This is a genomic window from Paenibacillus sp. FSL R5-192, assembly GCF_000517845.1.
Classification (GTDB): domain Bacteria; phylum Bacillota; class Bacilli; order Paenibacillales; family Paenibacillaceae; genus Paenibacillus; species Paenibacillus amylolyticus.
On the sequence record NZ_ASPR01000013.1, the window covers coordinates 57,672 to 115,342 of the forward strand.

Here is a 57,671-nt window from a genome sequence, read left to right on the forward strand (position 1 = left end):
GAATATCTAATATTAATTCATTACATGCATATCAATTAAACCATGATAAAGGGTTGTACATTAAGTATACTGCAAAAACGGGTAAATCTTGGAGATTCACGTTTACTCCAGAACACCAAGTAGAGGTTACGAAAATATTTAAGCAATTCCCAATGAATACATATCTAATTTTTGTATGTGGAGAAACAGGGGTTTGTATAGTAGATTTTGAAACATTTGAATCTTGCATTGACCTAAACCAAATAGAAAGTGAATGGATTGAAATATATAGACCGGATGGCGGCAGTTTTAGAATAAGGGGGGCTAATTCCGAACATAAAAGATCGATACCCTTAAATAACTTCCCTAAAATCCTATTTGAAAAATCTGTATCAGGTATATCAAAGTAGTTCGGAATTAAATCAGGAATTTATATGGTTATTAAGAAAAATTACAGGAGTGATTACTAATGTCGAAGCAAGAAAATACAAATTCACTAGAAGCAATTGTAGTTAATTCATTAAAAGTTCCGGGAGTAAAAGTAAATCGTCAAGAGTTTTTGACACATATATTAGCGAGTAAAGTGAGCAGTGGTGAACTTCTAGCTGCTCTTGATAAGGGGCCAGTTGATGCAGGGATTTCTGTTAATTTGCTCAATAAACTAGCAAAAAGTCATATTGAAAAAAGAACATTACAGAGTACAGGAATTTCTTTTGCAACAGGACTTCCCGGAGGAATTGCAATGGCGGCAACCATTCCAGCCGATACTTTACAATTTTTCGGAGTAGCATTAAGACTGGCCCAGGAACTGGCATATTTATTTGGTCATGAAGATTTGTGGGGAGAGCAAGGTATAAATTCAGACAGAGTAAAATCAGAACTAATAATTTTCCTTGGGGTAATGTTTGGAGTGGGCGGTGCCAGTTCTGCTCTTAAAATAATATCTGCAAAAGTGGCACAGCAAACATTGAAAAAACTTCCTCAACGAGCTTTGACGAAGACAATATATTATCCTATTGTGAAAAAAGTAGCATCCACAATAGGAGTTAAAATTACTAAAAAAACTTTTGCTCAGGGTCTATCTAAAGCCATCCCTTTAGTAGGTGGGGTGATTTCAGGAGGAATGACATACGCTTCAATGAAGCCTATGGGGAATAGACTACGTAATGAGTTGTTGGAAGTAGCCAGTAACTATTCAGAGAACGATTTTGTGAATGATATGGAAAATTTCAAGAAAGAAGTAATTGATATTGGATCAGGCGAAGAAATGGAATGGGATGAATTAATTTCAGCAAGCAGAGAAGAGCCAGCAAAAAAAGTTGAGAGTGCGGCCGATGAGATTTTAAAATATAAAAATTTGTTGGATTTAGGCATTATTACAGATGAAGAGTTTAAAAAGAAGAAAGAAGAACTACTGAATATATAGATATAATGCTTTTAAGGAAGGGTAACTTTAACATTGCTGTCTTCCAAGAGAGTTTTAGAATTTTATATTCTAAAGTCATTTTCTGAATTTATCAGATTCTTTAATGGTAGGGATATGATTGGAAGATAATAAAACATCAAATGGGGTGTATGTATGAGTGGATCAAGGTGGCTGTATTTAAGTAATGATTTGAAAGTCCATAAAGTACCAAAGCCTAAAAACAGTAAATTTAAGCCTATTAAAGAGTTAGCCGGACAATAAATACTCATAGTTTTCCTATACTACGAGACATTTGAAAAGAAACCATCAAAATTATTACTACTAGAATTTGATAGAGTAACTTTGGATTCAGAAGGTTCTTATGAATTAACTCAAGAGGAAATGGATAAGGCATTATATAATTTTAATGAATTCGGTTTTGTTACTCCAGAAGAACTTGCACAACGAGACGGCCCCTTATCTTTACCAATTGCTCCTGTGTTACCGACAATTCAAGAAAAAAACACATTATATAATTACTTGAAGGAGAATCTAAATCCGCTTTCAAACAATGCACCATACATTATGGAAGAAAGGATTAGTGCTCTAAAGCAAATTCACAAAGAGCACATAGAATTATTAAAACAAGCGGTCAAGTTAAGATAATTAACATTACACTTAAGTTAGTTCTTGTAAAGATATCAATACTATAATTTCCTATTAAATCCTAATATTGGTCTGCAAAGGGGTTTCAGATAGTTATTCTAGAAGAAGACTGGTATGCAGAAGCAGAATTATGGATTGGTGGGAGGATGACCATCACCATCATTTTTGGAAGAGCAACTATCTTTTTCAACACGATTGAGTCATTCGCAATATAGGTACAGTTCCCTATCAAAACGGAGTGTTAAAACTAACGATAGCGAGTATTTCAATCTGTGTATCCATGAAAATGCGCCTTGCATATGATTAATGTTGTTGTAGGATTATCTTCCTATAACTTTTTTAGCGTAGGTGCATTAGTCGAAACTGAGAACCTTTCTTTTATTCTAATATAGTCGAGGAGAGTGTTATGCAAAAGCTAGAGGAGTTTTTATATGACCTCATAGGAGTGTTCATTCCTGGTTTCTTTATGCTGTCATCTTTATGGTTAACCACTGTTACCGTGATGAAAATTGAAGTGTTTAATGTATTATATGAGTGGATGCCGTTTCATTATGTCTTGCTCTCACGTCCCGAGTATCCAGGAATTAAGGCAGTGATAAGCCAAAAAAGTCTAATGATTCTGATGTTAATAATGGTTTGTTATATAACTGGTCTGTTATTAACATCTGTTTCGGCAAAGTTAGTTAAAAAAAAGAAGCTCCGCAGTGATATGGAAATGGTATTTAAAGAAAATAAGAAGCTTCAGTACAAAGTCGAAGCCAAGTTGAGGGCCGAGCAACAAATAAAATTACAACACAAAGATCTTCGAAATCGCTGGATTATTTTCTATCGGTGGGCCAATATCAAGAGCCAGAGCAGGGAAGATAAATCTAGTCTGATGATTTTGTTATCTAAGGTGATCCTAAACCGTTCGCTGTTCTATGTCTTTAAAATATTAGCATTGTATACAGCTTTTCTATTGATTCTTTCAGCTTTAATACATTTTTTTTATTTCCGAAACAGTGAATTGATATACTATCTGATGGTTTTAGTTTACATAATATTTTGTTGCATAATGTCTAAGTTTTTTCTTAAGGGATACGGGGAAGCGCGGCTAAAACTCAGCAATGAAGCAGTACTGATTTTATCCAGAATATAAAGGGGATTATAATAATGACGGAAGAAGAGAAGTCTATATTAGAGAATGGACAAAGTATCAGAATAGGAGAACGCACCCTAAACGATGAAAACTTGCAACTGATTTTACCAAACTGGAAAGAAATTGAGGCCCAAGTTGAGCAAATAAGAGCAACTGCTATTCAAGTAACCACTGAGCGTTTGAAGAGTTCTGGACTTGTGGATAGACTTGATTTCAATAATGTTATAAGTATTCTCGGTGAGCGAGGTAGTGGAAAAAGCTCTGTTCTGTTGACAATGCGTGATAAGCTGATGAAAAAAGATGATAAAGATATTTTTCTGGATATGATCATTCCTGAAATGCTGGAGGATACTTCAGATATCCTAGGAGTTATCTTACTAAATTTGAAGAAATTTATTGATTCTAGAAGACATGAGATCGATGGATATTATCAAAAACAGCGTAGAGTAAGAACCTCCAATAAGGATACCTTTAATAGCTGCATTTATAAGGACAAAACAGAGCTTGATGTCCTATGGGAAAAGGTGTTTTCGTTATACATATATAGAAAGAAAGATTACTCTAAAGTTATTGAAGAGAACTTTTCTGGAGTCACTGATTATACAGAAGAACGCAAAGAAGCACTGGTGTCCGAGTTAGAATTGACAGTTAAACTTAACCTTCTTTTTGATGAGTTAATTCTGGTATTGAATGGTGCGCAAACAGGAAAACATTTGATTTTCATTTGTTTTGATGACGTGGATTTAAACCCTAAACGCTGTAACGAGGTACTGAATGTGGTGTTGAAGTATTTGAATCATTCGAATATCATTACCTTTATTTCAGGTGATATTACTAAGTTCCAGGAAGATATGATCAGTGAAATGCTTATCCAGCATCAAGGGTATCAATTTATGGATCGAACGTTTGTTGGACAAAGGAGTATGCTGGAATCCCAACAAGAGTTGGTGTACGATTTTCTAAAAAAAATCATGCCATACTCCCGTAGATTTATGTTGCAGAAGTTGGACTCCTCTGCGAAGATGAATTTTTCAGTGAACGATGTAGGCAATGAGGGGTATGAGCGTCCTAAAATGAAAGAACTCATTGGACGCTTTTTTAAATATGAGAGCGAACTTCCATATGAATATTATGTTACTGAGAAAATAAAAGGAGAGCAAATTGCTACAAAAAAAATCCAGAACATCCCAACTTATTTCAATATATTTGATGATAAGCCTCGTGGTTTAATTAATTTATATAGCTATTTGCATTTTAGTGAAAATTCTTCAAGAGATAAGCATACAGTGAATATAAATTTTAGGTTATCGGGTGATCAAGCAAATCATTTGACTGAGGACTATGAGCGACTAATTGCCTATTACCAGAAGCTATTTTCAATGATTATTGAAACAAATGCTTCATTGCGCAAGCATCAGGAATTTATGCATAAACTATACACTTTAACAAACAGCCGAACAGCTAAAGGTAACCCTATAGTTATTGAGATACATCATGAAAGATTAAGATTTGAATTAATGAATAACTATTATGGTATTTCTCAAGAAGAGAAGGTTCTCATTATTCACTTCTTATACTTTGTTGAAAGTATAACTAGTACCAATATGAGTTCGATTGATGGTAAAGAATACAGTCGTGATCTAAATCTAGCACTTGAAGTAATTGATAATCAAAGATTAATTCCTCATACGTATAATGTTAGAAATGTGTTTGCCTTGTACTCCGAATTGAATAATATATTTCAGAATGATCAGTTGAACCAGATATATGATAAATATATATACACTAAGAAGTACCTTGAAATTATAGAGGAGAAATTTAACGATTACGAGAGTAGGTTTTCTGATGACACGATCTGGCAAAATAATTATGCTTTGATCTCGAATGACAAGGAAAAAAATAAACTGGATATAAAGAACAAAATACTAGAGGATTTCAAGGAATTTAACTTTGATGTAACAATATTAGACCGAATCTCTTCAACAAAACATAACAGATATCTTGATAATGATTTTTATTCAATTCCGGATAATGCTGATGTTCAGAAGGGACTTTCCTCCAAATTTGTGGATTATTCATTTTATTATTATTTCATCAGGACTGTAGATATGGAAGAACGAAATGAGTTTTTCGAGAGAATAGATAAAACACGTGAGCAACTTTTAAAAGTAGGAAGAATAGTTGATGATGTTATACAAAGCAATCGTTTTAGAATATCTCCGGAAATCATCAAGAAATATGATTCTCTACAAACTAGCGCAGAGAGACTGAATGTGGAGATTGAAATAAAGCGGCTGCAGTTGTTTAAAAAATTTCTAAATGATGAAATCGACTTTTTCATCAAGACACGAAGTAAGAGTAACGAAGCAATACTAAAAAATCGTATTAAGGATGAGAAAATTAAAGTTTTTTACCAAAATATTGACAGTTATACGGATGATCTGAGCGAAAAACATACGGAGTACTTATCAACTGTTGTGAATAAGAGTTCTAATATAAATGACAATATGTTGATAGAAAATCGAGTGAAAGATGTTGAGGAAGTATATACTGATTTTTATGAAATCGCTGAAGGAACAGACCTAATAGGAAAAGGGACTAATTATTGGCTGTATTACGAACCAGAACTTTACAAAGGAACCGTAACCAGGGCAGTAAATGCATTTAACAGATTTATAACAATTCATTTTTATAGTGTCATGATTGTTGTTGTTAATGAATTAATTGGGGATCTAGAATCCTCTCAAATTATGCTGTTACTACAAGAGATACAAGAGCGTGCAATATTAAATAATTGTATAGATGATTTTACGGATGAGCACGCTGTAGCAAGGGCTCTAGAACAACAGCAACAAAATATTAAAGAGTCAATCTCTAATTATCTCAAACATAAGCTGGACAATTCGAATGCTCTTAATGCGATTTATACCTACAAGAATGAGTTACTTACGAATTTTGATAAGCTAGAAGATCAATATTCAGTAGATGAGGTTCAAATCCAAAAAATCAATCAATTGATTGCTAAAATTCCTGCTGAATCCTTAAAAGCAGAGCTAAGGAATGTGCAAAGAAAACTTTTAGCAACAGGTGCGATAAACAAGTCTCAATTTGACGAAATTGTAAAAAGAATGAAGATATATTTAAACAATTTGGAGAAGAGAGCCGATGAGAGGGACTCATATGTTGTTATTGAGTTACAATCGCTTGCTAAAAATTTGAGTAGTAAGGAAGAACTGTCCGACACCAGTAAGGAAATTCGTCGAGTTAGAAATGAAGCTAAAGAAAGACTTTACGATCTGGCTCTGGAACAAACTGTATATGCTCTGGCCTATTTGTATCATCAAAAAATTGAGCATGGTGAGTCTATATGATCAAGCATTTTACAGGCTTGGTCTCTAAAATGGCTACTTTGCCATTTACAGAGTTTCTATTCGCTAAAGAAGCCTTGTTTGAGGAACTGGTGCTAAGCGGAAAGGAGGAACGGAGTCATAATAATAAGTATAAGCAGTATGCTTGGGCGAAGAAAAGGATTCAAGAGGAACTAGTAGGCAAGCAGCACATTAAAAGTCTGGATACACTTAACCTGTTGTTTGAGCAATACTATCCACTCAAGAGTTTTATGGAGGCTAGTTCAGAGGATGATATCTACTTGCAACATCTCGAGAAACTTACCTCCTCCTTTATCACACACCGCAACGGAAGAATTTCATTGAAATATTGGAAAAATGCTAATGATGAGTTTTTGTTTGGGGCTTTTGACGGAGTGAAAAAGATCGAAGTCTGGAATACATTTTCGAGGATGTTCTGTATCGATATATTGGTAGTGCTGCATCTCTTAAACAATGATATGAACCATCCGGCTTATCTTAACGGTTATTACTGGCTTATTAACTTAGGAGATATGCAGTTGGACCAAGTAATGGAACGCGGCTTAGCAGAGACTCATATCCATATTAGTGCTGGTATTAATTTTAATATGATATGGCATGAGCTGATGAACATGAACCGTGAGGAGAGCCGTGTGAAGCTTGGATCTTTCTGGAATCAAGTAGATGATCCATACCTTGAGGATTCCCTCAGGGTATGTGGGTTGATCCGAGTATTGCTCTTTAAATACCTCATGATTGCAAAAAACAAAAAGCTGGAGGAGTATTTGGACGACTGGTTGGATCAAGAATCTGTTTATGCTGGGGCTGATCAATCTGGCAGTGAACTAAGTCATTTATTACAGTGGTTTATCTTTCGAAAGATCAAGCCAGAAAAGTATAACTACAAAAAAATACACAAGTTTTTACTTCATGACTTCTCATTTCTTGGAAGAGATAATGAAACGCAGTCTGCCGAAATCATCAAAGCAATGGCAGGACTTGGAGAGTTACACACAACAGACGAGAATATATTTCTGTTGGAATCTTTGAGTTATATTAAAGACCAAAACAAACAGGGTTCCAGAGACACCTACTTTTCAAGGCTGTTCTGGCAATATTTGCGAATTAAAAACATAGTTTATCAAGGTGTAACACAGTCCAATTACATGGAGGGGCTTGATTATTTCCGTCATTTTTTCTCAAAAGCAACCTCTAATACTAATATGCTGGAGCATGCAATACGTAATCAAGTTTACAATAATAATTTGAAGAAACTTGAAATAAGAGTAACTCCATCGTCCAAGAATAACGTTCATGACATCAAGGATGATCTGAGAAGAAACTTAATTGTTTTTTTTCGAACCTATAAAAATATCCTTAAAGATCCTAAAGTGCATTATTCAGATTTCCCGCAGATCGGAATTGTTTATCATCTAATCAAAGCTCAAGATGAATCTTTTTATGAGAAGTGCTGGTACAAGGACTCAGACCGCAAGCATTTGCAGAACGATAATTATTTCTATGGTCGCCTTCAAAAGCAGTATATGGAGACTGTCGAGGCAATTAATGCCTTACGTGAGAAAATTCCGGGACTTTCCAGATATATCGTGGGTTTGGATGCAGCAAGTGTGGAGAATAATACAGAGCCTTGGGTATTTGCACCCATCTATCGTCATGCCAGAGATAGCCACAATAGCAAGCTGATGTTACTTGGACGTGAAGAGAGAATTAACACTCTTGGGTTTACCTATCATGTAGGTGAGGATTTCAGGCACCTATTATCAGGGCTCCGTCATATAGACGAAGTAATTGAACATTTTAACTTTCATGTCGGAGACCGTATAGGGCATGGTATTGCCGTAGGGCTTGATGTGAAATGTTGGTGTGAAGAGAACCCGGTTGTTGTTTTACCCCGTATAGAATATATGGAAAATCTCCTTTGGCTATGGGGTCAAGCCTTTATGGAAAAAAAGTATAGTTTGGAATTAGATTTATTGGGAATTGAACGGGAAATTATGCTGCAGGCAGAGAAGATATATCACAACATTGAAGGGATTACCCTATTTACCTTATGGAAGGCATACCAGGGCAGATTTCAACCTTTTCAAACAGATGAAAGCTACATTTATGATATGTGCGTCACTGAGACAAACCGTACAGGGAAGTGGCGTAATGATACGGAGATGCCAGAACATCATTTTTGTAAGCAGCCTACAGGTACTCATGCGATGTGGAACGAATCCAAGTTAATTCATGCCAATCACTGCAAATGTTATCTAGAGCGGATGTATGAGGTAATTCAGATTACGGTAGGCGATCATGAGGTTGTCCTATTAGAAAACTTACAAGCATTTGTACGCAATAAACTAAATGTTAAAGGCATTGTTGTGGAGACTAACCCTACGTCTAATCTTGCGATTTCAGGTATTGAGAGGCTGTTCAATCATCCTGTTCAAAACTTAAATGTACAAGGATTGGAGCATGAGAATCAAACAGGCAAAGGACTAGTGATTTCGGTTAACTCTGATGATCCAGCTGTATTCAACACAAGTATCAGCAATGAGCTGTCCTATATATTCTATTTACTGCAGGAAAAAGGGTACCCGAGAGATAATATCTTGGAATGGATTGATAAGATTCGTGAATGGGGACTGATGACCTCGTTCATTAAAGATCGTGATATAGAAAAAGATGTATTAATCAAAGAAATAGATGAGATTATTAAGCATTTAAAGTAAGGAGACATCTCTCTCTTAGGTATTGAATATAGTACTGGCTCGCGTGGAACGTGGGCTCTTTCTTTAAGTGTAATATCTCTATCTATTTAACTCGGTTGAGATAAACTCAAACTGTTCTTGCCTACCATAGTATTTTAGATAAGTATTAGGGAGAAAAGTTATGATCAACTTTCTGAAAAATTTCATTAATCGGAGGTGCCTAATTGAGGATCTATAATATGGTTGAAGTGAAAAAACTTAAATCAGATTTTACTAAGTTACAAAAAAAGTCCTGTCATGAAGCTGTAGAATTCATAAAAGAAAGATATCAAAAAGAAGGGTTTTATTTCCATAGATTATTTTTACATTCAGGCCTTATTTTCGCACTGGAACCATCTGAGATTAAATCGATTATTTCTGTTGTTGTTCTAGAAAATGAAAGGGATACAAAAATCAAGAAAGATTTATATTTTTTAAATTATCTTCTTTCAAGAAAGAAAACTTATGATGAAAATATTACTCAATTGATAAATTCAACTGAAGAAAGCATAAGTATAGAACTGATTTTCAATTACTTAGAATTTTTAAAATATCGTATTTATGTTCATAAGGAGCCGTTGAGTGGGACTTTCCGAAATGAAGATGAGGTTGAAGCTCACTTCGAACATATTCTTAGTTGCTCTAATGAGATAGTTGAACTAATTCGTACAAATAAAGTTTCTTCAGTCTCCTTAGGTAGCAGTATATGCTCAGAAGAAACTCTAAGAGAATTGTTTAGACTGATTTCTCGAAAAAAGGCTACTCAAGAAAAAATTCTTTCAATACTATTGGAAATTACAGAAGTTAATATTGTTGAAAATTTTGACTACTATGATAATAGGATTGAAAAAGCATATCTTACGGAATATTACATACCATTTTGGAGAAAATTTGAGATTTACAGAGATTTGAATTGTTCACTATTTTCTCAAGAACTTTCAGATGAAGAAGAATTATTTTTGTTAAAAGCTAGTGGTTCACTAAGGGTGTTTAACTCTGAATTAATCTACTTTGATAACAATAACCAAATAGATTTTAATGTTGAAGTTGATCTCTACCAAGCATATAAATATCTAGAACCAATGTATGGGACTAAAAACAATGAATTCGACTATAAGGGCAAGGTTTTTAAAATAAAAGATCTTCTTGAAAGCTATAAAAATTTGCTGAAAGTAAATTTTACACTCTTAGAACAAGCTGATGAAGCGCAACAATGCACAATTCTTGTCTTAGAAGAAGAAGCGATGCTTAAATTATCCCATATAAATCATCCAGAGTTACTACATCTATTATCAATAAATTTAGATGATTTGGGCGAACCTTCGACACTGGTTAACTATAAGCCATTAATTCGAAAAGAAGAGAGCTATTACATCGTACCTTCTCATATTGAGAATACAACAATAGAAAGATGTATTGATAAAATACTTTCAAATGCTAATACAGTGAATATTAGAGCTAAGAAAGGAATATTTTTTGAAAACCAGATAGAACAATTTTTCAAAAGTATGAATTTGGAATATGCTCAGGTTTTCAGAGATGAAAAGAATGGAATACCAGAAATTGACGGATTGTTTGTTCTTGATGATTATGTATTTATCTTTGAGGCAAAAGCAATGATTAAACCAGAAAGTATCATTGAAGCAAGCGATTGTTTTGAATCAAAAGTATACAAAGCTTTCACACAAATTGTGGAGCGACTTAACGTTTTAAATGATCCCGAAAAAAGGAGACTTATAGAGGTTAAAACGAAAATTAGCTTCAAGGGAAAAAAAATCGCACCATTTATATTAATGAATCATGTTTATTTCAATGGATATCAAGGTTTATATTTTACGCAAGGAGATGAAACAAGGCACGTACCTATAATTGACTTTCTTACACTGAAAAGTTTGATAATGACGAAGAGTTTTCCAGCATGGAAGTACAATAAGAAGCGAAATGCATACAAACCTCACATCAAAAAATACCATTCAGCAGAACAACTTTATTACTACATGTTAAATCAATTAAATGAACTAGTTTCAAGCGAAGAAACTATATATCAATTGGATGAAAATTTCCTTCTTTCTCCTATTGCTACGTCGGTTACAATACTCTAGAGCTAGACAAAAACATATTTTTATAGGTGGGAAAAATGAATTCATTCTCTTTTGGTGCAGAGTCTTCAGCAGAAAAATGTTTAGAAAATATGGACAGAATATTTATGGGGTTGGAGAAGAAAAATATTAAAGTTCATCCTTCATGTCGTTTTTCTATTTTCAGAAAAAATTTCGAGGAATTCTATAGCAAAGTGATTGTAGGAGATGAAGAATCAGAAAGTTTTAATTTACCCGGGTTACTGGAAGGATACAGGGATTACTGTGAGTTAAAGTTAATATACTCTTCAAACAAATTAATGTCTGGCAATATACTTAACTCAATGGATAAGAATAGAACAGCAAGAGACATACAATTTCAGCTCTCATTTGCTGCGCATCTTGAGTTGGCCGGGTACAGCTTAATAATTCAAGAGCCTGATTTCTTGATCGAAAAAAATGGAATGATTTATTCTGTAGCAGCTAAAAGACTGTCAGGCAAAAGTTCAGTATATAACAATATTGTTAAAGCAGAACAACAAATTTTGAACCATTCATATCCAGGGTTCATAGCATTGTCAGTTGAGAGATTAATGGATGAAAAGGATTTCCTTTTGTACCTGAATGACCCAGACCAAGGATCAGAGATTTGTTACAGGCTTATGTATAAACTCATAGCTTCCAATTTTAATTCCAAGCACTTTGTACGAAATGATCAAGTCAGGGCACTTTTATTTTCTTTTTCAATGGGCTGCATCGCTCCAGATCTTGAACCAGGCTATTCATCTGCGTTCACTTACTTTTCGGTGAAAGAACCAGAAAGTAAGTACGGTAAAGAAGTAGAGGATTTCTTCAGTCATTATTGCATTACTGATGAAGATTTTTTTTCGGTGTAGTATTCTAGATGGATGGTATAGAGGCGGTCACTCATTTTACAAATAGAAACTTTAAAAACTGGCGGAACAAACTTGAAACAAGTTTTGTTCCGCTAGTTTTGTTGTTATGGGTCTATTTTCCATCGCAAGTTGATTAGTTTTATTCTCATGTAGGTGAAGTTGAAACCACTAATTTAGACGTTATATATGCTCATAGTTCTTCTGATGTTTATAGGGGGAGTGTTACTCACTTTCTTCTCCAAGCAAATACCCCACAGAAACCTCCAAAGCCCTCGCAATCATCACTACTTCATAATCTTGAACGAGACGATATTGACCCTCTAAACGTGAAAGACTGGTCTGACTGATATCCAACCCCAGTGTTTGCAATCTGGCGAGGAATTCTCTTTGTTTGATTCCTTTACTTTTACGGATAGCTACGACTCGGGAACCGATAATATTTTTGTTGCCAGGTGGTTCTTGTCTAGGCTTCATTATGTACACCCCTCATTTCAACCAAATTGTATGAGAAATAATGGTTGTTTTAATGCGTATATCGAATTAAAATAAAATAAACCGATAATCGCATTAAAATGACTGCTCACGTCTAGCATTAACAAGACATGGAACAGTTTAGACCCATCAGAGAGGTGGATGTATGAGCCGGTTGCTTGACTTATTGGAAGAGGAACGGCGCAAGCTTAATCAGCTTGGAGAGGCATCCTTGAAGCAAGCGATTCCGTTGTGGGACAATCCTGAGGTTCAGGAACAGAGCCGAAGGGTGGACGAACTGGTGGCACGAGTTAGTGAAATAAAGGCGAGACATAGCCGAGGGGTACGATGATGAGTGAAAGTACATAATCCGTAGGGGAGGAGAAGCAATGGATTTTCCACGGTGGATGCAACGAGCGATTCAGGCAAGGTTGGATGAGGTGTCGTCACGGATCGAGCAAGATCCTGAAATGAGTCGTGTACGTAAAGAAACAGACGAAGCGTTTGAAGTTTTGTTTGCAGGTAAGGATGTCGAGCAGACACCTGAATATATCGAGTGGGAGAATCGTTATATTGTCAGCAGGGGCATAGAAAATGAGCGGTTGTATATGCAGGGACTACGAGATGGTATTCAGCTCACAGTATCCTTGTTAGGTCAATCGATGCCAGAGGAGACAGATACTGAGGCTCCTCAACCCTCTAATGGGAACCCATAAGTCAGGGGAAGCTACCACGATCTTAACTTAAAAACCGGAGCCGAAGCGTGAATCTATCGCTTCGGCTCCGGTTTTAATGCTCTACTTTTCCAAATTCTAAATTAAGGAAAGGAGGGCATTGAGTATGTGTTAAGCTTAAACAAACAAAGGCAGAAGTGAGGTATGGTTATATGAAAAAAATATCTAAATACTTAATTTTGCTTTTTATGTTTATTGCGATTGTGTTTATTCTTTTTTTTTTGAATACGGACAAAAAAGAAGCCAATGAGCCAGTGGTTAATGGCAATATCATTCACGTCAAAAACTTTGATCTGGATGCCAAATCAACGAATTTAAAGACTATGACAGAAGGGTCGATATTCGTTGAAGGTGAGAAGGAGCATATTGATCATATCAAAATAGTAGCCCATGTAGAGATTGACCCCGTTGACTGGGGTGGTGTTGCATTTTATATCCCTGATCAATGGAGTGTCTCAAGTATCACCAGCAGTTATCCTGAACATCAATCGAAGTTAAAGCCTGCTGAGTATGTATCCACCTGGATGAATTCTTCTGATGACTCTTCATGGCGCACGATGATTGAGATTGGGAGAGAACGAAATTACATAGCAAATGGCGGAGGCACTGGAACGATTGTGATCGAGTTAAGTCCAGATCAAAAGGGTATGTCCCCCTCTGAGTCATTAAAAATTGGTATTGAGGTCGGATCAGAAGAGAAAAATGGAAACCGAATTATGGGTACGGATTCTGTTAAAGTTGCTGTATTTTGAAGTGTTTAATCGTGGTTCTTTTATTTGGCAAACGAAAACTAATGGAAGTTGACCTAGTGTTCATAAAAAAGAAAATTTCCGAATTCCATTAGACACAAAATAGACACAAAATTAAGTAAACATTTTCCATATATGTTACGTTTATATAAATAGAGGGTTCAACATTTAGTTATCGCGAGAAAGCTGCTTGTATTCGTTAAATGACAGTGCAGATTCAGATTGTGATTAGAGAGATTTTCATGCTCTCTTTTACAATAAATATGCTTGTTAAATTATCAGGATGAAGGTGGACTTACTAAAAGCTCGAAGGTTCTATTTTATTTTAAAGATAGAACTTTTGAGACTCGTTCTTTAAAAGGGGGGCTTAGTTAATTTCACAAGGAAATTTAGTATGTTTTGTATTTCATCAAATGCTGAACAAATTTATACGGAGAGGTGAATATTTTGAAGAAACGTTGGATGGTAATGTTAACCTGTTTAATGGCTGCATTCCTCATTACAGCATCTGTAAAGGCAGCAAGCTCGGATTATTATAGCGGATCATGGGATACAACTAGTACAACCAGTTTAGGTATAGCAGTAGGGTCGAGTATGTCATCCAATTTAAGTTCGTTTCAAAGTTGGTATACCGGATGGAATGGTGTATCCTCCAAAGTAGGCTTGGCAAAGCCTTATGAACAATCAAGTCTAGATCAAACACCACACTTTGCAAGAATCAATATTATTGGAAAGAATCTTGGTTCTACAGGTAACTGGGCTGAAACCTGCAATTATAAATATAGTGTTATATGGGGTTACTCGTGTGATTGGAACGGATCTTGGAAAGACTCCATAATTGAATTCAATACCAACACGGATTCAAATACAAAAATAGGGTATTCGTTTCAGAGTGCTAATTTAAAGAAAAAAATATTCCTACACGAATTGGGACACTCATTAGGACTTAAACATCCAGATACTACTTCTAACGCCATAATGAAACAAGGGGATAATGGATACTATGTTGTACAGACCTATGATAAGTCAAATATAAAAGAGAAATATGGAAATTAAACTTTGGAGGTGCTGACGTGAAAAAGTGGATAATGGCAGGAGTTATAGCTGTGATGGGGGTTAGCATTTTTTTTGGATATAAGCATTTAAATGCACAAGAACTACGTCCAGATGCAGATTACCACAATTACGCTCTTTCTGAGGTAGAATCATTAGCTACTGTAATTGTGGAGGCTGATTGGGAAGAGGAAACGAATTCAATCGTTGAATTAGATCAAAAGGATAAGTATCCATTGGACACACGTACATTTTCAAATATAAAAGTGAAGAAAGTATACAAGGGTGAAGTGAAGGAGGGGGAGGAACTAAACGTAGTTGAATACTATGCCAAGTGGAGAGATGTGGCAGGTGCATATGTAAAATATCCAAATGAATTGTATCAACCTTTAACGTCGGGCAAAAACTATCTATTGTTTTTATATCAAAGTCCAGAGGAACCTTCAGGTTCATATGAGATCATCGGCAACCATCAGGGGAAATATGTTTACCCGGAAAGTCAAAGTAATATGAGTATTCAATCCACTAGTGATCTGGATATTGCCGAAAAAGATGAACATTATTCTGCCTTATATAACGAGGTAAGTGAAAAGTATTTTAAGTAGCACAATGGATATTATTTGAATTACAGAGGGCAAGCGACCCTGATCTACACTTAAAAACCCGAGCCGAAGCGTGAATAACTCGCTTCGGCTCGGGTTTTAATGCTCTACTTTTCCAAAATCCAATTCTTACTTCGCACTTACCGACTTAAACCAATCATTCACTTCTTGCGTGATCTGATCTCCGCCATTGGATTTCCAGTTGGCGACGAATTGGTCAAAGGCATCGACTGGCAGTTTGCCGTAGATGATTTTGTTGAAGGTTTCCATCTCGGACTGACGGAGCAGGTTCCATTTGGATACCATGGTTGGTGTTGCAGCGCCAGTGAAGTAGTTTTGTTTACGAATGTCGATTTGCGACATGACCACTTTACCTGCATACCAGTTTTCCGGTTTGCGGAATTCGGCCATTTGTTTCTCGTAAGGTGTTTCGGGCTTCTCGCCGTCAGCCAGCTTCACGAGGGTTTTCATGAACAGATCCGGGATACGGGCTGGGCCTGTCAGGAACGGGAACTCGTTGGAGAAGTCTTTGATCTTCTCTTTGTCACTGGTTGGTTTGCCGTCTACAATATCCCAGTCGTAACCTTTGGCAAAGCCATATTCATACTCACTGCCCGCAGCCGGATTAGCCAGGTTATCGAGCAAGTAGTTGTAGTACAAGAAGATCGCTTCTGGATGCTTGGCATCTTTGTTGATCATGATGCTGGCGTTCACGCCAGAGTTCTGCCACTTTGTACCGATCTTGCCGTCTGGGCCAGCCGGAACAGGATAAGCTTTATATTTTGAGCCAGGTACGTTCTTGAGCAGGTCAGGTGCAGGCCAGTCTGGAACCCAGTTTGCGCCAGGCAGAATGCCCGCTTTGCCAGCCGTCCAGCTTTCAGCGGATTTGCCTTCGTCCCACAGAGCGGAGTCAGCGTGGATATAACCTTTATCCATCCATTCAGCCAGCTTGGCAAGGGCTTGTTTGGCACCCGGGTTAACGGAGCCGTACTCAAGATTGCCGTTTGCGTCTTTGTTCCATTGTTCCTCGATTGTACCGTATGCACCGAACAACCAGTCGAGTTGACCCATCCAGGTGTTGGTGTTATTTTTCAGTGAGATTGCCAGCGGAAATACTTTGTCTGGAGACAGACCGTCCGGGTTCTCGTTTTTGAATTTGTCCATGATGTTCTCAAGGTCTGCGATGGTTTTCGGAGCTTCCAGGTTCAGCTTCTCCATCCAGTCCTCGCGGAGCCAGAGCAGTGTATCGTCGTTATCAGTGTACTCCATGATCGGCATGTTGTATTTCTTGCCGTCCTTGGTGAACGGATACCACAGTTCAGGATGTGCTGCTGCGTGATCTTTCAGGGTTTGACTCGCATACTTATCGAACAACTCATCGATGGCGATGAATTGACCGGAGTCGATCAATTGATTGGTCAGTACCGCATTGGTGGGTACGGTGACGAAATCAGGCAGCGTCTCGCCAGAGGCGATCGCCAGTTGCAGCTTTTGTCTGTATTGATCGTCATTGGCCGGATACCAGGTATCTTTATGCTTCATACCCAGCGTTTCGAGCATCCAGCGATCGTGCACGTTATTTTCTTTGGTATCTCCTTGCACGTATTTCTTCGGCATCAATACCGAACTAAACTCGATGGGTGGGTCGTATTTTCCTTTGGCAAAAGCAGCTTCTGCTTCCGCTGAGCCGACTGTTCCCGGCGTAGTATCGCTACCATTGTCACTGGCTGTCTCGCCACTGCCGCACGCAGTGATCGTGATGAGCGCGATAACCATGAGCAGTGACCACCATGTTTTGAATTTGATCATTGTTCAATCCCCCTACGGTGTATGATCTTTAAAAATGCGTGTTCAAAAAGGCCGGTTTTCAGTACCGAGAAGATGGGATGAAGCTAGAAATGGAGTAGCGGAGCGTAGATAGAGCTACGTGAGCAACGGACATTTCGGCTGAATTCCATATTCGATGCTGATGATGCCGCTAGGCATCCTTCGTAATCAAAAGCGGACTTTTTGAACAACCTCTACAATGTAACTGTACCAATTTGGGCGGGAGGGCATCTATATGAGTTTGTTAGTTTCGATAGGACTCTATTAGTGAATGTTCCAAAAGAACGTTTTTCAGTTATGTTATTTATGCTGGTCGCGATACTCCTGCGGCGTAACGCCAAACTGACGCTTGAACACTTTGATAAAATAAGCCGGGTCCATGTATCCAATCTCCATGCTGATTTCGTACACTTTTTTGGTGGTCGTGACCAGCTTGTGGCAGGCCCGATCCATACGCAGGCGCGAGATATAATCACTGATGCCTTCGCCGGTTTCTATCTTATAGATCTTGGACAAATGGGTCGGGTGCAGGTTGACATGGTCAGCCAGTACACGTAAAGACACATCCAGATGCAGGTTCTTATCCGTAAAATCCTGAATCTTCTTCACATACTCGGAACGGATGTCCTTGATCTCGTTGGACGTGCCTTCCTTGAGTTTGCCCAGCACACTGAGCGACCATTTCCGCAATTTGCTGATGGTAGCGAAAACTTCCCCACTTTGCAAATCCTCAACATCATTTCCCATTAAAGTGGTCAGGGTCAGCTTGTTTCGGTGGGCAATATTGGTGAATGAAGCCGTAATAAGAAAACCTGCCTCCATGCAGTGCTCCCATGATTCCGACCATTTTTCATCCAGCTCAGCGCAGACCGCGAGGATTTTCTCTTCGGCGGCATCCCACTGTCCGCTCTCTAGCAGACTAATAAACGTTGGCGGGGTGTACAGTACATCCAAGGGACCTTGTGCCGCAGGTGTCTCAACATCGCTGACACGCATAACGAATTCGCGTTCGTCGCCAACGATCTGCCGGAAATAAGCGGAAGCCTGACGGAAGCGATCGTAAAGCTGATCCGGAAAGGTGAACCACTCAGTGATAACGATGGAGAGGGAGCCTTTCAGAAATTGTTTTACTTTGGATTGAAGCTGAATGGACAGCTTCTCCAGAATGGTTTCTTTCCCAATATCGCTTTTCCGTTCTTTCAACTGAAGCAAAAACACCAGATAACCGTGCTCCTCCTTCACGCCCCACACTTCCATAAACTCACCCATAATCTCTTCCGCCATGTTGATGATCGCATATTCGATCAGGGTCTGATCATTGCTGTCATAGTGTCCGAATTCTTCTTCCAAACGAACCAGCATTAATGCGGCATCCCCGGTATGAAAGGGCAGAGCGTAATTAGCGAGCTTCCGATCCCATTCCGCAGCGGCGATTCGTTGTCCCTGCAAAGCCCCTAGGAGCAGTCGTCCCCGCAAATGGGGAAGATTCTCCCGCAGAGTAAACTGCGTTCGTGTCAGTGAACTGACAAGTTCCCATTCGTTGTTCAATTGATCGATGGCTTTCTGAACGGCACCCATTAATTCATCGTCTGTGGGCGGCTTCAACAGATAGTCCACGGCTTCGAACTGGATGGCTTTTTTGGCGTAATCAAATTCGGAATACCCGGATAACAGGATACATTTTATTTTTTTGTCCCGTATGCGGATGCGTTCGATCAGTTCAATTCCTGTCATTTCGGGCATCTGAATGTCCGAGATCACGATATCAATGGGGTGGGTGTCGATCATTTGTAGTGCTTCGTGTGCCGAGTATGCTTTATGCACATGTTCAATCCCCAGCGTGTGCCAGGGCTTGGTCATGGACAGGTTATCGACCCAGTGTGCTTCATCGTCTACGATCATCATGTGCATTATAATGTCTCCCTTGGTGGTTGAACCCAGACAGCTGTACACTTGCCACTCCGATGACAGAATAACCTTCCGATCGCTGTTACCCCCAGATTTTCTGAATCAATTTTATAATGTGAAAATCTGGTGATAAAGGCGAACGCTTTGCTTCTTCAGGTTTTTTCTGCCCTCTGCGTTATCGTGTACGTGATCTTGTTCAAAATTAAATCGTCAATTTATTGTTTGTATCGTATCAATTTGTATCGGTATTATCTTTATCGGAATCTGTATCCTCTTTTGGTATCTCCCAGATGATTTCGGTTCGGAATCCGCCAAGTGGGGATGGGCCGAATAGGAGGTAGGAGTGACTGCCGAACAGGTGCGTGATTCGTTGGTGCGTATTCCAAAGGCCGCAGCCCATTTCTTCTTGTAAAGGTTCCTGCATCTTCAAGTTCAGCGCTTCGTACTGTTCCGGGCTGAGGCCAGGGCCGTCGTCATCGATGTATATTCTGCCAAAACCGTTCAAACGCTCCCCGGTAATTCGGATTTCCCCGGAAGAATAGGACTTCGCCACACCGTGAATCACGGAATTCTCGACCATCGGCTGAAGCATTAATCGCGGTACCGACTGGGCAAGCATATCCTCAGGGATATCGATGTGATACTCAATGCGACCATTGCGCAGCTTCTGGATATCCAGATAGTTAATCAGCAGCTTGATCTCTTCTTGTAGCGACGACGTCTCCCGTTCCATACGGGTGGTGTAGCGATAATACGCACTTAGGTTATGCGCCATGGAGACCACGGCTTGCTCGTCCTTCATCTGGGCCATGTTGATGATATAACCAAGACAATTATATAGGAAATGCGGATTGATCTGCGCCTGTAATTGCTTCAGCGTAGCTTCTCTGGCTCTAATTTTCTCATGGAATACATTCTCGATCAGATCTTGAATCTGATGGGACATATCGTTGAATCGGCGGAACAGGAATGAGAACTCATTCTGGTTTTTGCTATACAGTCGGACAGAATAGTCTCCTTGCTCTACACGACGTAAGCCTTTGATCAGCTTTTTGATCGGATATTGAACATTTCGGTACAGCAGGATTGAAGCAGAGATGCCCACAACCAGCAGCAAAATCATACAGGTGTAGAACAGATTTTGACTCAGCGAGATGGGCTTCAAAATCTGATACAGTGGAATCACGTCAACCAGATGCCAATCCAGATAAGTGGACTTCACAGAGCTAACCAGATAGTTCTTCCCGTTCAGCTTCACGACATCTTGTGTGGTGTCTTCAGGGGAATGCGTATCCAGATACTGAATGAGTTCTGCGGATAATTGCTTGTCCGCGCTGCGATTCAGAATGGGTGAATTTCCTTTGTGATACAAGAAAGGATCGCCTTGTCCGCCCGCTTTATACGTATCCAGCATATTTTGAATGTTCTCGTAGCTGAAGCTGGCTTCAATCACCAGGTTACTTCCCGTGAGCATCCCCGGCTGTGCCAATGAATCCGTATAGAACCAATAGAAGGAGTTCAGTTCGTCCTGTGATGCGGTACCCTGATCCCCATAGGTCCAACGTCCACTCATATTTTTTTTCAAATACTCTTCATCATACCCTGTCGTTTGATTGTAGTTGGCGATGACATCCTTGTTCTGCTGTGAATGCACCGCATATCGGGTGGGCCATATATCCGTAACGCCGGTTTGCAGCGTCATCTTCTCTTGTATCACATAACGGGTCTGCATCCGGTCATACCGATCATCCCACATGTTGAGGCCGTTGAATGCTCTGACATTGGGGTCTCGGGAGAGAATCAGGCTGAAATCCATCATCTGGTTGATGCGGGAGTCGATCTGACTGGACAGAAACGTAAGTTGTTTCGTGTTGGAGATCTGCAGTTCTTTGCTGACGACATCATAGGTGACGTTATTCGAGTAGGTGTACATGATTAGAATGGGGATGAACAAGACCACAATTAACAAGTTTATTTTGGCAAAAAGACTGAATGGGGATCTGGTTTTACCTTGAAAAGGCATTAAGCGCTTCCATATATACATGAAAAGTCTCCTTCTAATTCGTGTGTAAACAACCTCTTCTGATGATACCCTAACAAAACACTATCAAGCCTAACAATGTTATATAGCAGACCTCAGAATGGCTTGATACTATTTATATCAGAGAACCCGATCACACACAAAAACTTTTTTTGGGAACAGGAGAAGCGCTATGGAGGCTAAATTGGAGGGTAAGCGGATCCCGAAGGCAAACGTTGGGAACAAGCTGGATAAAAAGAGAAAAAAACGCTACAAACAGCCATGGATTCTGCACTTCATGGTGTTGCCGGCGGCCATTATGGTCTTTATATTTTCATACATTCCGATGTCCGGGATTTTGATGGCATTTCAAGATTATAAACCTGCACTGGGATTTTTTAATTCCGAATGGGTAGGACTGAAGCACTTCAGGTATATGTGGGAAAATGATTATTTCCTGCAAATTACGTGGAACACGCTATTTTTTGCCTGTACGAAGATCGTCATGAATCTGATCATTCCGTTTATCTTTGCCTTATTGCTCAATGAGGTACGGAAGATGGCGCTGAAAAGAACGATTCAAACGCTCGTGTATCTTCCACACTTTCTGTCCTGGGTTACGTTGTCAGGCATCCTGATCGACATTCTGGCCCAGACGGGTATTGTCAATCAGTTCCTGGTATCCGTATTTGGTATCAAGCCGATCTTCTTCCTGGGGGATGGGAGTTGGTTCCGATTCACGATTATTGCGAGTGATGTCTGGAAAGAGTTTGGTTTCAACACAATCATCTTCCTCGCGGCATTGTCCGGCATTAACCCGGCTCTGTATGAAGCGGCTGAGGTGGACGGTGCAGGACGCTGGAAGCAAACGATGTATATTACCATCCCGGCACTGATTCCCATTGGAATCGTAATCGCAACGCTGGCACTGGGTAATGTGCTTAACGCCAACTTTGACCAGATCTTTAACTTATATAGTCCGTTAATTTATCAACAAGGAGATATTATCGATACGTTTGTGTATAGAGAAGGTCTGCTTAGTGGGCAGTTCAGTTTCGCTACCGCTGTGAATCTGTTCAAATCGGTCATCAGCCTGATCCTGATTGTGATCTCGTACCGACTGGCTTACCGATTCGCCGGATATCGAATTTTCTAGAAAGGATGACAAACGAATGTACCATAAAACGATGCCTTACCGCATATTCAGCATATTCAACAATGTGTTACTGACCATCCTTTCACTGCTCTGCTTGCTGCCTTTGTATCACTTGCTCATGGTATCACTTAGCGCATCTGCACCTGCAAATGCTGGTCTCGTAACGTTCTGGCCGATTGGATTTACACTGGAGGCGTATGCCAAGACATTTGCCAATACCAACTTCCTCTCCTCCTTATGGGTATCTGTGGAGCGGACGGTACTTGGTACTGGACTTGCGTTAATCGTTAATACGATTGCAGCCTATGCGCTTTCCAAAGAGACGCGGGTGTTCCGCGCACGTAACATCTATCTGTGGTATTTTGTCATCACGATGCTGTTCAGCGGTGGCCTCATTCCGGGGTACATCCTGATTCTGAAGCTGGGACTGATGAACACGTTGCTGGCCTTGATCCTGCCAGGATTGGTTGCAGTGTTTAACATCATCTTGCTGCTGAATTTCTTCCGTACCGTTCCGAAGGATCTGGAAGAAGCGGCATTTATCGATGGCGCAGGGCACTTTAAGACGTTTATCAAAATCTATCTGCCTGTCTCGGTACCCGTTATTGCAACGGTTTCGCTCTTCATGATGGTTGGGCATTGGAACGCATACTTTGACGGAATCATCTACATCCGTGATGCGGAAAAACTGCCACTCGCGACATTCATGCAGACGATCATCGTGCAGGCCGATATGTCGAAGCTTGATCCAGAAGCGGTGAAGAACCTGTCCCAACGGACGATTCGGGCTTCGCAGATCTTTATCAGCGCACTGCCGATCCTGCTTGTGTACCCGTTCCTGCAACGTTATTTTGTAACGGGGATTGTGGTTGGAGCTGTTAAGGAGTAGTTGAATGTAGGGAATGAATAGGATTGCAAAATGGAGTCACTGAACTGGGGAAGGCCAGGGAGGTGGCTTCTTTTTGTGTATGGATAAAGAACGTTGCATATATGTAGTGTATTACCTTTATTTGAATAAAATGGTACGATGATAGCTGATTGAAACTTATCTTTATTATTCATATCAGAGGGTGTGTACGAAGTGAAAAAAATGATAATTGTTACTCTTGCTTTGTCGTTAGTAAGCGCTTCTCTTGCTTTTGCAGCGACAAGCGCACCACAGAAGATAAGTATATTTTTGAATGGAAAAGAACTAAAGACCAGGGCAGGGACAGAAGTCAAAATAATTGAAAATCATGCTTATATCCCGGCCAGTGTTCTTCGTGATGCAAGATTTGCGGTAGAGTATAAGAATTCCAAGCTTAATCTAGTGAATAGTTATTCTCATTACACCAAAAATTTAATAGAGATGCATCTTTCCAATCATGAATTCACAAGCAAATTCATCAAGATCGAGCAAGAAGTGGTTGATGTTCTTAGTAAAGTAATATTAGAAGAGCAAGTTGACATCTCCAGATTACAACAGTTAATAAAGGAAGCCGAATTTAAGGGCTGGATCCGTCCAGAGGTGTTTACTCCAGTACAAGATTATAATTCCTTTGATTTTTCTGATGCGGGTTATAGTGTGGAATCATATAAAAAAGCGAGTACTGAGTTAATAGCCTATGTTCATACCGGGGACAAGGAAAGATTAAAGTCTTTCCACGAAGAGAGAAAAAAGGCGCTTGAGTATTACGATTCTTACACATATATGTATGATCGTATTTTTAAATTGAGCTATATTAGTGCAACAAAATAGGAAGAAAATAGTAATGATGATGAGTGCGGGAGGGAATTCAAAATGGAATTTAGAAGAATAACTTGGGATAATTTTATCGAATGTATTGAACTTAAAGTCACTCCAGATCAACAAAGATTCATATCCTCGAACCAACATGCACTTGCTGAAGCGTACGTGGCCTCAGATGAGGGGCAGATTATTATTACTTTTGCAGTCTATAAGGAAGACAATATGATAGGTTTTATTTCGATGTACTATGATGACGGGGATGGCAATTTTGATTATAGCAGTTATGGCATCTTCAAGATGATGATTGACCAGCGATACCAAGGTAAGGGATATGGTAAAGAAATGGTAGTAAAAGCAATTGAGTATGCGAGGACATTTCCACGAGGAAAAGCCAAAGTTGTAGAACTCACCTACAAACCTGAAAATGTCGTTGCGAAGAAAATTTATGATTCTCTTGGTTTTATTCAAACAGGTGAAATGTTGGCATGTGGTGAAGTGCAGGCGGTATTAACTTTGTAATTGTCCGTTACAGCTTCAATCCTGCTCTTTCTTTATGAAATTTACACCTTGATTTGGGCTATTCAAATCACCTATTCCCGAATCGAGCTATTTCAAATTCAGAGAGGATGAATACGAAGATGGATCAAAACTTGATACAAGCAATAGTCAGGGGAGAAACTTCGCTAGGCATTGAATTTGGATCCACACGAATCAAAGCTGTACTTATTGATCACCATTTTAATACCATCTGTTCCAGCAGTTATGAGTGGGAAAATCAATTGATTGGCGGTTACTGGACTTACCCTATGGATGAAATGATTCATGGGTTGCAACAAACCTATCATCAATTAAAGCAAGAGATTGAAACAAATTATGGTGTAACGATACAAAAAATTGGCTCAATCGGATGTTCTGCTATGATGCAGGGTTACATTGCACTTGATCAAACAGGGGAGTTATTGGTTCCGTTTCGTACATGGCGCAATGCCACAACGGGTAAGGCTGCATCAGAGCTAACCGAGAAATTCCAGTTTAAAATTCCAGAGCGCTGGAGCATCGCACATTTGTATCAAGCGATTTTGAACGGAGAAGAGCATGTCGCTAACATCAATTATATTACGACACTATCGGGTTACATACATCGGCTGTTGACTGGCAGTAAAGCTATTGGTATAGGGGATGCCTCAGGTATGTTCCCAATTGATGAATCCACACTGGGATATCATGAAGATATGTTGAAGAAGTTTGACGATATAATTGCCGACAAAGGCTACCCGTGGAATCTTAAAGATATTTTACCTAAAGTGTACACTGCCGGTGAACATGCCGGATATCTTAGTGAAGCTGGTGCACGATTGTTAGATCCATCAGGTAACTTGGAATCCAATATACCACTGTGCCCTCCGGAAGGGGATGCTGGAACAGGGATGGTCGCTACGAATAGTGTCCAAAAACGTACGGGTAACATCTCCGTAGGTACATCGATTTTTGCCATGATTGTATTAGATAAAAACCTATCTACGGTATACCCTGAGATTGACATCGTGACTACACCTGATGGCAATCCTGTGGCTATGGTTCTTGCGAATAACTGCTCCAGCGATATTAATGCCTGGGTCGACTTGTTCCGTGAGTTTTATGAGGCTATGGGACAGAAGCCCGATATGAACCAGTTATTCAGTGTGCTGTTCAATGAAGCACTAAAAGCTGACGCTGATGGCGGTGGCTTACTGAGCTATGGCTACTATTCAGGCGAGAACATTACAGGAATTGCAAAAGGTCGTCCGTTGTTCGTACGTTCTCCAGAGAGCCGCTTCAATCTGGCAAACTTTATGAGAGTCCATCTATTTGCTGCGTTTGCTGCACTAAGACTCGGGCTGGATATTCTCACACAGAAGGAGCACGTAACGATTGAGCATATTTGGGCGCATGGCGGATTGTTCAAAACCCCACTAGTCGCTCAAAAAATGTGCGCATCCGCACTGAATATTCCCGTTTCGGTCATGTCTACCGCTGGTGAAGGTGGCGCATGGGGAATGGCTATTTTGGCTTCCTACATGGTTAATAAGCAGCAGCACGAGGGTTTGGCGGAGTACCTTACTACCAAGGTGTTTATTGATGCAGAAGGACAAGAGGTTTCACCGAATAGCGCGGACGTGAATGGATTTGCTTTGTTCATGGAGCGTTACACGGAAGGACTGGCCATTGAGCAGTCAGCAGTAGATCATTTCGTGGAGAATGGAAGAAAGCCTGAGAGGTAATCATATTTCTTGAACAGAGGAAATTGGAACGAAGCCCGTTGCCTACACTATGATGCCCTGTTATAATTTCGATATATCTATCGTATTGGGGGTTATGACGTGGCAATATGGATAATGCCGGATTGCTCGTTCGCTAGAAAGCCTTACGCAAAGCCTGAATAGGGGCGGACTTTGTGTAGGGCGCGACAAAATTGAGTTTGTTGCCCTAGAATCAACATTAACATAACGTTTCATCCCGCAGGCTTTGCACCTTATTTGTTCTTCCAATAAAAATAAGGGGCTGAACGCCATGCAAACACCATTTATTCAGAATCATCAATTTAATTATATTCAAAAACAAGCTGATTTCCTGCTCAAAACGCTACGCTCGGTTGTAGATCCCAAAGTATTGGAAACCGTCCGTTATACGGTCGGCACAAATGCGGTGAGCATCTTCGATGAACTCACTTCGGAGCAGAAGCAACTGCTGGAGCAGTTATCCACGTATGAGACGACACATGAATTGCAGACGTATCTGAACCAGCTCGAATCATATCTGATTCCATATCCGCAAGTATCAGCAAAGCAGATTCAGAAGCTGTTTCCAAAGGCCAAGAAGCTCAAAGTGCCCGATCTCGAATCCATCGATTACGCACACACAACCTATCTGAGATGGACTGACATTGCGACGAGCCGTTTGTTCATCGTGTACCCGTACGAAGGCAGATTCCTCGGTATTGAGGGACGGATTACACCCACGAACAAAAAAGGGTACTGCATGTTCTGTCATCGTCATCAGGAGCTCGGATTCTTCAACGTGAAGACCAAGGCTTATTCGCCAGACAACTTTTCTTCCATTGCCCAGTACGTATGCATGGATAACACAGCTTGCAACCATAGTATTACCGATATCACTATGTTGGAGAAGTTTCTTCTCTCGACAGTAAAATAATGCAAGACACACAGGCAGGGTCGCTCTTCGGAGCGACCTTTTTGCCGTGTTCAAGCGTAATGATTCGCAATTGAACGTACCACTAAACTTCAGAATTCATATTAGGGTCATACCTTTTTTCTCATACGATCATGGAGTCGGAATATCGTTGACATAGTTCAGTCCCAAGTGATGTGCATGGTTCAGCAGTGCCTCATAATGCTCAGGCTTGGATTCCAACGTTTCATATAAAAACTCAACCCTCGATTGGGACACGCCGCAATAATCGGCAATCCCCACATTGAGCAGGTTGGCGATCGATTGACCATAGTTGCGCTTATGCATCTGTTCTTCCGTCACACCGGAAAGAGCAATCCATAATATCTGCTGATGAGAGAGTTTGTTCGCGCCATAGGCAAATCCGTTGTTCATGACACGATCCACATAACCTTTCAACATGGCTGGCAGATGCCACCACCAGAGAGGAAACACAAAAGCCACAGCATCGTGTTTCTTCAACCGCTCCATCTCCGTTTCAACCTCAGGCGAGAATACCTGATTTTCTTGGGTATAGTCTGGTTCATCCATCTCTCGGAGAGTTGGGTCGAAGCCAATCCCATGTAAATCCAATATCTCATAACCGTGACCAGCATCGGTAAGACCCTGTGCAAAACGTTGAGCTACCTGAAAGGTCAAGGAGTCTTTTCTTGGGTGGGATACTACAACGAGTACGTTCATCTTATCTTTCACTACCTTTCTGGAATGCAGTCTTGTAGCCATAAATCAGTGGCTGATGCTATTATAAACAGGTATGAAAACATCTGGAAGTACGCACTTTGATGTTCTATAGGAAGAATGAAGTGCTATAGGAACATTAAAGTACCCTAAATGGATGCCACGAAATAGGCTCAAATAATAGAAAAAAGAGCAGCAAAAATTTTATATTTTACTTGGGATACAGTCTAATTATGGAGGGGTTCAAAAATGACAGAACATGGAGAAACGAGTGCTCCAAAAAAATATAAAGTAGGCGTGGAAGCGGCCTTGGAAGTAATGGGTGGGAAGTGGAAACCTTTGATTATTTATCATTTGATGACAGGACGGAAACGCACGTCGGAGCTTCGGCGGTTAATACCGGACATTACGCAGAAGATGCTGACAACGCAGCTCAGAGGACTTGAAAAGGATGAGATCATACAGCGCAAGGTATATTCGGAGGTGCCTCCCAAAGTGGAATATGAGTTGACGGACTACGGATGGGGACTCAAGCCCGCGCTGGACCATTTATGTTATTGGGGAGAAGAGCATCTGGACAAAATCCACGGGGATAAGTTTAAAGTATTGGAGGATTTCGATTCTCAGGAAAGTTGAAGAGAGGGGCACGAGAAGGTGGATGGTGCAGAGCATGTGAAACAGGCAGTTCCCATTCGTTGTGAAGGCGTGGCTGTAGTTCTGTTGAAGAAAAGCCTCGATCAATACCATGTACTGATGCTGAAACGGGCTGGTCGTATGTTGCATAACGAGTGGTGTTATGTTGGCGGCGGGATAGAAAAGGGCGAGAAGGCATGGGAAGCTGCACTTAGAGAAGTTCACGAGGAGACAGGTATTACGGAAGTCCGGTTGTATTCTGCCAATCAATTCGAACAATATTATTCACCCATGGGGGAGTATATCTATACCGCTCCCGTATTCGTAGGATATGTGGATGAAAGCCAGGTTGTCCGGTTAAATCATGAACATACCGAGTACCAATGGATCACGTTTGACGAAGCCAAAGAAAATGCGGCATTGCCCGGAATTGATGATATTTTGGATTTTGTTGAAAAGCATTTTGTCAGAAATGCCCCTTCCGAGTGGCTTCGGATTAATGGTTAGAATAATTAGGAGGTGGAACTCATCACATACAAGACGATTTATCCAAGAGCATGGTTGAGCCTATTATGTATGTTGGTCATTGAAGCTATGTTTTTCAGAAATATTATTTATGATGAAAATGGTATTATGAAGTACTTCCTGATCGTTATATTGACCTTTATTCTCGGTTATATCGTTTTTCTGCTCTGGCGTTTGTTTTTCACTAAACCCAGTATTACGCTGGAAAGCGATCATGTGATTTCTATGAGAAATCAGAGATATGATGCATCTCAGATTGAGTGTATTTATATGAATTACAGACGGATTGGCATCAAACTCTATGGTAAACGGTTAGTGCCGATGGATCTATGTTTTTATTTTCAACGAGGTCAGGAGTCCGCAGGAGTAGAATCAGTGTATGAATGGGCGGCGCGAAATGACAAAGAGATTAAACATAAATTGTTTCAAACCATGGGATAGAACAGTACATTTGTGAATATAAGGAATCGTTAGGGCTGAAGATTTTGGAGGAGTAGCGATGCAAACAATAGAGCAGTTTCTAACGAGCGGTGAGCACTTATGTGATGATCCAGATGGGGAATTCCCGGAAACAGAGGAGTCTGATGCAGGAGTTCGTATCGTCACTAATTAAAGCGTTCTACGCTTCAATAGCAAAGTAGATTTAGATTCCTAAAAATTAGCAGGAGAGATGCATATGAGATATCGAACGAAAGAATGGTATGAGCTGTGTCAGCGGACAGGGCTTAATTTTGGGATGAGGGTACATAGAGGAACTTACGAATTGGACGAAGCACTTTTCCTGCGACGTTATAAAAGAAAAGAAAAAGAGTATGTAGAGTTTCAGCGTGAAATGTACAATATAGATCCTCGTTTTTTGCTGAAGCAAAATGGCCATGTTTTTGTACCTGCCGAAAAGTTTCTTAGTGGGAATGAGATATCGGAAGACGATAAAAGAGTATACCAGATGCCTGCTGAAGAAAGAGAGCGGATCGAGAAATTAATCGCGGATTATGATGTGAGGCCTCCTTTTGACGAGCTACAGCATAGAATTGCATTTAAAGAGATGCAGGAATGGGATTACAAACACCAGAAAGAACGATTACCAAAGGAAATATATGAGCAAATTGCGGATATCCGTGTATTTACGTTGGGTTATTGCACGAGAGAAGTTATGCTCCAGCTGAAGAAACAGAGTGCAGAAAATAGGAGAGAGATGGAGCGTGTATCGAATGAATACAGGGAAGCCATTCTAGCGCAGGATATTCCCGATGAAATCCGTAGTCGGGTTCAATTTCATGATTGTACAGTGATGGAACTACTGACAGGGGATGAAGTGGTCATTCGTTTTGACACCCGTGGGGGCTTCACCAATATAAATAAACTCACGCTCGTTGCGCCGGAAATCCTTAAGCAAGATGGTGAGATTGTAGGCAGTTACTGGCTGTATCAAGAGCTGTATCGGATCGATAACGGATATGAGCTTCATGTTCTATTTGATGGAGAGAATATGCCTGAGTTGATTGTTCGCTGTGCTGATATTCTCGTAGAGGAAGAATGAGAGAGACCAAGAGAGACCAAGAGGATGATTACGGAGGAAATATAGTGAAAATTAGCACGATAGAAACCAAGTTAGCTTCAAGATACGACGAGTTCGATCCTGAACAGGATGGGAATAAAAATACAAGATTTGCTGACATCATTATTGATGGTACATCGCTCTATCAAAGTTTGAAAAAACATGAATTGATACCTTGTCTGGGATGGGGGAGCGATGAATATCAAAGGCTTCTTATTGATTATTTTTTACTTAAGAAATCACATGAATCCATGTATTATAGATATCCCATTTTAGTGTGTCCTTGGTGTGGGGATGAAGAGTGTGGATTTATTTCTGTAAAGATTGATAGGGAAGATGATGTTGTGATCTGGAGAGATTTCATATTGAACGACAAGAACCTACAGGTAGGCCCGTTTTATTTTGGTTGGGAAAATTACAAACAGGCCATCGAAAATACTTTTGGTACGGCAGGAATTCAGTAAGGAAAAAAAGGGGGATGGAGAAAATAGAGATGGAATGGACCACCAGTACGTTTGGTTATTTATCTACTCCCGTATTTGTCGTGGGTATTGCATGTTACTTCTTTCCTGATTTTCTATACAAAATATTTGTCTTGATGAGATATCGAAAAATTAAACCGAATTACGAGTTTGAAGATAACCCACCTAATAGTGATATCCCTAAACATATCGAAATAATATTAAAAGTACTAGGCACCATAATGGTTATATTAGGGATGATATGGTTTTGGTTTTCAGAAGAGTTTTATAACATATTATTTTGACAGCAAGGAGTTGAACACCATTTTGGAGTTTTATGGAGCTTTAGTAGTATCACTTATATGTTTAATTGTCGTTCTTATCTTTGCAGCAATTGTACGTTATGCGATAGATTCATCCAAAACATCGAAAAAGCTGGATGTATTAATCAAAGAAGTACACTATCTGAAAACTGAAATTAAAAAATTGCAACACCATAAGCAGCAAGATGGTAGCAAGCATATTATTGACGAAAAAGTATAGATGAACATCTTGAAATTTTTCTGAGAAGGGAACGGACCTTGATGAACCCACAGGTGAACGTACAAGCTGTTTTTATAGACAGAGATGGAACAATTGGTGGTACAGGTCATTTTATTCATCCGAGAGATTTCAGATTATACCCCAATGCTCAAGAAGCAATTATGCATTTAAAGCGAGAAGGAATTATGGTACTGGCTTTTACGAATCAATATCGAATCTCACGTGGAGAAGCAAGTGTTGAGGATTTTGAAGAGCAATTTCGTGAGTATGGATTCGATCACTCCTATATATGTCCGCATGAGCAAGAATGCAGTTGCAGAAAGCCTAAACCCGGAATGTTATTACAGGCATCAGAGGAACACGGTCTGGATTTATCCAAATGCATAGTAATTGGAGATGTAGGAGATACAGACATGCTTGCTGCCCATGCCGTAGGAGCGACCAAGATCATGGTGCGAACAGGCTGGGGGGAATCTTCATTAACCAAATTCAGAGACAAATGGATGGAGACCGAACCTGATTATATCGCAGAAGATATTTGGGATGCCGTACAATGGATCATTCATGGAAGAGAATTCAGTAATTAAAAGACAGGAGGTAACTGTGTATGGGCATGTCAGACTATTACAAGAACCTGAGGGAAAAGATCGGCAACGAGCTTGTTTTTATGCCGGGTGTAGCTGGGATTATCCGAAATGAACAAGGGGAGATTCTGTTCGGTCGTAAACATAACGATTCAACCTGGGGGCTGATTGCTGGAGCAATTGAGCTTGGTGAAATACCGGCGCAAGCGATGGTAAGAGAGGCACTGGAAGAGACAGGTCTAGTTGTTGAACCCGAGAAGATTATCGGGGTATACGGGGGTGAAGCAAGACGGTTTACATACAGTAATGGTCATCAGGTTGAATATTTGACTATCGTATTTGAATGCAGGATCAAATACGGGCAACTCACGCCCGATAATGAAGAGATGAAGGATTTGCAGTTTTTCCCCGAGGATCAGCTTCCACCCATGGCAAACCAGTATCCAGATTATATGTTTAGCTCCAACCAAGAGGAACGGGCGCATTTTGAAAGATAATCCAACCGACTGTGCGATTAAAATCTAAACTCACTCACCTTATCTTCGACAAATGAATTCAGATCCTAGTTATTATGAGGAGAACCATATGTTAATTAATCCAACGATTAATGAGATCAATGACTTATTCAAGATGCATCATATCAACGAAGAAATATCTAAAATTCAAAGTTTGTCAGGTACCACAGCTGGACGTGTTTATCGGTTGAGTACAAGTCTGAATAAGCACTATATTTTGAAATCGGATGAACCCGAACAGATTCACATCGCCCAGCAGTTTTTGGATACGTATAAGAATTCTTCGTTATTGCCTGAAGTTTTGTTGACTGATCCGGATAACACTTATTTTATCTATACGTATATGGAAGGCACGACCCATTTCAATCGGGGACAGAAAAGAGACTGGTTAACTCGTCTGGTGAACGAGCTGTTCAATACATATGTGCGTTCTACAGATACGAAATCATGGGGCAGAATAGAGTTCCCACTGAGGACATGGAAAGAATTCAATCAGATTAGTATACAAGAAGCAAAGATGAATATCGGAAGTATTTTAACAACAGATGATTATAATTTGGTTCAATCCAAAGTGGATCGTCTTTTTCGTGAAGAAGAAGAGAAGTTTCTTTTACATGGCGATACGGGGGTTCATAACTTTGTATTTGCTCAAAATGAACTCATTGGCGTTATTGACCCATCTCCAATGGTTGGACCTATCCTCTATGATTTCTTGTATGCTTTTAGCTCTTCGCCGGATGATATCAACACCGAAACATTATTTGCTACGTTCGAACTTTTAGAGCAAGTAGATATGGATAAATCCAGATTGATAGAGGAAGCTCTGGTCCATCTATATTGCCGAATTGGGCTGAGTAACAAGCATCATCCGGATGATCTGCCTGAATACTTGAAGGCATGGCAGGAATGGAAGCGATTATGTCAGGAACTTTGAACTAACAAAGTTTTCACACTATCGTGAATGCTCCAGTTCAGACTAAACAAGATAGGAGAGGTATCACAAGTTGGATAACAAAAATAGTTTGCATAGTCCGAATGGATGGACCTCCGATATGCTTCATGGCGACTTACTTGCCAGTAAAGAACTTATCTATGACAAGTGTGGTTTTGTATGCTCACAACCACATGAAGAAGCACAAAATGCTGAATATGGGGCATATGTGTTTACCTTAAATTCTCTCTCCATTCGATTCCGCGTCGCCAAAACGACGCCAACCAAGATCGGACAATTTGTTACCCTATGGCAGCGGAGTGAGGATGGAACGACACAGCCATATGATGTATCAGATCCAGCAGATATGTATGTCATTAGTACGCGCACAGGCAGCCACTTTGGTCAATTTGTGTTTCCAAAGCATGTATTGTTACAGCGAGATATCGTATCGGATCAAGGCAAAGGTGGCAAACGGGCCATACGTGTATATCCGCCTTGGGATAAGCAAACAAGTAAGCAGGCTGTAAAAACGCAGCAATGGCAGCTGGAATACTTCTTGAAAGTATCTTTTACCGAACCGTTGAACTGTGATCAAGCTCGGGTACTTTATGATAAACCATTATAATCACCTATGATTTAGGAGTGTGGTCATGATCGTATTAACGTCAGCAATAGCATTTACCTTCCTGATCCTAATCGTGATTCTCTTTCAAGTTGCTTTAGCGGTAGGTGTTCCGTGGGGCGAGTATGCTATGGGTGGGAAGTTTCCCGGGAAATACCCCATCTCCATGCGTTTTGCCTGCATAGTTCAGATTGCGATTTTGGCATTCATGGGTATCATTGTTCTGAGTAAAGCAGGATTGCTTTGGACTCAGTGGTCTGTTTTTGCAGAGACAGCGATCTGGTTTATCGTCGCGTATTTAGTACTTGGGACGATTTTGAATCTGATTACGAGAAGTGTATGGGAACGAAGAATCTGGGCGCCCGTAACGTTGTTGATGCTGATAAGTAGTATAATAGTGGCTATGTCATAACATAGGTTGAAATATCAATTACAGATTGAAAGAGGTGATTCCATTGGTAAATCCATAAACGGAGAAAAATCCATGTATTAGCTTGAATAAGCATGCGGTTTTTCTCTGCCTATGATATGAAAATACTCATATAGAGGAGATAAATTGACATGTTAAACCAATTAAGCGATTCCATTTATTATATGTCCAACGATAATGATAGAGAAAGACCGGTACTAGGCTTGGTGTGTGGGGAAAAACATAGTCTGGTGATCGATGGTGGAAATTCGGTTCAACATGCCAGAGACTTTATCGAGGAAATTCGATGCTTAGATGTGCCGCCCATTAAGTATGTGGTTATTACGCATGCGCATTGGGATCATTTTTTGGGAATGAATGAATTCGGTGCGACGATCATCGTTAATCGGTTGACAGAACAGCGGTTGAACGAATGGAGATCTTATTCCTTCGATGATCAGTCACTTCGTGAGTATGTAGATGCCGATATAATCGGCGCGCATTGCATGGAAATTATACAGACGGAAATTCCGATGAGAGAATCATTCCTACTAGATAAGCCGGGTATTGTCTTTAAAGATTCCCTCCGGATTGATCTGGGGAACAAGCTCTGTATGCTGGAGAGGATTCAGAGTACGCACACGGATGATTCAACAATTGTTTATATTCCTGATGAGAAGACTATTTTTCTCGGAGATAGTCCTTATGGAACAACAACGAATAAAATGTTTCATTTTAAGCAATCCTTGCTAAACTCCATGATACAAGATATCCAGATGTATGATGCAGAGCATTTCTTGTTGGGTCATGAATCCATTTGTGATCGGGAAGAGATGGATGTGTTCTGGAGAGAGCTTACTGTGAGTAGCAGAGCGGTGACATCCACATCGTTAGATGAGGCGATAGCATCTTTTGAAAAGGAACAACTGCGGACCCCTAATGGGAATGAACTCTTCTTCTTGAAAGCATTTGTTAATGATCAACTGTTACAGGCACAGAAGAAATAGATGGGCAGTTCGAAAGTAACTAAATACTGTGACTTTCAGATTGGTTTGCGGTTATAAGGTCAAAGTTTCTTAAAGAGAATTTGAGTTTGAATCGAAGAGCCCTGGCATATGTGCTAGGGTTCTATTATCCGAAAGGAGAGGTAGTATTGCGAAGCTTCAGATTCACACCGTTTTTAAGTTTTATAGGTTTTGGTTTAGTTGTTTTGACTTTGAGTGTGAATGTAAGTTTCAAATTAGGAATTGAGAAAGGTTTAGATGAAGGTTCCCTTATGCTGTTGTCAGTTGCTAATGCAGTGTTACTGGTATATCCATTGGCATGGGGAATATTTGCTATACTTGAGTTCTACATGTTCTGGAAAGAAAAACAAAATATGAAGTCCAAGCTGGAACACGGAAAAATGAACAAAGAAGACTACTTGGATCAGATCAAGAAAGTTAAGACCAGTTTGGGAATCAACATCAGTTATATTGTCATCCTGTTGTTTCAGCTTGGATACGTTATTATAAACTGGGACGAGGTTAATGTTTAGTCTTCTGACCGACCTTTCCTGAAGTTTGAATAGAACATACATAACATTTAGGAGGAATATTCATTGAAAGCATTATCAATCGTTAGCCTTATTGGGTTCTTACTCAATTTTTTATTAATCGTAGTTTTTATAGATGGTTCGCAAGAAAGTGCGGAGGTAGCGGCAGGTTTGGGGATTTTGGGTGTCCTGTATGGTCTGCTTTTCTCAATTCTAACCTTGATCATATCAAGCAAGAGAAAAAAGACCCCTGTGAATGTTCATGAACAACTGCTTCAGTTGGGTGAATTAAAAGAGAAAAATATCATATCAGAATATGAATTCGATCAGAAGAAAGAGAAGTTACTCGCCAGGTACAAGTAGTTCAGAGCCTGCTGAGATAAAGTAAAGGCTATTCCATTTTCTATTCATGCAAAAAGCTGAACTTCTGCAAACAAAAAGACAGGGCATTCCCTTTAACGGGAAACTGCCCTGTTTTTGTTTACAGCTATAATGTTATACCATCTCAATGGTGATGATGCGCATGGGCATCTGGTGCGTCGCCTTTGACAGTACATAGTACCGAGGTGTCATGCAGATGTTTTTCGGACTCCACTTGGAGCGTCACATGTTTGATTTCTTTATGTTCCAGCATATGTTCAATCTTCTGAACCAGGATCTCGGATGCATAAACATCCATCGTTCCATCCACCACGATATGAGCGGTCAGCGCGTTCAAGTTACTGGTAATGGACCAGACATGCACATCATGTACACCTTTGACACCATCGACTTGTTTGATGGTTTGCACCAGTTCATTCACATCCACATTGGCTGGAGTGCCTTCCATCAAGATATGCAGGGATGATTTGGTGACATAGAACCCACTACGCAATACCAGTGCCGCGACAATTACACTCGCAAGTGGATCGGCCCAACCCCAGCCAAGGAACATCATGAGCAGGGCTGCCGCGATGGCCCCAACCGATCCCAGCATGTCACTGATGACATGGAGATAAGCCCCGCGCATATTCAGGTTATTCTCTGTATCGCTACCACGCATCATGATCCAGGCCACCAGAATATTGATGAGCAATCCAATGACGCTGATGATTAACATGCCTACGGTTGCGACTTCTGGCGGGTTGATAAAACGCCCAATCGCTTCGTAGAAAATGTAGAGTGCAATGGCGATTAACGTAATTCCGTTTAACGTAGCGGCCAAAATTTCAAATCTTCTGTATCCGTACGTTTTGCCAGTATTCACCGCTTTTTCACCAAAGGTGAACGCCAGCAAAGCGATCCCGAGCGCAATGGAATCGGACAACATATGACCTGCATCCGAGATGAGCGCTAGACTGTTGGTGATGAATCCACCAATGGCTTCAACGATCATATAGATGGTAATAATAATGAAGGAAAACAACAGGACTTTCTTGTTATTGGTAGTATGAGCGTGGTTGTGTCCATGATCGTGCCCATGGTTCTGATCGTGATGATGTCCGGACATATAAATCCTCTCCTTTGGAGCCTTGCTCCGTTATGTAATATGGTTTCTAGTGTGGATATAATTGATCCTTAGCGATGGTTAACCACTAACAAATGAATATATGAGCGTTCGTTCATATGTTATGGATTTATTATAGTTCTGCCTCTTAGTAGTGTCAACCAGATTTAAGAAAATATAAACATGTCCAAGGTGTCTCCATGCATGTGCTGGCGAATAAGATTGCTTTTATGCTACCATCTGTGCAGGATCAAAGTGAGATGTACTCGTTACATAGAAGGGCGGACAACCTTATGAAACATCTGCTGCTGGCAGACGATGATGCCAATATTCGAGCACTCCTGCGGCATGTCATGACCAAGGAAGGATACCGGGTCCATGAAGCGCAGGATGGATTGGCAGCGGTCAAACTGATGCAAGAAACGCCGATCGATCTGGCGATCCTCGATGTGATGATGCCCGGCATGGACGGACTGGAGTTATGTGATTTCATTCGGCAGCATTACGACATTCCAATCATGTTGCTGACGGCTCGAGATCAGCTATCCGATAAGAGAGACGGTTATCTGAAAGGAACAGATGAATATGTGACCAAGCCGTTTGAACCGGAAGAACTGGTCTATCGGGTAAAGGCATTGTTTCGTCGGTACCATCGCACATCCAGCGATATTATCCGTATGAACCGGATCGTCATTGACCGAAACAATGTGGAGGTTACCGATGGGCAATCCATTCTCTTTTTGCCAATGAAAGAATTTGAATTACTCTCACAGCTTGCCCAGTTTCCGGGCCGTTTGTTCTCACGGGATGAGCTCATTCGGCTCGTCTGGGGAGCAGAATACGAAGGAGATGATCGTACCGTTGATGTGCACATCAAGCGGCTGCGTGATCGATTTGCCGATTATACGGAAGATTTTGTCATTCAGACTGTGCGGGGTATTGGTTACAAGATGGAGGTGAAAGCACCTTGAGGACCTTGTACGTCCGGGTATTCCTCATTACAATTGCCGTGATTATGGTCAGCGGCATGCTTGGTTTTCTTTTGTCCAACATCTACTATCATACAAAGCTCAAGGATTTTAATGATGAGAAGCTGGTGGGCATCGCGACGCATATGAAGCAATTTGTGGAGCAGCAACCCGGCACGATGGAGCAGTATTTGAACAATGCCGCCGCACTCGGGTACGAAATCTATGTGACGGATGGAAAAGGCAACGACCAATTCTACGGCCGTGAATTCCGTGAAAAAGATCTGGACAAGCAAGCTGTAGAACTGGTGCTAAGTGGTGAGGTATACCATGGCGTCGCCCAGTTTCCAAGCAAACCGTTCATTACCGGTTTTTTCGATAATCAATTAAGCAATACCGTGGGTGTTCATCTACAGCTGGACAATGCGAATTATGCTCTCTTTATGCGTCCGGATGTAATTCTGCAATTCGGTGAGCTGCGGATCTTTTTTGCGCTGATTGGAGCATTGACGATAGGTATTAGTATCCTGATCTTTCTGATCAGTACCCGCTATCTGGTCAATCCGATTGAACGTCTGTCCGAGGCAACCAAACGCATTGCGCAAGGAAAATATAATCTGAGATTACCTACCGCACGGCGTGACGAGATTGGACAGCTGGCCCAGCATTTCATGACCATGAGTCGTGAATTGGAAAGGGTAGATCAGGCGCGACAGCAGTTTGTATCCAACGTATCGCATGAGATTCAATCACCGCTGACCTCAATTCAGGGGTTTGCACAATTGGTGGCGGATCGGGATCTGCCTGAACAGGAACGAGAGCACTATGCATCGATCATTGAGGAGGAGAGCCGTCATCTCTCTTTGCTCAGCAAACAACTGCTTCTCCTGTCTTCTCTTGAACAAGGCAATGAAGATCTGTCCAAAGTAAAGTTCTCTTTGCGAGATCAATTCCGACAAGCGGTTCAGGTGCTGCAATGGCAACTTGAGGAAAAAGAACTGCTGCTTCGGATTTCGGTGCCCGAATCCATCCAGCTGGTCGGCAATGAAGTGCTGCTCATGCAGGTGTGGATGAATCTGCTGGGAAATGCAGTGAATCATCTGCCACAGGGAAGAAGCATTGAGATTCATGCCGAGCAGATGGATAACCAGTGTGTGATTCAGATTAGGGATACAGGAGACGGGATTGCTGCGGAGCATCTGCCTTTCCTGTTCGATCGATTCTATCGGGTTGATCGTGCGCGGGAACGTTCTTCTGGACGAACCGGGCTTGGACTTGCCATTGTGCAGAAAATTATCCGAATTCATGACGGTACAATTGAGGTTTCCAGTTCGCCTGAGGGCACAGTCTTCACCGTGACACTTCCGCAGATGTAATCTGTTATTCATTTGCCGTTCATTTTCGCCTCCTATACTTGGGTTATCAAGAGGGAGGTCACAGAACATGTACTTGGCTATTCGGGAAATGAGGTATGCCAAAGGGCGGTATGCCTTAATCGCTACAATCATGGTACTGGTTTCATTTCTGGTACTGTTTGTTACAGGTCTTGCACAGGGGCTGGCGTATGATAACGCAGCTTCGGTCAAAAATATGGCAGCAACCTACTTTGTGCTGGAGCAGGATTCGAATCATCGGTTCACCCGGTCACAAGTGGATCAGGATCAACTTAATCAAGCTCGCTCCGTGGTGGGGCAAGAGAACGCTGAGCCACTCGGTGTGAAAATGACAACCGTCAGTCCAACCGGCGACACAAAAAAGATCGATGTCACGCTGTTCATGGTTAATCCGGAGGGCTGGCTTGCTCCAACGGTGACTGAAGGGTCTCCGATTACGGATCAGACAAAAGGGCAGGTTGTGGTGGACCAAAAGTTGTCTGAATCTGGTGTCACAATTGGCACCGTCTTGGTCGATCAAGCTTCGGGAACGGAGTGGACCGTTGGTGGATTTGTACAAAATGAGTCCTTCAGTCACTCCCCAGTGGTGTTCCTGAATGAACAGGAATGGCTTACGCTTCAAGGAGGTTCACGAACTTCGCAAGGTTCAGCAGACACCAATGCCAATGCTCCGATATACAATGCTATTGCGATTAAGGATGGGGGCGATCAGGTAGACCGCCTGAGTGTTGCATTGTCTAATACGGAAATCATAACGAAGTCGGATGCCGTATCGGCCATTCCTGGATATAAGGAAGAGCAGGGATCGTTGCTCATGATGATCGCTTTTCTATATGTCATCTCGGCGTTTGTGCTTGCGGTATTCTTCTATGTCATCACGATTCAGAAAACGAGTCAGTTCGGTATATTAAAAGCCATCGGAACGCGGAATGCTTATCTGGCGGGTAGCGTTTCGTTACAAGTTCTGGTCTTGTCAGTTGGTAGTCTGGTCATTAGCGTACTATTGGTTCGACTGTTCGAGTCCATCTTGCCAGCATCAATGCCATTTCAATTAAGTTTTTCCACCCTTGCACTGACCTGCGTATTATTCATACTCATGTCTGTGGCGGGTTCATTGTTCTCGGTGTGGAAGGTTACCAAAATTGATGCACTTGATGCGATTGGGAGGACTGCAGCATGAGAAATCGATTGGTATTACAGGGAATTACACAGACCTTTGAAGATGGTGGCAGTAAACGGACGATTCTGGACAAGTTGGACCTTGAGGTTGCTGAAGGGGAACTTGTCGCTGTGATGGGGCCTTCCGGCTCGGGCAAAAGTACATTCCTGTCTATTGCAGGCGCACTTCTCGAACCGACGGAAGGACAGGTTCTGTTGGACGGAGCAAGTGTTATGGGTAAAAGCAAACAGGATATATCCGATGTACGGCTTCAGCAGCTTGGTTTTATATTTCAAAGTGCCAACCTCATTCCTTATCTGAAAGTAGAAGAACAACTCATGGTCGTTGCAAAGCTCGCCGGATCGGATAAAAACAAGGCGGAGAAACGAGTGGATGAGTTGTTGGATACGGTAGGGTTAACCCATCGGCGGAAGGCGTATGCGGAGAAGCTGTCTGGCGGGGAACGTCAGCGGGTCGCCATTGCACGGGCCTTGATGAATGATCCGGCTGTTCTGCTCGCGGATGAACCAACAGCCAGTCTGGATGCGGAACGTGGACTGGATATTGTCGGCATGATTGCACGGCTCGTAAAGGAGCAGAGCAAGAGTGCAGTGATGGTTACGCATGATGAGCGGATTTTGCCGCTCTGTAGCCGGGTTCTTTTTTTGGAAAATGGAAAGCTGGTGCAGCATTAGAAGGAGAATGGTCTGAGAGTCTGGAGAGAACACTGATTCAAGGCTTAAGGGCAGAGAGCGTAAGAAGAGGGTCACGTATTCCCCGGTGGGAAGGTGGCCTTCTTTCTGTGTTTTCGACTATAATTGGAAGAATAGTGGAATTAGATAGAGAGGATCGGGTGCGGATGAGTAGCTTGAGTGCGGAACTATTTCCGGCGCTGAGTACGTCAATTCATTGGGGAATTATTGAGGCGGAGTTCAGATTGAACGACATCGTGGATGAAAAGCTGGTGAGTAATATTAGCATCATTCCATTTGTCGGGGATCAATGTGTCGTCTTTCAACTGGATAATGGAGATTGGGAGCTGCCTGGAGGGACGCTTGAAGCAGGTGAGCAGTATATGGATGGACTGAAGCGCGAACTGATGGAGGAACTTGGGGCAGACATACGGTCCTATCAGATCTTTGGTCAATTCTATTGCACATCCAGTGCGTTGGAACCGTATCGACCGTATATCCCGCATCCCCATTTCGTACGAATCATCGGTTATGGAGATGTTGAACTTGTCGGTGATCCGCTGAATCCGGAAGATGGCGAGCAGGTGGTTGCAGTTGAAGTGGTAGAGATCGCCGAAGCGATCCGAAGATTTCAGGAACAGAACAGGCAGGACATTGCAGAAATGTACAAACTGGCTCATATGCTACGAGAAGAAGCTAAATAGTATTTTTATAAATTAGAACAAGCATGATTTTGAACAAAAAAAGGTAACAACGTATTAAATAAACTTTGCCTTGGGAGTGATATCTAATGCAGGAACTTTTTAAGAAGATCATCAATACAGAGGTCAAACCCGTATTTGCCAAACACGGCTATTCGAAGAAAAATCTGAATTTCTACAAAGCGGATGGAAACCTCGCATACAAGTTCAACATTCAAAGAGCAAAGTATAACACCAGTCGTCAAGTCCAGTTTTATGTTAATTGTGGTGTTCATTCCACCGAACTTGCGGAGTTGCATTCCGTTGGGTTGAATGGAGACATATTGGAGTTCGTATCTCATTTCACCTGCCGAATCAGAGAAATAGCCCCTGCCGCTCCGGCCCACTATACCTTAACGCCTGATATCGATCCAGACGCTTTATCGAAAGAACTGGTGTCACATTTGGAAGAGGGCATTTCATTCCTACACTCGCTGACAGGGGCCAGAGATATAGTCCATTATTATATGGACAAGACAGCGCTATATTTAAGCGAAGTAACCTTCCGCTTCCTGCTAAAAGCCGGCGATACGGAAGAAGCCAAGCATTATTTACAGCAACTACACGCCAAATACGGAGCCGAAAAGCGCTGGACGATATTAGAAAAGAAATATGCAGCCGTTTTTGCCGAGTACGGATTATAAGTTATATGGTAAGAAAACAAGCCGAATTCATAACCTAATTTCAATTTGTTTGGAGCTGAATTTAACAATAATTAAAATTGCGATTCCTTCCAATAATATGTCTGAGATAAGGGTGTTAATTTGGAAGGACTGATAATCATGAGTAATATACGGGTTCTACTTTATATAACGTGTGCTCAATAGTTGGACCGAGATCAGCATCCAATTGGTGAAATTTAATCCTGAAGTATAGACTCTTTAGAAAGTTTTTTATGTTATTCTTTTGCCTAAACGCGGGAAGAAATTCTGCATCTTTCTCTACATCACCAAAACGTTGAATCCATTGCTTTATGTAAGTCTCACTAAGTATCTTTCTATTTAAGACACTAATGATGGATTTCACCATTCTTTCATCTTCCCCATCGGAGTACACGCGATCTGTGACGGTTATCTTTTGATAAACTAGGTCGAGGATAGTTAAGAGATCGGTCTCATCTAGTTCGCTACATTGAGCTAAATCATCCAAAACATCTGCTGCGTGTGCTATGGCATGAGCCCAGCCTTTTACTTCGTCATGTCCACGGTAATCACGCTCTTTTTGTACATTGTAGAATACGTTCCCTTTTATCTGATGAATGTGTTCTTTTGAGAGAAATGGTGATTCTCTATGCCTGGATAAAAAGAGCGATATAACCAACATAGAGAAAGATCGAGTGAATACAGCGTCTGAATTTGTTTCTCCAAGTCTAAAATGCAAATGGTTTTCATCCAAGACTACGGGTAAGATTTGCTCTAGTTCGTACACAGTCAGAGCATGACCAGGAATCCAATACGATAAGGTTGTGTAAATTAATTCATCACGTAGCTGGGCATCCAAAGAACCGATGTTATGTATCATTTCTTGTACTAATGGAAATATATCTGAAGGTGCTTGGTAGTCATTCTCTTTTATTAATAACAACTTGTCTTTTAATTCCATTCTACACACTCCTATGAGTAAACTATCATTCAGGTTGCCTTGGTTATATTATACAATTTATAAGGAGTGATGCCCACATGGCAAACGATAAAGGAACACTCAGAACATGCGAACAAGGACATTTGTATTATAAAAAAAGTGATTGCCCAACCTGTCCGACGTGCGAAGCTGAACGTAAACCGACAGAGGGATTTCTAGCCTTATTGTCAGCTCCCGCCAGACGGGCCTTGGAGAATGAAGGCATCACAACACTACTGCAACTTGCGGAGTACACGGAGAAAGAGATCCTGAAACTTCACGGAATCGGGCCATCTGCCATGCCCAAACTGCGAAGCGCTTTGGAAGAAGAGGGATTGTCTTTTAAGAAATAACCCTCTTCACGCTGTTCCACTAATCCAAACCAGAAGCGGAAGTAATCTCCTCCATCGTTACCCGATACAAGAAGTTACCTTCACTGAGTAGCAGACGATGTTGGCGAAAATCCTGTCGTGCCTGCTTGAAGGGGTGATCATCTTCATTTAGCAAATCAATCTTCTGCCCCTTGCTCATTCTTCCGGGCTTCTCCATTTTCTTAAGGACAAACGTACCATGTTTACCGTACCCGGCATCGAACAAGAAATGATAACCATCCGTACTGAGGCCAGAGGAACCGGAGATGTTTGGATTCATAAATGTTACGTTAGGTTCACTGGTTCCCCCTGAGATACAACCGAGTTCAAAATCGGTATAGAAGTAGAACCAGATCTGCTTCTCATTCACCACATTGAGTGCGTAACAATCTGCAATGTCAGCTGCGCTGTTTTCGTACACTTTATTACCGTGCTCATCCCAGGCCAACAGACCGTTTGATCCAATTGGATCGGCCCATCCGTAGTTACCAAATACCCCTTCATCAAAGTAACTGGTCCAGATTGTTCCCTGCTCTGTGACCTGTACACTTTGGATACCGTCTCCCAACAGAAACTCGCGAATTGTATTTCCGTCTAAATCACACACTTTGGCGTTCAAATCAAATTGTTCATTTCCGTAATTCGCACACCGTGCTCCGACGAGCAGCAGATGATCATGTAATGGTTGTACGTAATGATAATTGAACGTCTGCCCCCAGATGACAACTTCCTCAATAGTTTGATCTGTCACAATAAGCACTTTGTACGTATAGCTTTGCTTCAATTTACTTTGGACGAACATACCTCGCTCTCTCTCGGGGATCTGATTCATCAACAACACATAGACAAGGCCATCACCGCCCCACTGGGTGGAAACGATATCGAAGTCCTCGACATAATTTGAAATGTCGGCAAAAGGCAAAAGTTTTACTTTAGGATTGGGCATATCCATATCCTCCTTTGTAGTCAAATGCAGAGTCACCATCTGCATCTGTATAAGAGGATTATGACGTTCACGTACTAAACTGAACATGGCGGAAGTATAGCGAAGGTCTTCTATGGCTTTTGCAGCGTATGAGTAAGATCTTTTGAAAATGCTGCTTCGTCCTTGACACTCGTAGTACAATAAGGAAGTTGTGTAAAATTCTATATGAGAGGAGGACGGAGAGATCGCTATAAGAAGAGTGTGAAAATACATACAACGCACGTGAAGTTAAGGGATAGAAGCACCCGTAGATTCGATTTGCATTATGACTATTACGAGGAAGACTCATCTCAGAAAAACAAAACTGCATAAGGAAGTGTTACGAGGTGGAACCACATATTGAAGAGCAAAAAACAGACTACCGTCCACTAGGTGTGTCGGGATTGGGTGGTTGGCTGATTCTCATCCAGATTGGATTATTTGTTACGGTAATTCTACTTGCAGTGCAATTATTTCAGCAGATAATACCCACATTCACAACTGAGACTTGGGAAATGCTAACTTCCAAACAATCAGACTATTATCACCCATTATGGGGTCCAGTACTTATTTTTGAGATGGTGTACAATACGCTGTTTTTATTATTCAGTGTATATACAATTTTTGTGTTTTATAGCAAGAAAGCAATATTACCCCGTCTGATGATCATCTTCTATGGTCTCAGTCTGATTGTAGGTATTATTGATTACCTATTATTGCTCCAGATTCCGTTAGCAAAAGAATTGGAAGATGGAAGCTCGATCAGAGAAATTGCTAAATCTGTCATCACTTGTGCCATTTGGATTCCTTATTTTATCAAATCCGAGCGAGTTCATAACACATTTGTAAGATAAATGGTAAGCAGGAAATGCCCGATCTTGGATAGAAGCTATCTGAGGTCGGGTTTATTGTATATATGCCGGGCTAGTCATACAGTGTAAAGGTACATTGTTCATTATAGAAGTGAAAAGGAGGAGAGATCTTGAAGATTTATCTGGTAAGGCATGGGATGGATGAGGAAGGGTATCGAGGCGGATGGAGCGATCGTGGACTTATGGAACAGGGTCATATTCAATCAAAGAAACTGGGAGAGCATTTGCATCGTTACGCTGAGGAGTACAACATACATACGATTATTAGCAGTGATCTTCCTCGTGCAGTGCAGACTACACGGGAAATTGAGAAACAATTAAACATGCAGGCTAGCTTAATGAAAGATTGGCGGGAGATGAATAACGGAGATTTGGCAGGCATGCTCCATAAGGATGCTGAAGAGCATTACCCAGGGATTTATTTCAACACCCTTGAGATGGATTCGCCTTTTCCAGGAGGAGAAAGTCCAGGGGATTTTTATAACCGGATAAGCATATCTTTCGAGAATCTTCTTAGAGATATAGAGGACCAAACAGTCAAGTCCAATGTTCTATTAATTACTCACGGCGGAGTGATTAACATCCTGTATTATCTGCTTGAGAAGAGGGAATGGAGCAATAAGTCCAGCTTTTATCCCATGGACAACACCAGTGTACATACCGTTGAAAAGGGAATGCATGGTTGGAAACTTAGCAGTGCAAATGTGTTAAGTCATCTACATTAGTTGTATTCATGATAGATTAAAGAGAAGATGGAGGCGATGACATGAGCGATCAACCAATTGAACTGTTGCAACGTTTAAAATCTTTATCCGGCCCATTTCCAACGTGGGATACGGGGCAGTTGCCGGAGCAGCCGGGGAAGTTATTTTTGGAGTGGTTGAGATTGGCGGTTGAGAACGAAGTGAAAGAACCTCATGCTATGACAATATCCACCGTGGATCAAGACGGTTATCCTGATGCGCGGGTGTTGATTTTGAAGAACGTAATCGACGAAACGTTTTATTTTGCCTCCAGTTCGGAGAGTCGAAAAGGCCAGCAGTTGAAGGAGAACTCTCATGTGGCCCTGACATTCTACTGGCCTTCACTTGGAAGACAGATTCGGATAAGGGGAATTGCGGAGGATCGGGGAGATGAAGCGGGCGCTGATGATTTCCGCAAACGTTCAGCTGGAGCAAGAGCAGTTGCTATGACAGGGCATCAGAGTGAGGTTTTGGATCGTGAGGAACTGCTGGATCGTTCCATCGAAGCTCAGAAAGAAAAGATAAGTCGTGACCCCGGTGTCGTTACACCTCAGTGGAGATTATATGCCGTGAATGCACAAGAGGTGGAGTTTTGGCAGGGAGATTCGGAGCGTAAGCATGTGCGAGTCCAATATGTGATGCAAGATGGGCAGTGGAAGACACTCAGATTATGGCCTTGATTGTACAACAGATGAGTTAGGCAATATGGACCGAATTGCTGAGTGTTTCTTTGTCCTACTAATCTCAGGAGGGTGAGTCAATGAAAACGATTGAAAGTTTCTTCGAACCATTTCCCGTGTTGGAAACCGAACGGACGTTACTCCGGCCTCTTACCTATGATGATCTGGATGATATGTATAGTTATTGCGTTGTACCTGCTGTATCGGAGTTCACCACCTGGGACGCGCATCAGAGCAAAGAAGACACCAAAGCTTTTTTAGATTTTGTCATGAGTCGCTATGAGACGGATCTAATAGGCCCATGGGGGATTGAAGATAAACACACCAAGAGGCTGATCGGTAGTTGTAACTATCTAGGGTGTGATAGCGATAACAGGAGAGTTGAGCTGGGATATGTGTTATCTGATCAATATTGGAATCAAGGCTACATGACTGAAGTAGTGAAACGAATCATCCGATTTGGATTTGACGAAATGGGGCTCGAGCGAATCCAGGCCAGATGTTTAGTGGAAAACACAGGTTCTGCCAAGGTCATGGAGAAGGCAGGCATGCAATTCGAAGGTGTGTTGAGGAAATACATGAAGGTAAAAAATGAGCTTCAAGATCTGAAGATGTATGCTATCGTAAAAGAAGACTTCTACTCGTGTTAAATAAAGAACGTGTTATTGAAAAGTCGTGTGTCATTTATCAGGCTGGCGAGCCATGGATTTTCCTATAATCCTGAATTTATCAGTGGTACACAATAAAAGCAGAAGTAAGAAACAGCTTGAATTGCTGCATCAAGAGTTCAAGGTATCGTATTGAATATTGTCTAATTCAATAATCATATGCCAAGCTTTGGCCCATTCCTGATCGTTGAGGAAATGGGTTTTATTTTTGTTTTCAGCAAGCAACGTACATAATGTCATATCTTGAACCTGGTGCCTTCCGCTATAATCTTTAAGTTATTAAAACATGGATTGAATGAAGGAACCAGGAGGTACAACGAATTGACGACCAAAAACAAATATAAATCACTCGAATTGGAAACCCCCGGCGTATATGAGCTAGAAGGGCTTGAAGTGGGAGTGACATCGAACTGCAATTATAAATGTGACTACTGCTGCGCCTACAATCGGGATGATGGAGCGTGCATCAATAGTCAGGAAGTCATCCGTATTATTAGTGAGCTTCCTCGTCTCAAGAGAGTGCGATTGTCAGGGGGAGAAGTTACTCTGAAATACCAGGATTGCCTGGAGGTTGTGACGTACTGTACGGCACATGGCATCGATACACAATTGAACAGTAATGCCAGTCTGCTGACTGAAGAACGAATCATCGCGTTGCGAGATGCAGGCTTGTCCAACATTCATATCTCGTTTAATTATACGGATGCGGAGGCCTATGCTGCGTACTACCGTGTGCATCCTCGCATGTATGAAAGGTTGGAGCAGAATATCCGTTTGTGTACGGAAGCCGGTCTGGAGACGGTGCTGGAAACGTTACTGTTTGAAGGGAACCAAGCGAACATGCAGGCCATTAGCGATAAGGTGTATGACCTGGGGGTGCGCATCCATGAGATCCAGAACAGTATTAAGATGCCGCATACCGACTGGACCCAGATTGTATCCAAAGAGTCCCTTGTTCGATCTGTTACGGAATTAATTAAACATAAAAAGCCAGATACAACGCTCTATTTCACCTGTATGGATCGGTTCGCTGAACAGTTGAATTTGCGTGAACAACCCGGTGTGTATTTCTCTAATTGTGTGGATGGCACGAAACAGCTACATTTGCACGGTAACGGGGATATTCTCATCTGTGAGTTATGCCATCCTGTTGTGATTGGCAACATCTACACTGGAACGTCGTTGAAGGATATTTATGCCCAACAGCCACCGGCGTTAACGGAATTTTTGGAAAAGCGGCCTTGTCCCGCGTACGATGCTCTTTTTGCAGACGCATAACAGGAAGACCTGATGAAGATATGTGATATGAATGTTGAACGAAATATGTACACGATAACAGTGACATTTAGGGTTCTATAGATTAAAAAATCAAGGTGATCTGATTTCCTTAATAGGAAAACGGATCACCTTTTTTGATTGAACTATTCATTTACACAATATCAGCGATTGGAAGGTGGTTCTGTCATCTTAGTGTCAGTGTGAATATTCTTTAGTTCAATTGATATGGTTTCAGATTCATTTAAGCTACCCGGCCTAATATGGCCTTAAGAACTTAGATGAAGAGGTGAGCTTCACATGATGAAGATTGATGAGAAACCAACCCGGAAAGGACCACATAAAAGGCCGATCTCTCCAAGAAAGCGCAGATGGCTTATCATCACACTTGTCATCGTGCTTGCGGTAGGTGGAATCCTATACAGCCTGGCTGACCGTTACCTGATCAGGCATGTGCAGGTAGTTGTAGCAGATGAGAACACAGGAACGCCAATAACAGGCAACACCAATGATTCCAACAATACTTCGACCACCACAACTGAAGTGAATGCAACGTCAGATGATTGGAATTATTCGAGTGATGATATGAAGGTCAATATTGAAAAGGTACAGACGGGTTCTAGCTCGGATCAGATTACGTATTATGTCGCAGATGTTCAGTTAACGGATGCAAGCAGCCTGCGAACTGCGCTGGCAGACAATAGTTTTGGAACAAATATTACCGAAAATACGTCAGAGATTGCCGCTGCCAACAATGCGATCTTTGCCATTAACGGTGATTATTACGGATTCCGTGAAGATGGTGTCATTATCCGAAATGGAACATTGTATCGGGACAGCCCTACGCGGGATGCACTTGCCCTGTTCAACGACGGTACGATGCAAACATATAACGAGAATGAGATTTCTTCCTCGGAACTTCTGGCTGAAGGTGCAACCGATACACTATCTTTTGGGCCCATTCTGATTCAGGACGGCGAGATTGTTAGTGATTTTAGCAGTGTGAAAATCGATAACAACTTCGGTAACCGCTCCATCCAGGATACCAATCCAAGAACAGCGATCGGCATGATTGCTCCGAATCATTACGTCTTTGTGGTGGTGGATGGACGGCAGGACAACAGCCGTGGCATGACTCTGGCAGAACTGGCCGATGTCATGAAAGGTCTTGGAGCAACCGAAGCCTACAACTTGGACGGCGGCGGTTCATCCACGATGTATTTTATGGGCAGAGTTGTCAATAATCCGCTGGGGCGTAACCAGGAACGTGGCGTAAGTGATATTTTATATCTGACGGAGGGACAAGGATCATGACGATATTAATTCCATCATATGAACCCGATGTGCGTTTACTGAATCTCGTTTTGCAACTACAAACCTTTAAACTTGGACCCATTGTGATTATAGATGATGGCAGCGGCCCCGGTTACCGTGGAATTTTTGAAACGGCAGAAGCGTATGGCTGTACGGTCCTGACACATCCCGTCAATCTGGGTAAGGGCAGGGCGTTGAAGACAGGCTTTCAGTATATTAAGGAGTACGGACCACAGGGCGGTGTGGTGTGCGCAGATAGTGACGGACAGCATCTCCCACATGATATTAAGCGTATCTTCGAAGTGCTGCTCGCACAAACGTCACCGGGAATTGTACTTGGCAGCCGTTGCTTCAGCGGAAAAATTCCAGCACGCAGCCGTTTTGGCAACACAGTCACACGGGCGGTCTTTTCCCTCACGACAGGTACCAAAGTATATGACACGCAGACCGGTCTACGCGGTTTTCCCTACTCCATGCTGGACTGGCTGAACCAGATTCCCGGGGATCGGTTTGAATACGAGATGAACATGTTGTTAACGGCACACAAGGAAGGGTATGAAATTACGGAGGAGTTCATAGATACGGTATATCTGGATCACAATGAGTCCTCCCATTTCCGCCCGCTGGTTGATTCATTCCGGATCTATATGCCAATCCTGATGTTCAGCACATCTTCGGTGCTGTCCGCTCTGATTGATTTTGGATTACTATTCGTCATCCAGTATTTCACGCATAATCTGTTTCTGTCGGTTGTCGCAGCCAGGCTGTGCAGCTCCATCTTCAACTACACGATTAATCGAAAGTACGTATTTTCCGCTGGACGAACCTCTAAGGTTCGGCAGTCATTGCCCAGATACTTCTCACTTGTCCTACTAGTGCTGTTATTAAACTACGGTTTATTGTATTTTTATAATGAAAAACTGATTATTCCGCTGCTCGCAGCCAAGCTGTTGACCGAGGTATCCATCTTCCTGTTCAGCTATTGGGCGCAGCGCAGATTTGTCTATTAATTCTGAAGAGAGAGTAAGCCTATGGATTGCTCTTTTTTGGTTGAAACGGTTTCATATGTACCCCGAAATAGGTTACGATGGAGAACATAGCCCGCAAGGACATCATTCGTCCATGGCTGGACCAATCAGAGTAAACTTAATGTTAATTTGAAGATAAATGTGCGAAGTTCGAGTGTAAATGTTCTTTTGTTGAACTTATATAAAATAAATATGGGAGGATGATTATGTATCTTCGAAGTGTGGAACTCCTGTCGGCCAAGATCGAGAATCGGAACCAATATCCTTTTGACATCCCCGCGATCCGGTCCTTGGAACGATTGGAGCTCACGAATAACGTTACTTTTTTTGTAGGTGAAAATGGTTCAGGGAAATCTACGCTGCTCGAAGGCATCGCTCATCAATGTGGATTCAATACCGCAGGGGGCGGCAGGAATAATACCTATGAGACACATGCTTCAGAATCCTCGCTCGGGAATTATCTCAGGCTGGCATGGTTACCCAAAATAACGAATGGCTTCTTCATGCGCTCTGAATCGTTCTATCAATTCGCATCACATGTCGATGAGATGCCGGCGTCGCTTCAATATTATGGCGGGCGTTCATTACATGAACAATCACATGGGGAGTCTTTTCTCAGTCTGTTCGTCAATCGCTTCAGTTCCAAAGGCATCTATCTGCTTGACGAGCCCGAAGCCGCTTTGTCTCCAGCTAGGCAGCTCTCCTTATTGCGTATCCTTCATGATCTGTCAGGCACTTCACAATTCATTATTGCGACGCATTCACCCATTTTGCTGGGATATCCGGGGGCAGAGATTTTAAGTTTTGACGATAGCCATATTCAAGAGATAGCCTATGAGGAGACAGATCACTATCAGATTACTCGCAGCTTTCTGGAGAATCGCGACCGGATGCTGAATGAATTATTTAAAGATTAAGTTCTCAGTTTAACAAGGGAAGTCACTCAACCATGCGACATGAAATTTATTTATGAGGAGAGATTGGATGAAAGTAGGTTTGCTGATTGTTGATATGCAGGAGAGTATTGTGCGGAAAAAGATGGACCAGACTTCGATAGACCATGCCTGTGAGTATATTAACCATGTGGCTAATGTGCTGCGCTCGAATGATCATACGGTCGTTCACGTGCAGGATGTGGAGGGCATGGAGGGGGCAGCGTCAGATGAGTATCGCATCATTCCCGAGGTGGATGTGAATGAGAAGGATCTCACCGTTACCAAGGAAGCCTCCAATGCCTTCTGGCAAACTGACTTGGAGCAGGTGTTGAAGAGTTATGGAATTGAATTGGTCATCATCGCCGGTTTTGCCGCAGAGGAATGTGTTCTATTCACCTACAACGGAGCGATGGAGCGAGGTTTCCGGCCAGTGATGTTGCAAAATGGAATTCTTAGCACACATCCCGAAGCAGTGACTTCAACGTACAGAGATCGCAATGTGATCTCATATCCTGTGGTTGATTATCTGATTCAATAAGTGTTGGCTACATGCCAGTGGAGGTGATGGTTATGAACGTGCTTAACGTTGCTTTTGTCCTATTGATCTCATTGGCAGGAGTTGTTTTCGGTGTTCAGGGGTTGAAGAAAAAATCTCCAGTCATGATGTATATCAGTGTAATATTTATTTTCGTTCCTATACTTCTTTTCATGGATTGGTTGACGTTCTTACCTTTTATCGCTCCCGCAGCGCTTGCCAGTGGATATTTGGTGAAAAATAAAGATAAGACCAATAATCGGACTCTTTAGGGAGTCTTTTTTTGTCCAAATGTTCATGTCCACTGTGAAAGTAAGGTTACTCCATGGTTTAAACCAAACTTTGCCTATATCTGCTGTGGTTGAAAGAATATATTGAGAACAGGGCACAGCAAACTCGTTGTGGACATCGGTAATGTCATGTATGGACCACTAGCCAACTCATTAACTAAGGGAGATGTGCAATGAAGATGAATGTACAAATTACGAGTATTTTGGCAGAACAAAAGGAATTGTTCCTCAACCTGTACAACTTGTACTTATATAATCTGTCCGAATTTTCTGGCGAGGATCTACTTGAAGAGGGGAAATATGATCCAACGAACACCTATCTATATCTGGAACGCGATGAATTACATCCGTTTTTGATTCAGTATGTAGGAAAGGTTATTGGATTCGTACTGGTGTGCTCACCTCCATATGTGCCGGAAGAAGTGGATTATACCGTGCAGGAGCTGTTCCTGGTCAATAAATATCGCGGGCAGGGGCTGGCAGCAAAAGCAGTTGACTTGGTTTTTGCTCAATTTGAGGGTACATTCAAAGTGGGACAGCTCGCTAACAATGCGGCAGCAGTTTCGTTCTGGAAAAAGTATTATGAGCAACATCAGATTGAATATACTGAGTCTGAATATAACATTGAAATTGACAACATCGCTGGTAGCCACCGGATTTTGTCCCAGACTTTTGTGCGTGGATGACGGTATAGAAGTATGAAGGGAGCAAGTAGGTTAAATGTCTAAAGAGCAATATTTCAAGGACCTCGAAGAAATTATTCATGATGTGATCTATATAGGTTCTTCTGATTCAGAACTTCAGAAAGAAATAGAAACGAATATGTGGTGTATATCAATTTCAGAAGAAATATCTAATGAAGTGAACTTGAGTGATTTTAGTGCTTTTATTATGAACGTCATAGCCAACCGCCAGAATCAGATTAATCATTCGAATAAGCAGAGCGGATTGATATTTTATCTATGGTTTGATTTTATGGCGAGTCAATTAAGATTTAATCTAATCTCGGATAGCAATAAGGAGCTACCTTTCAGATGCAAAATTCAGAATGTGAGTGAGCCTGATGAAATTATAGATCTTTTTTTGAAGTCGAATGTTTATGATGAGATAACCCAAGATACAGATACTAATGAGAATGATACAGATAATGAATACGTATTAAAGGTATATACACAATATTTAGACAAACAATAAACCGTATATCATAGGAATATTTAAATTAGAAGGTGATTAGTTTGTTCATTATCGTAGCAACCAAGGGGAGTTTGAAGTGGATTTCAGGTGTATTTCAGGCAGAAGATGTAGCTAGACAGTACATGGATCTCATACCTGATGAGCTTAAGGCATACCAGAAATTCATTCAGATAGAAAACCTCACATATCCATTTTATATTATAGAGCATCAGGATTCTCCATTTAGGTATCTTGGTAAAGATGAAGTGATTTCACTTTTTGATAAAACAGATGTGTCAGAGGATGAAGATGAGGTGCACTTCAATATCTACACAATTGATTCAGATTATAGATCGAACAAACCTGGAACAGATTATATGGGAGCACTGAGGCATGATCATGTGACCAATGAATCTATAGAGATGTACCGAGAAGAAGGAACAGCGTTTCTGAGTAGACGAAGGATTTTATGAATGTAAGGAAGTTTTTATCACGGTCCTATTTTACTTCTCCTGATTTGGGAGGTAGATAGGATCTTTTTCAATTTCCATTTACCAATACATGGGTTATGATGAATTAAGAGGATTGAATGAAAGTGAGCGTGTAAAGGGGACAAATGTAGGTATGCCAAAGCATCATTTTGTTATAGAAAAAAAATCACAAGTAGACGGAAATATTTATACCTCCTACTCATGGGATTCACAAGGGAGAATACATGGAAGTGGATTAACCACAGAGAATCATGCGACCTTGGAAGACGAATTCATTGCGTACATCTATGATTCCCTTTGCTGGTTGGATACATGGAATCCATCTACCTGTATGAAATGTAGTGGACTGAACAACTATGGAATAACCGTTATTGAAGAGCAGGATGCTTTGTTGAAGTTTCATCAACTGATTCAGGCCTGGATTGATCTATTCAGCCATGCGACTGATCCGATTGTTCTAACAGGGAGTTACTGTTTTGATGGAGAAGAACAGAAGGGCTGTTACGAGAAACTCGTGTACAACAAAGTTGAATTAATCAACGAATTACATAAGCTTGCGAACATGGCAAAGTATGCTGAGATAAATGGGAATTGCATTGTGCATTTTGGGATATGAAATTTAACTCTTTTATTTGAGGGTAAACAAAAAAAGAATTGCTATACTTGTTGTTTTCAAAAGTCTATATGAGATTGATATTGTCACTAAGAGGTGAGGGAATGGAACAAAACAAAATTAAAGCATACCAAACATTAATATACCAAGCCTTTTTAGATATACGTGTGATTGCATCCAAGTTAGCATATCCCTCAGTTGTAGATGTCGAGGATGCTAAAAGAAGTAGTCTGCTCATATTTCATATGACAAACGCTTTTCACAATCTTGCATTATCTCTGGCTGAGAACACAATTTCAAATTGTGAAGATGACTTTTGGAATAGATTAAAGTTTATCAATGAAAAATTTCCTGAGTCGATACAATATAAAGATATATTTAATAGGTTGATTCAAAATTCAGACTGTTAATGTAAATCCATTTCAATAAAGAAGGGAGTTTTTGTATTGCCTTGGCCAATGGTTCATTTTGCAATTGCATCCGAATTGATATCCAAGCCATCCCCTGAATTGTTATTGGGAAGTCTCGCTCCAGATTCCATTCACGTAAGAATCAATCTTCGTACAGAAAAGGCAAAAACCCACCTCATGCCAGAGGCAGGAAGATTTGCAACAGACGAAGAACTTAAAGACTTTTTTGAAACCCAAAAGAAGTTAGCCTATAGTGATCCCAAATTCCTGCAATATCTGTGCGGTTACATCGCCCATATCTATACGGATCGCGCGTGGACATTCGATATCTATCCTGCATATGAAGTCCATCCCAACGGAAGAAGTGTGTATACACAGGATGTCACAAAGCTGGAGTTTATGATTTTACGGAATTGGAACAGGGCCAACGATTGGTTAAATGAGCTGAATGTGGGAAGAGCATTTGATTTAGGCGGATTGCTGGAATCTGA

Annotated in this window: 65 protein-coding genes (2 of these 65 cut by a window edge); 57 read left to right on the forward strand and 8 right to left on the reverse strand. The window is 41.3% G+C overall.

The annotated features are described in order from the left end of the window. From C161_RS07920 to C161_RS07955, 8 genes are all read left to right on the forward strand, one after another. A protein-coding gene (locus C161_RS07920) for a hypothetical protein (RefSeq protein WP_036669369.1) crosses the window boundary here: on the forward strand, positions 1 to 389 show its 3' portion. The gene continues 82 nt to the left of window position 1, outside the view; only the last 389 of its 471 coding nucleotides appear in the window; the start codon falls outside the window, past its left edge; its stop codon occupies positions 387 to 389. 59 nt (positions 390 to 448) lie between these two features. Next, positions 449 to 1,405, forward strand: coding sequence for a bacteriochlorophyll 4-vinyl reductase (locus tag C161_RS32940; protein WP_036669370.1), 957 nt, complete (start codon positions 449 to 451; stop codon positions 1,403 to 1,405). A gap of 342 nt (positions 1,406 to 1,747) precedes the next feature. Then, positions 1,748 to 2,050, forward strand: a complete 303-nt coding sequence (locus C161_RS31920) for a hypothetical protein (RefSeq protein WP_156946090.1) — start codon at positions 1,748 to 1,750, stop codon at positions 2,048 to 2,050. 406 nt (positions 2,051 to 2,456) lie between these two features. Then, complete coding sequence (locus tag C161_RS07935) at positions 2,457 to 3,188, forward strand: hypothetical protein (RefSeq protein ID WP_036669372.1); 732 nt, start codon at positions 2,457 to 2,459, stop codon at positions 3,186 to 3,188. 14 nt (positions 3,189 to 3,202) lie between these two features. Next, the gene (locus C161_RS07940; RefSeq protein WP_036669373.1) at positions 3,203 to 6,559 is read left to right on the forward strand and encodes a hypothetical protein; all 3,357 of its coding nucleotides are present in this window, start codon (positions 3,203 to 3,205) and stop codon (positions 6,557 to 6,559) included. After that, on the forward strand, positions 6,556 to 9,294 hold the full coding sequence (locus C161_RS07945; protein ID WP_036669375.1) for a hypothetical protein: 2,739 nt from the start codon (positions 6,556 to 6,558) through the stop codon (positions 9,292 to 9,294). Before C161_RS07940 ends, C161_RS07945 begins: the two co-directional genes overlap by 4 nt. A gap of 218 nt (positions 9,295 to 9,512) precedes the next feature. Beyond that, positions 9,513 to 11,414 carry a hypothetical protein gene (locus C161_RS07950; RefSeq protein ID WP_156946091.1) on the forward strand — a complete coding sequence of 634 codons (1,902 nt, stop codon included), beginning with the start codon at positions 9,513 to 9,515 and terminating at the stop codon, positions 11,412 to 11,414. Between the two features lie 35 nt (positions 11,415 to 11,449). Beyond that, positions 11,450 to 12,286: a hypothetical protein gene (locus C161_RS07955; RefSeq protein ID WP_036669378.1), complete on the forward strand. Its 837-nt coding sequence runs from the start codon at positions 11,450 to 11,452 to the stop codon at positions 12,284 to 12,286. A 222-nt stretch (positions 12,287 to 12,508) separates the two neighbouring features. On the opposite strand, the gene C161_RS07960 is transcribed toward C161_RS07955, so the two are convergent. Further along, positions 12,509 to 12,760 (reverse strand): helix-turn-helix domain-containing protein, encoded by a 252-nt coding sequence (locus tag C161_RS07960; protein WP_036669380.1) that lies wholly within the window; start codon positions 12,758 to 12,760, stop codon positions 12,509 to 12,511. A 163-nt stretch (positions 12,761 to 12,923) separates the two neighbouring features. Between C161_RS07960 and C161_RS07965 the strand changes: the two genes are divergently transcribed. The 5 genes from C161_RS07965 to C161_RS07985 all read left to right on the forward strand — a co-directional run bounded on the left by C161_RS07965 (position 12,924) and on the right by C161_RS07985 (position 15,898). After that, on the forward strand, positions 12,924 to 13,109 hold the full coding sequence (locus C161_RS07965; RefSeq protein ID WP_036669382.1) for a hypothetical protein: 186 nt from the start codon (positions 12,924 to 12,926) through the stop codon (positions 13,107 to 13,109). 37 nt (positions 13,110 to 13,146) lie between these two features. Then, a complete protein-coding gene (locus tag C161_RS07970; protein WP_036669384.1) occupies positions 13,147 to 13,473 on the forward strand; it encodes a hypothetical protein in 327 nt (108 codons plus the stop codon). Positions 13,474 to 13,643: 170 nt separating this feature from the next. After that, positions 13,644 to 14,243 carry a hypothetical protein gene (locus C161_RS07975; RefSeq protein WP_036669386.1) on the forward strand — a complete coding sequence of 200 codons (600 nt, stop codon included), beginning with the start codon at positions 13,644 to 13,646 and terminating at the stop codon, positions 14,241 to 14,243. A 444-nt stretch (positions 14,244 to 14,687) separates the two neighbouring features. Continuing rightward, entirely contained in the window at positions 14,688 to 15,296 is a 609-nt protein-coding gene (locus C161_RS31445; protein ID WP_051449644.1) for a hypothetical protein, read from the forward strand. A gap of 17 nt (positions 15,297 to 15,313) precedes the next feature. Next, positions 15,314 to 15,898 carry a hypothetical protein gene (locus C161_RS07985; RefSeq protein ID WP_143781017.1) on the forward strand — a complete coding sequence of 195 codons (585 nt, stop codon included), beginning with the start codon at positions 15,314 to 15,316 and terminating at the stop codon, positions 15,896 to 15,898. A 126-nt stretch (positions 15,899 to 16,024) separates the two neighbouring features. On the opposite strand, the gene C161_RS07990 is transcribed toward C161_RS07985, so the two are convergent. From C161_RS07990 to C161_RS08000, 3 genes are all read right to left on the reverse strand, one after another. After that, the gene (locus C161_RS07990; RefSeq protein WP_036669391.1) at positions 16,025 to 17,704 is read right to left on the reverse strand and encodes an ABC transporter substrate-binding protein; all 1,680 of its coding nucleotides are present in this window, start codon (positions 17,702 to 17,704) and stop codon (positions 16,025 to 16,027) included. 318 nt (positions 17,705 to 18,022) lie between these two features. Continuing rightward, positions 18,023 to 19,633, reverse strand: a complete 1,611-nt coding sequence (locus C161_RS07995) for a response regulator transcription factor (RefSeq protein WP_036669393.1) — start codon at positions 19,631 to 19,633, stop codon at positions 18,023 to 18,025. A 229-nt stretch (positions 19,634 to 19,862) separates the two neighbouring features. Next, entirely contained in the window at positions 19,863 to 21,674 is a 1,812-nt protein-coding gene (locus C161_RS08000) for a sensor histidine kinase (RefSeq protein ID WP_036669394.1), read from the reverse strand. A 274-nt stretch (positions 21,675 to 21,948) separates the two neighbouring features. Here C161_RS08000 and C161_RS08005 point away from each other — a divergent pair, with 274 nt between their 5' ends. The 6 genes from C161_RS08005 to C161_RS08030 all read left to right on the forward strand — a co-directional run bounded on the left by C161_RS08005 (position 21,949) and on the right by C161_RS08030 (position 27,727). Beyond that, complete coding sequence (locus tag C161_RS08005; RefSeq protein WP_175623691.1) at positions 21,949 to 22,806, forward strand: ABC transporter permease; 858 nt, start codon at positions 21,949 to 21,951, stop codon at positions 22,804 to 22,806. A gap of 16 nt (positions 22,807 to 22,822) precedes the next feature. After that, positions 22,823 to 23,695, forward strand: coding sequence for a carbohydrate ABC transporter permease (locus C161_RS08010; RefSeq protein ID WP_017689839.1), 873 nt, complete (start codon positions 22,823 to 22,825; stop codon positions 23,693 to 23,695). Positions 23,696 to 23,887: 192 nt separating this feature from the next. Further along, positions 23,888 to 24,544 carry a hypothetical protein gene (locus tag C161_RS08015; protein ID WP_036669397.1) on the forward strand — a complete coding sequence of 219 codons (657 nt, stop codon included), beginning with the start codon at positions 23,888 to 23,890 and terminating at the stop codon, positions 24,542 to 24,544. A 42-nt stretch (positions 24,545 to 24,586) separates the two neighbouring features. Continuing rightward, the gene (locus C161_RS08020) at positions 24,587 to 25,054 is read left to right on the forward strand and encodes a GNAT family N-acetyltransferase (RefSeq protein WP_036669398.1); all 468 of its coding nucleotides are present in this window, start codon (positions 24,587 to 24,589) and stop codon (positions 25,052 to 25,054) included. A gap of 119 nt (positions 25,055 to 25,173) precedes the next feature. Beyond that, positions 25,174 to 26,796, forward strand: a complete 1,623-nt coding sequence (locus C161_RS08025; RefSeq protein WP_036669399.1) for a xylulokinase — start codon at positions 25,174 to 25,176, stop codon at positions 26,794 to 26,796. 289 nt (positions 26,797 to 27,085) lie between these two features. Next, a complete protein-coding gene (locus tag C161_RS08030; RefSeq protein ID WP_036669401.1) occupies positions 27,086 to 27,727 on the forward strand; it encodes a FusB/FusC family EF-G-binding protein in 642 nt (213 codons plus the stop codon). A gap of 129 nt (positions 27,728 to 27,856) precedes the next feature. Here C161_RS08030 and C161_RS08035 read toward each other — a convergent pair whose 3' ends face one another. Further along, a complete protein-coding gene (locus C161_RS08035) occupies positions 27,857 to 28,444 on the reverse strand; it encodes an NAD(P)H oxidoreductase (RefSeq protein ID WP_036669403.1) in 588 nt (195 codons plus the stop codon). 246 nt (positions 28,445 to 28,690) lie between these two features. On the opposite strand from C161_RS08035, the gene C161_RS08040 reads away from it, so the two are divergent. The 15 genes from C161_RS08040 (at position 28,691) to C161_RS08110 (ending at position 37,122) form a co-directional block, all read left to right on the forward strand. Continuing rightward, entirely contained in the window at positions 28,691 to 29,077 is a 387-nt protein-coding gene (locus C161_RS08040; protein ID WP_036669406.1) for a winged helix-turn-helix transcriptional regulator, read from the forward strand. Positions 29,078 to 29,095: 18 nt separating this feature from the next. Beyond that, the gene (locus tag C161_RS08045; RefSeq protein ID WP_051449645.1) at positions 29,096 to 29,581 is read left to right on the forward strand and encodes an NUDIX hydrolase; all 486 of its coding nucleotides are present in this window, start codon (positions 29,096 to 29,098) and stop codon (positions 29,579 to 29,581) included. 12 nt (positions 29,582 to 29,593) lie between these two features. Further along, complete coding sequence (locus C161_RS08050) at positions 29,594 to 30,040, forward strand: hypothetical protein (RefSeq protein WP_235193761.1); 447 nt, start codon at positions 29,594 to 29,596, stop codon at positions 30,038 to 30,040. A gap of 235 nt (positions 30,041 to 30,275) precedes the next feature. Beyond that, entirely contained in the window at positions 30,276 to 31,139 is an 864-nt protein-coding gene (locus tag C161_RS08055) for a DUF4085 family protein (RefSeq protein ID WP_036669410.1), read from the forward strand. A 41-nt stretch (positions 31,140 to 31,180) separates the two neighbouring features. Beyond that, entirely contained in the window at positions 31,181 to 31,621 is a 441-nt protein-coding gene (locus C161_RS08060) for a hypothetical protein (RefSeq protein ID WP_036669556.1), read from the forward strand. Positions 31,622 to 31,635: 14 nt separating this feature from the next. Next, positions 31,636 to 31,923, forward strand: a complete 288-nt coding sequence (locus tag C161_RS08065) for a hypothetical protein (protein WP_036669412.1) — start codon at positions 31,636 to 31,638, stop codon at positions 31,921 to 31,923. A gap of 22 nt (positions 31,924 to 31,945) precedes the next feature. Continuing rightward, positions 31,946 to 32,161 carry a hypothetical protein gene (locus C161_RS08070; protein ID WP_036610495.1) on the forward strand — a complete coding sequence of 72 codons (216 nt, stop codon included), beginning with the start codon at positions 31,946 to 31,948 and terminating at the stop codon, positions 32,159 to 32,161. Between the two features lie 41 nt (positions 32,162 to 32,202). After that, on the forward strand, positions 32,203 to 32,748 hold the full coding sequence (locus tag C161_RS08075; protein WP_036669414.1) for an HAD-IIIA family hydrolase: 546 nt from the start codon (positions 32,203 to 32,205) through the stop codon (positions 32,746 to 32,748). Positions 32,749 to 32,768: 20 nt separating this feature from the next. Then, positions 32,769 to 33,242, forward strand: a complete 474-nt coding sequence (locus tag C161_RS08080; RefSeq protein WP_036669417.1) for an NUDIX domain-containing protein — start codon at positions 32,769 to 32,771, stop codon at positions 33,240 to 33,242. Positions 33,243 to 33,330: 88 nt separating this feature from the next. Beyond that, positions 33,331 to 34,194, forward strand: a complete 864-nt coding sequence (locus C161_RS08085; RefSeq protein ID WP_036669419.1) for an aminoglycoside phosphotransferase family protein — start codon at positions 33,331 to 33,333, stop codon at positions 34,192 to 34,194. Between the two features lie 70 nt (positions 34,195 to 34,264). Continuing rightward, complete coding sequence (locus tag C161_RS08090; RefSeq protein ID WP_036669420.1) at positions 34,265 to 34,819, forward strand: MepB family protein; 555 nt, start codon at positions 34,265 to 34,267, stop codon at positions 34,817 to 34,819. Positions 34,820 to 34,844: 25 nt separating this feature from the next. Beyond that, positions 34,845 to 35,228, forward strand: a complete 384-nt coding sequence (locus C161_RS08095; RefSeq protein ID WP_036669422.1) for a hypothetical protein — start codon at positions 34,845 to 34,847, stop codon at positions 35,226 to 35,228. Positions 35,229 to 35,377: 149 nt separating this feature from the next. After that, entirely contained in the window at positions 35,378 to 36,232 is an 855-nt protein-coding gene (locus tag C161_RS08100; RefSeq protein ID WP_036669423.1) for an MBL fold metallo-hydrolase, read from the forward strand. Between the two features lie 269 nt (positions 36,233 to 36,501). Next, on the forward strand, positions 36,502 to 36,762 hold the full coding sequence (locus C161_RS32295; RefSeq protein ID WP_156946092.1) for a hypothetical protein: 261 nt from the start codon (positions 36,502 to 36,504) through the stop codon (positions 36,760 to 36,762). Between the two features lie 63 nt (positions 36,763 to 36,825). Further along, positions 36,826 to 37,122, forward strand: a complete 297-nt coding sequence (locus tag C161_RS08110) for an SHOCT domain-containing protein (RefSeq protein ID WP_036669427.1) — start codon at positions 36,826 to 36,828, stop codon at positions 37,120 to 37,122. A 142-nt stretch (positions 37,123 to 37,264) separates the two neighbouring features. Here the strand turns inward: C161_RS08110 and C161_RS08115 are convergent, their stop codons facing one another. Further along, a complete protein-coding gene (locus tag C161_RS08115) occupies positions 37,265 to 38,248 on the reverse strand; it encodes a cation diffusion facilitator family transporter (RefSeq protein WP_036669428.1) in 984 nt (327 codons plus the stop codon). Between the two features lie 290 nt (positions 38,249 to 38,538). Between C161_RS08115 and C161_RS08120 the strand changes: the two genes are divergently transcribed. The 6 genes from C161_RS08120 to C161_RS08145 all read left to right on the forward strand — a co-directional run bounded on the left by C161_RS08120 (position 38,539) and on the right by C161_RS08145 (position 43,842). Further along, positions 38,539 to 39,216 carry a response regulator transcription factor gene (locus C161_RS08120; protein ID WP_036669557.1) on the forward strand — a complete coding sequence of 226 codons (678 nt, stop codon included), beginning with the start codon at positions 38,539 to 38,541 and terminating at the stop codon, positions 39,214 to 39,216. After that, entirely contained in the window at positions 39,213 to 40,589 is a 1,377-nt protein-coding gene (locus tag C161_RS08125) for a sensor histidine kinase (RefSeq protein ID WP_036669430.1), read from the forward strand. Before C161_RS08120 ends, C161_RS08125 begins: the two co-directional genes overlap by 4 nt. Before the next feature lie 67 nt (positions 40,590 to 40,656). Continuing rightward, positions 40,657 to 41,787, forward strand: coding sequence for an ABC transporter permease (locus C161_RS08130; protein WP_036669432.1), 1,131 nt, complete (start codon positions 40,657 to 40,659; stop codon positions 41,785 to 41,787). After that, entirely contained in the window at positions 41,784 to 42,461 is a 678-nt protein-coding gene (locus C161_RS08135; RefSeq protein ID WP_036669433.1) for an ABC transporter ATP-binding protein, read from the forward strand. The genes C161_RS08130 and C161_RS08135 overlap by 4 nt, the downstream gene beginning before the upstream one ends. A gap of 164 nt (positions 42,462 to 42,625) precedes the next feature. After that, positions 42,626 to 43,162, forward strand: coding sequence for an NUDIX hydrolase (locus C161_RS08140; protein WP_051449647.1), 537 nt, complete (start codon positions 42,626 to 42,628; stop codon positions 43,160 to 43,162). Positions 43,163 to 43,248: 86 nt separating this feature from the next. Continuing rightward, a complete protein-coding gene (locus C161_RS08145; protein ID WP_036669435.1) occupies positions 43,249 to 43,842 on the forward strand; it encodes a DUF4304 domain-containing protein in 594 nt (197 codons plus the stop codon). Between the two features lie 136 nt (positions 43,843 to 43,978). On the opposite strand, the gene C161_RS08150 is transcribed toward C161_RS08145, so the two are convergent. Beyond that, positions 43,979 to 44,800, reverse strand: coding sequence for a DUF2785 domain-containing protein (locus C161_RS08150; protein ID WP_036669438.1), 822 nt, complete (start codon positions 44,798 to 44,800; stop codon positions 43,979 to 43,981). A 77-nt stretch (positions 44,801 to 44,877) separates the two neighbouring features. On the opposite strand from C161_RS08150, the gene C161_RS08155 reads away from it, so the two are divergent. Then, the gene (locus C161_RS08155) at positions 44,878 to 45,171 is read left to right on the forward strand and encodes an RNA polymerase alpha subunit C-terminal domain-containing protein (protein WP_036610457.1); all 294 of its coding nucleotides are present in this window, start codon (positions 44,878 to 44,880) and stop codon (positions 45,169 to 45,171) included. Positions 45,172 to 45,190: 19 nt separating this feature from the next. Here the strand turns inward: C161_RS08155 and C161_RS08160 are convergent, their stop codons facing one another. Beyond that, on the reverse strand, positions 45,191 to 46,135 hold the full coding sequence (locus C161_RS08160) for a hypothetical protein (RefSeq protein ID WP_036669440.1): 945 nt from the start codon (positions 46,133 to 46,135) through the stop codon (positions 45,191 to 45,193). 365 nt (positions 46,136 to 46,500) lie between these two features. On the opposite strand from C161_RS08160, the gene C161_RS08165 reads away from it, so the two are divergent. From C161_RS08165 to C161_RS08240, 16 genes are all read left to right on the forward strand, one after another. Then, positions 46,501 to 47,007 carry a DUF2569 domain-containing protein gene (locus C161_RS08165; protein WP_036610454.1) on the forward strand — a complete coding sequence of 169 codons (507 nt, stop codon included), beginning with the start codon at positions 46,501 to 46,503 and terminating at the stop codon, positions 47,005 to 47,007. Between the two features lie 128 nt (positions 47,008 to 47,135). Beyond that, positions 47,136 to 47,750: a histidine phosphatase family protein gene (locus C161_RS08170; RefSeq protein ID WP_036669442.1), complete on the forward strand. Its 615-nt coding sequence runs from the start codon at positions 47,136 to 47,138 to the stop codon at positions 47,748 to 47,750. 41 nt (positions 47,751 to 47,791) lie between these two features. Next, the gene (locus C161_RS08175) at positions 47,792 to 48,448 is read left to right on the forward strand and encodes a pyridoxine/pyridoxamine 5'-phosphate oxidase (protein ID WP_036669443.1); all 657 of its coding nucleotides are present in this window, start codon (positions 47,792 to 47,794) and stop codon (positions 48,446 to 48,448) included. 80 nt (positions 48,449 to 48,528) lie between these two features. Continuing rightward, positions 48,529 to 49,098: a GNAT family N-acetyltransferase gene (locus C161_RS08180; protein WP_036669445.1), complete on the forward strand. Its 570-nt coding sequence runs from the start codon at positions 48,529 to 48,531 to the stop codon at positions 49,096 to 49,098. A 339-nt stretch (positions 49,099 to 49,437) separates the two neighbouring features. After that, a complete protein-coding gene (locus tag C161_RS08185; RefSeq protein WP_036669446.1) occupies positions 49,438 to 50,394 on the forward strand; it encodes a radical SAM protein in 957 nt (318 codons plus the stop codon). A gap of 297 nt (positions 50,395 to 50,691) precedes the next feature. After that, complete coding sequence (locus tag C161_RS08190; RefSeq protein ID WP_051449648.1) at positions 50,692 to 51,705, forward strand: phosphodiester glycosidase family protein; 1,014 nt, start codon at positions 50,692 to 50,694, stop codon at positions 51,703 to 51,705. Next, positions 51,702 to 52,715 (forward strand): bifunctional glycosyltransferase family 2/GtrA family protein, encoded by a 1,014-nt coding sequence (locus C161_RS08195; RefSeq protein ID WP_036669448.1) that lies wholly within the window; start codon positions 51,702 to 51,704, stop codon positions 52,713 to 52,715. Before C161_RS08190 ends, C161_RS08195 begins: the two co-directional genes overlap by 4 nt. A gap of 224 nt (positions 52,716 to 52,939) precedes the next feature. Continuing rightward, a complete protein-coding gene (locus tag C161_RS08200; RefSeq protein ID WP_036669450.1) occupies positions 52,940 to 53,650 on the forward strand; it encodes an AAA family ATPase in 711 nt (236 codons plus the stop codon). Between the two features lie 67 nt (positions 53,651 to 53,717). After that, entirely contained in the window at positions 53,718 to 54,206 is a 489-nt protein-coding gene (locus tag C161_RS08205) for a cysteine hydrolase family protein (RefSeq protein ID WP_036669452.1), read from the forward strand. A gap of 32 nt (positions 54,207 to 54,238) precedes the next feature. Beyond that, complete coding sequence (locus C161_RS08210) at positions 54,239 to 54,475, forward strand: hypothetical protein (protein ID WP_036669455.1); 237 nt, start codon at positions 54,239 to 54,241, stop codon at positions 54,473 to 54,475. A 191-nt stretch (positions 54,476 to 54,666) separates the two neighbouring features. After that, positions 54,667 to 55,179 carry a GNAT family N-acetyltransferase gene (locus C161_RS08215; RefSeq protein WP_235193762.1) on the forward strand — a complete coding sequence of 171 codons (513 nt, stop codon included), beginning with the start codon at positions 54,667 to 54,669 and terminating at the stop codon, positions 55,177 to 55,179. Positions 55,180 to 55,213: 34 nt separating this feature from the next. Continuing rightward, positions 55,214 to 55,687 carry a hypothetical protein gene (locus C161_RS08220; RefSeq protein WP_036669456.1) on the forward strand — a complete coding sequence of 158 codons (474 nt, stop codon included), beginning with the start codon at positions 55,214 to 55,216 and terminating at the stop codon, positions 55,685 to 55,687. A gap of 41 nt (positions 55,688 to 55,728) precedes the next feature. After that, positions 55,729 to 56,139 carry a hypothetical protein gene (locus tag C161_RS08225; RefSeq protein ID WP_036669459.1) on the forward strand — a complete coding sequence of 137 codons (411 nt, stop codon included), beginning with the start codon at positions 55,729 to 55,731 and terminating at the stop codon, positions 56,137 to 56,139. 151 nt (positions 56,140 to 56,290) lie between these two features. Further along, positions 56,291 to 56,773: a hypothetical protein gene (locus tag C161_RS08230; RefSeq protein ID WP_156946093.1), complete on the forward strand. Its 483-nt coding sequence runs from the start codon at positions 56,291 to 56,293 to the stop codon at positions 56,771 to 56,773. 101 nt (positions 56,774 to 56,874) lie between these two features. Then, a complete protein-coding gene (locus C161_RS08235; RefSeq protein ID WP_036669464.1) occupies positions 56,875 to 57,180 on the forward strand; it encodes a hypothetical protein in 306 nt (101 codons plus the stop codon). Between the two features lie 99 nt (positions 57,181 to 57,279). Continuing rightward, a protein-coding gene (locus C161_RS08240; protein ID WP_235193763.1) for a hypothetical protein crosses the window boundary here: on the forward strand, positions 57,280 to 57,671 show its 5' portion. 223 nt of this gene lie beyond the right edge of the window; only the first 392 of its 615 coding nucleotides appear in the window; its start codon is at positions 57,280 to 57,282; its stop codon lies off the right edge, out of view.

Bases quoted from the DNA above. Each gene is read 5' to 3' on its own strand.
- C161_RS32940 (WP_036669370.1), top strand. From the start codon at position 449: ATGTCGAAGCAAGAAAATACAAATTCACTAGAAGCAATTGTAGTTAAT.
- C161_RS07935 (WP_036669372.1), top strand. From the start codon at position 2,457: ATGCAAAAGCTAGAGGAGTTTTTATATGACCTCATAGGAGTGTTCATT.
- C161_RS07940 (WP_036669373.1), top strand. From the start codon at position 3,203: ATGACGGAAGAAGAGAAGTCTATATTAGAGAATGGACAAAGTATCAGA.
- C161_RS07945 (WP_036669375.1), top strand. From the start codon at position 6,556: ATGATCAAGCATTTTACAGGCTTGGTCTCTAAAATGGCTACTTTGCCA.
- C161_RS07950 (WP_156946091.1), top strand. From the start codon at position 9,513: ATGGTTGAAGTGAAAAAACTTAAATCAGATTTTACTAAGTTACAAAAA.
- C161_RS07955 (WP_036669378.1), top strand. From the start codon at position 11,450: ATGAATTCATTCTCTTTTGGTGCAGAGTCTTCAGCAGAAAAATGTTTA.
- C161_RS07960 (WP_036669380.1), bottom strand. From the start codon at position 12,760: ATGAAGCCTAGACAAGAACCACCTGGCAACAAAAATATTATCGGTTCC.
- C161_RS07965 (WP_036669382.1), top strand. From the start codon at position 12,924: ATGAGCCGGTTGCTTGACTTATTGGAAGAGGAACGGCGCAAGCTTAAT.
- C161_RS07970 (WP_036669384.1), top strand. From the start codon at position 13,147: ATGGATTTTCCACGGTGGATGCAACGAGCGATTCAGGCAAGGTTGGAT.
- C161_RS07975 (WP_036669386.1), top strand. From the start codon at position 13,644: ATGAAAAAAATATCTAAATACTTAATTTTGCTTTTTATGTTTATTGCG.
- C161_RS07990 (WP_036669391.1), bottom strand. From the start codon at position 17,704: ATGATCAAATTCAAAACATGGTGGTCACTGCTCATGGTTATCGCGCTC.
- C161_RS07995 (WP_036669393.1), bottom strand. From the start codon at position 19,633: ATGCACATGATGATCGTAGACGATGAAGCACACTGGGTCGATAACCTG.
- C161_RS08000 (WP_036669394.1), bottom strand. From the start codon at position 21,674: ATGTATATATGGAAGCGCTTAATGCCTTTTCAAGGTAAAACCAGATCC.
- C161_RS08005 (WP_175623691.1), top strand. From the start codon at position 21,949: ATGGTGTTGCCGGCGGCCATTATGGTCTTTATATTTTCATACATTCCG.
- C161_RS08010 (WP_017689839.1), top strand. From the start codon at position 22,823: ATGTACCATAAAACGATGCCTTACCGCATATTCAGCATATTCAACAAT.
- C161_RS08020 (WP_036669398.1), top strand. From the start codon at position 24,587: ATGGAATTTAGAAGAATAACTTGGGATAATTTTATCGAATGTATTGAA.
- C161_RS08025 (WP_036669399.1), top strand. From the start codon at position 25,174: ATGGATCAAAACTTGATACAAGCAATAGTCAGGGGAGAAACTTCGCTA.
- C161_RS08030 (WP_036669401.1), top strand. From the start codon at position 27,086: ATGCAAACACCATTTATTCAGAATCATCAATTTAATTATATTCAAAAA.
- C161_RS08035 (WP_036669403.1), bottom strand. From the start codon at position 28,444: ATGAACGTACTCGTTGTAGTATCCCACCCAAGAAAAGACTCCTTGACC.
- C161_RS08040 (WP_036669406.1), top strand. From the start codon at position 28,691: ATGACAGAACATGGAGAAACGAGTGCTCCAAAAAAATATAAAGTAGGC.
- C161_RS08055 (WP_036669410.1), top strand. From the start codon at position 30,276: ATGAGATATCGAACGAAAGAATGGTATGAGCTGTGTCAGCGGACAGGG.
- C161_RS08065 (WP_036669412.1), top strand. From the start codon at position 31,636: ATGGAGAAAATAGAGATGGAATGGACCACCAGTACGTTTGGTTATTTA.
- C161_RS08075 (WP_036669414.1), top strand. From the start codon at position 32,203: ATGAACCCACAGGTGAACGTACAAGCTGTTTTTATAGACAGAGATGGA.
- C161_RS08080 (WP_036669417.1), top strand. From the start codon at position 32,769: ATGGGCATGTCAGACTATTACAAGAACCTGAGGGAAAAGATCGGCAAC.
- C161_RS08085 (WP_036669419.1), top strand. From the start codon at position 33,331: ATGTTAATTAATCCAACGATTAATGAGATCAATGACTTATTCAAGATG.
- C161_RS08095 (WP_036669422.1), top strand. From the start codon at position 34,845: ATGATCGTATTAACGTCAGCAATAGCATTTACCTTCCTGATCCTAATC.
- C161_RS08100 (WP_036669423.1), top strand. From the start codon at position 35,378: ATGTTAAACCAATTAAGCGATTCCATTTATTATATGTCCAACGATAAT.
- C161_RS32295 (WP_156946092.1), top strand. From the start codon at position 36,502: ATGCTGTTGTCAGTTGCTAATGCAGTGTTACTGGTATATCCATTGGCA.
- C161_RS08115 (WP_036669428.1), bottom strand. From the start codon at position 38,248: ATGTCCGGACATCATCACGATCAGAACCATGGGCACGATCATGGACAC.
- C161_RS08120 (WP_036669557.1), top strand. From the start codon at position 38,539: ATGAAACATCTGCTGCTGGCAGACGATGATGCCAATATTCGAGCACTC.
- C161_RS08130 (WP_036669432.1), top strand. From the start codon at position 40,657: ATGTACTTGGCTATTCGGGAAATGAGGTATGCCAAAGGGCGGTATGCC.
- C161_RS08135 (WP_036669433.1), top strand. From the start codon at position 41,784: ATGAGAAATCGATTGGTATTACAGGGAATTACACAGACCTTTGAAGAT.
- C161_RS08140 (WP_051449647.1), top strand. From the start codon at position 42,626: ATGAGTAGCTTGAGTGCGGAACTATTTCCGGCGCTGAGTACGTCAATT.
- C161_RS08145 (WP_036669435.1), top strand. From the start codon at position 43,249: ATGCAGGAACTTTTTAAGAAGATCATCAATACAGAGGTCAAACCCGTA.
- C161_RS08150 (WP_036669438.1), bottom strand. From the start codon at position 44,800: ATGGAATTAAAAGACAAGTTGTTATTAATAAAAGAGAATGACTACCAA.
- C161_RS08155 (WP_036610457.1), top strand. From the start codon at position 44,878: ATGGCAAACGATAAAGGAACACTCAGAACATGCGAACAAGGACATTTG.
- C161_RS08160 (WP_036669440.1), bottom strand. From the start codon at position 46,135: ATGCCCAATCCTAAAGTAAAACTTTTGCCTTTTGCCGACATTTCAAAT.
- C161_RS08175 (WP_036669443.1), top strand. From the start codon at position 47,792: ATGAGCGATCAACCAATTGAACTGTTGCAACGTTTAAAATCTTTATCC.
- C161_RS08180 (WP_036669445.1), top strand. From the start codon at position 48,529: ATGAAAACGATTGAAAGTTTCTTCGAACCATTTCCCGTGTTGGAAACC.
- C161_RS08190 (WP_051449648.1), top strand. From the start codon at position 50,692: ATGATGAAGATTGATGAGAAACCAACCCGGAAAGGACCACATAAAAGG.
- C161_RS08195 (WP_036669448.1), top strand. From the start codon at position 51,702: ATGACGATATTAATTCCATCATATGAACCCGATGTGCGTTTACTGAAT.
- C161_RS08200 (WP_036669450.1), top strand. From the start codon at position 52,940: ATGTATCTTCGAAGTGTGGAACTCCTGTCGGCCAAGATCGAGAATCGG.
- C161_RS08205 (WP_036669452.1), top strand. From the start codon at position 53,718: ATGAAAGTAGGTTTGCTGATTGTTGATATGCAGGAGAGTATTGTGCGG.
- C161_RS08210 (WP_036669455.1), top strand. From the start codon at position 54,239: ATGAACGTGCTTAACGTTGCTTTTGTCCTATTGATCTCATTGGCAGGA.
- C161_RS08215 (WP_235193762.1), top strand. From the start codon at position 54,667: ATGAAGATGAATGTACAAATTACGAGTATTTTGGCAGAACAAAAGGAA.
- C161_RS08220 (WP_036669456.1), top strand. From the start codon at position 55,214: ATGTCTAAAGAGCAATATTTCAAGGACCTCGAAGAAATTATTCATGAT.
- C161_RS08230 (WP_156946093.1), top strand. From the start codon at position 56,291: ATGCCAAAGCATCATTTTGTTATAGAAAAAAAATCACAAGTAGACGGA.
- C161_RS08235 (WP_036669464.1), top strand. From the start codon at position 56,875: ATGGAACAAAACAAAATTAAAGCATACCAAACATTAATATACCAAGCC.